Source organism: Streptomyces bluensis (assembly GCF_014650715.1).
GTDB lineage: Bacteria > Actinomycetota > Actinomycetes > Streptomycetales > Streptomycetaceae > Streptomyces > Streptomyces bluensis.
The window spans coordinates 1-57,671 of sequence record NZ_BMVM01000029.1; the positions used below are offsets into that span (position 1 = coordinate 1).

Annotated in this window: 4 protein-coding genes (1 of these 4 running past the window's edge); all 4 read right to left on the reverse strand. The window is 74.2% G+C overall.

Annotation, left to right across the window (positions count from 1 at the left end; translation table 11 throughout):
• Window positions 1–343: beta-ketoacyl synthase N-terminal-like domain-containing protein (locus tag IE262_RS37120; RefSeq protein ID WP_229877916.1), on the reverse strand; the 343-nt coding region annotated here is incomplete at its 3' end.
• An 11-nt stretch (window positions 344–354) separates the two neighbouring features.
• Window positions 355–17,952, reverse strand: coding sequence for a type I polyketide synthase (locus IE262_RS39990; RefSeq protein WP_229877919.1), 17,598 nt, complete (start codon window positions 17,950–17,952; stop codon window positions 355–357).
• A 234-nt stretch (window positions 17,953–18,186) separates the two neighbouring features.
• Entirely contained in the window at window positions 18,187–36,153 is a 17,967-nt protein-coding gene (locus IE262_RS39995) for a type I polyketide synthase (RefSeq protein WP_229877921.1), read from the reverse strand.
• Window positions 36,154–36,230: 77 nt separating this feature from the next.
• A protein-coding gene (locus tag IE262_RS40000; RefSeq protein WP_268249650.1) for a type I polyketide synthase crosses the window boundary here: on the reverse strand, window positions 36,231–57,671 show its 3' portion. 942 nt of this gene lie beyond the right edge of the window; only the last 21,441 of its 22,383 coding nucleotides appear in the window; its start codon lies off the right edge, out of view; its stop codon occupies window positions 36,231–36,233.

Consider the following 57,671-nt stretch of genomic DNA (forward strand, 5'->3'; position numbering starts at 1 on the left):
GCGAAATACCAAACAACTCCGCATCAAAATCCGCCACACCCGACACAAACCCACCGGAGTTCGCGTAAGTACGGCCCGGCTGTCCGGGAACGGGGTCGTAGAGGTCGTCCATGTCCCAGCCACGGTCGGCCGGGAAAGGGGTCACACCGTCACGACCGGCCGCGAGCAACTCCCACAGCTCATCCGGAGACGAGACATCACCGGGGAAACGGCAGGCCATCCCCACGATCGCGACGGGTTCGCGGGAGGCCGCGACGAGTTGGCGGTTGCGCTTCTTCAACGTCGCGGTCTCTTCCAGGGACTTGCGCAGAGCCTGGACGACCTTTTCGTACGGTGCGCTCATCGATGCCTCTGTCAGTCTCGTGAGTGGGAGCCGGAGCCGAAGCCGTCGTCGGCCGCGGGGTCGGCCGCGTCGGGCATGTCGCCGAGGGCGAGGTTCACCAGGTCGTCGACGGCGAGGTCGGCGATGCCGGTGTCCTGGTCCGGGGTGTCGTCGGACCAGATCGCGCTCTCGTCCTCGGCGTGCCGTTCCGCGTCCTCGACCTCGGCGATCAGGGTGCGCAGGCCGGGCAGGAGGCCGGCGTCGCGCATTCGGCTGAGCGGGACCGCGGCGAGGACGCGGCGCAGGCGGGTCTCGTCGAGGTCCGTCAGGTCCTGCGGGGAGGTGTCCGCGGTGTCGTCGGGGAAGAGTTCGGTGTGGAGGTGGCGGCCGAGGGCGGCCGGGGTGGGGTGGTCGAAGACGAGGGTGGTCGCCAGGCGGAGCCCGGTCGCGGCCATCAGCTGGTTGCGCAGGTCGACGGCCGTGAGGGAGTCGAAGCCGAAGTCCTTGAAGGCACGGTCGGCGTCGATCGCGGCGGGTGACTCGTGGCCGAGCACCGCGGCGACGCGGGACTGCACGAAGTCGCCCAGGGCACGCTCGCGTTCGCCGGCCGGCAGGGCGCGCAGCCGTGCGACGAGTTCGCCGGGTGCGTCGGCTGTCGTGCCGGTGCCGGTGCCGTTGCGGGTGGCGGTCGTCGCGTCGGGCAGGTCGGCGAGCAAGGCGCTGGGGCGCGTGAGGGCGAACGCGGTCGCGAACCGGTCCCAGGAAACGTCCACCACGGCGGTGCAGGGGCGGTCGGCGGCGAGCACCTGGTCCAGTGCGGCGAGGGCGCGCTCGGGCGGCAGGGGGCGCAGTCCGGAGCGGCGGATGCGTTCCTCGGCGGCCCGGTCGGCGGCCATGCCGTCGCCGGCCCAGGGCCCCCAGGCGACGGACGTGGCCGGCAGGCCGACGGCACGGCGGTGCTGGGCGAGCGCGTCGAGGTGGGCGTTGGCGGCGGCGTAGGCGGCCTGGCCGGCGTTGCCGAGGACGCCGGCCACGGAGGCGAACAGGACGAACAGTCCGAGGTCCCGGTCGGCGGTCAGTTCGTGCAGCAGGTCGGCCGCGCGGGCCTTGGCGGCGAGGGCTTCGGCGAGGTGACGTGGGGTCAGGTCGGCGAGGACACCGTTGGCGGGGACACCGGCCGCGTGCACGATGCCGGTGAGCGGGATGTCCTCGGGGATTCCGTCGATCAGCGCGCGGACCTCGTCGCGGTCGGTGAGGTCGCAGGCGGCCAGGGTGACGCGGGCGCCGAGCGCGGCGAGTTCGTCGCACAGTTCGGTGGCGCCGGGGGCGTCGGCGCCGCGCCGGGAGGCGAGCAGCAGATGCCGGGCGCCCCGCTCGGCGAGCCGTCGGGCGAGGTGCCGGCCGAGGGCTCCGGTGCCTCCGGTGATCAGTACGGTGCCGCGCAGGCCGTCCGCTGGGGGCTCTTTCGGGTGGGCGGTGCCGGGGTCGTCGTCCCGTACGAAGCGCGCGGCGAAGACACCGCCCGCGCGGACGGCGAGCTGGTCCTCGGTACAGGTGGTGGAGCGGCCGTGGGCGAGGAGCTGGGCGAGCCGGGTCAGGTCCCGGGGCCCGGGAAGGACCGGAAGGTCGGCCAGGCCGCCCCAGATGTCGGGGTGTTCGAGGGCGAGACTGCGGCCGAGGCCCCACAGCTGTGCCTGGGCGGGGTGCCGGAGCGGGTCCCCGGTGCCGACGGACACCGCGGACCGGGTCGCGCACCACAGTGGGGCACCGGTCCCACCGGCCGCGTCGGCCCAGGCCTGGGCGAGCAGCAGGGTCAGACCGGTCGCGGCGGGCGGTTGTCCGTCGCCGGTGGGCTGCTGTTCTTCCGCCCAGGCGAGGAGGGACAGCGCGCCGTCCGGGGCGAGTTCACGGATCCGGGCGGTGAGCGTGGTGCGGCTGTCGTGGCTGCCGATGGTCAGTACGGTGACCCGGGCGCCGGCGTCCCGCAGGGCGTGCGCGCACTGTTCGACGAAGCCGTTCTGGTCGGCCGTCACCTGCTCGGGGGAGACGACCAGCCAGTTCCCGGTGAGCGTGGCGGCGGGTACGCCGACCGGCTTCCAGGTGACCGTGTAGCGCCAGGCGGCGAGTTCGGACGCCTCGCTCTGCCGCCTGCGCCAGTCGGACAGCACCGGCAGCAGGGAGCCGAGGGGCGCGTCCGCGCTGACGCCGAGCCGGTCGGCGAGCGCGGCGGGGTCACCGCCGTCGACGAGGCTCCAGAATCCGGCGTCGGTGCCGTGCTGCCGTACGGCGGCCGGCCGCTGTCGGCGGTCGCGCAGCCAGTAGCGGCGGCGCTGGAAGGCGTACGTGGGCAGCTCGACGCGTGCGCCTGTCCCGAGGCCGGTGGGGTCGGCGGCTGCCGCGACGGCGGGCCAGTCGGTCCGCATGCCGCGGACGAAGAGGCCGGCCACGGCCGTGAGCAGCGTCTCGGCCTCGGGACGGCCGGCCCGCAGGGCGGCGGCCGCGGTGACGCGCCCGTCGGCGGCGGAGGAGGCGAGCGCGGTCAGCACCGGATCGGGGCCGAGTTCCAGGAGCCGGGTCGCGCCGGCATCGCCCGTGGCGGTGGTGAGGGCGTCGTGGAAGCGCACGGGACGACGCACCTGGTCCACCCAGTAGGCGGCGGACGCCCACTGCGTCGTGACCGGCTCGCCCGTGGCGGTACTCACGGCGGAGGTCGTCGGACGGCGGTAGCGAATCGTCTCGGCGACGGTGGCGAAGTCGGCGAGCATCGGGTCCATCAGCGGTGAGTGGAAGGCGTGGCTGACCCGCAGCCGGGACACCCTGCGCCCCTGTCCGCGTGCCACGTCCATCGCCTCGACGACCAGTTCCTCGTCGCCCGACACCACCACGGACGAAGGCCCGTTGACGACGGCGACGGCGATCTGGCCGCTTCCGGTCAGCTCCTTCAACAGCTCGGTCACCTCGGCCTCGCCACCCTCCACGGCGGCCATCGCGCCCCCCTCGGGCAGGGCCTGCATCAGCCGTGCCCGGGCCGCCACCAGCCGTACGGCGTCGGGGAGTTCGAAGACTCCTGCGGCGTAGGCGGCCGCCAACTCGCCGACCGAATGGCCGAGCACGAGGTCGGGACGGACGCCCCAGGACCTGAGGAGTTCGACGAGGGCCACTTGGAGGGCGAAGAGGGCCGGCTGCGCGTAGCCGGTGGCGTTCAGCGGGTTCGCGTCGTCCTGCTGACCATCGGGTTCGGCGAGCAGTATGTCCCGCAGCCGATGCGTGAATCCGGCCTCGGGTCCTCCGAGTTCGGCTTCGAGCAGCTCGCACACGGCGTCCAGCGTCTGTGCGAACACCGGGTAGGTGGCGTGGAGTTCCCGTCCCATTCCGGGCCGCCCGCTGCCCTGCCCGGTGAACATCCACGCGGTGCGGCCCTCGCCGACGGTGCCGGTGACGACCGTGGCGTGGCCGGCCGCGGGGGTGCCGTCGGCCGCCAACGCGTCCAGCCCGGCGCGCAGTTGGTCGAGGTCGGTGCCGAGGACGACGGCACGGTGGTCGAGCACGGCGCGGGTCGTCGCCAGCGCGTGCGCCACGTCCCCGGGGGACGCCGGTTCGTCCGAGGAGGCGAGGAAGCTCGTCAGCCGGGCCGCCTGGGCCCGGGTCGCCCGGCCGGTACGGCCGGACACCACCCAGGGCACGAGCGGCGAACCGGAGTCCGTGGTGCCCACGCCCGGCGTGGCGCCCGGCTCCCGCCCGCTCGCACTCGCGCCGTCCGGGGCTTCCTCCAGGATGACGTGGGCGTTCGTACCGCTGATGCCGAACGAGGACACACCGGCCCGGCGCGGATGTCCGGCGGCCTGCCAGTCCCGGGGCTCGGTGAGCAGCCGTACCGCGCCGGACTCCCAGTCGATGTGCTCGGAGGGCCGGTCGGCGTGCAGGGTCCGGGGCAGGTGGCGCCGCTGGAGCGCCATGACCATCTTGATGACGCTCGCCGCGGCGGCACCCGCCTGGGCGTGCCCGATGTTCGACTTGATCGAACCGAGCCACAGCGGCTCGTCGTCGGCGCGCGCCTGGCCGTAGGTCGCGAGCAGGGCGTGCGCCTCGATCGGGTCGCCGAGCCGGGTGCCGGTGCCGTGCGCCTCGACCACGTCGACCTCGGCGGGCGAGACGCGGGCCGCCTTCAGCGCCTGGCGGATGACGCGTTGCTGGGACGGGCCGTTCGGCGCGGTCAGACCGTTGGACGCACCGTCCTGGTTGACGGCACTGCCCCGCACCACCGCCAGCACCGGGTGGTTGTTGCGGCGGGCGTCGGACAGCCGCTCCAGGACGAGCATGCCCCCGCCCTCGCTCCAGCCGGTTCCGTCGGCGCTGTCGGCGAAGGACTTGCAGCGGCCGTCCCCGGCCAGCCCGCCCTGCCGCGCGAACTCCAGGAACATGCCCGGCGTCGCCATCACGGTGGCGCCGCCGGCCAGGGCCATGTCGCACTCGCCGGCCCGCAGCGCCTGGGCGGCCAGATGCAGGGCGACCAGCGCCGAGGAGCAGGCGGTGTCCACGGACACGGCCGGCCCCTCCAGCCCGAACACGTACGACAGACGCCCCGACGCCACGCTCGGTGTGCTGCCCGTCAGCAGATAGCCGTCCGTCTCCGGGTCGGCGTCGTCGTGCTCCTGACCGCTGGCGTACCCGTTCGCGGACACACCCGCGTACACGCCCGTCGCCGAGCCCTGGAGGGACAGCGGGTCGATGCCCGCGCGTTCCAGAGCCTCCCAGGCCGTCTCCAGCAGCAACCGCTGCTGCGGGTCCATGGCGAGGGCCTCACGCGGCGAGATCCCGAACAGCTCGGCGTCGAACTCCGTGGCACCGTCGATGAATCCGCCGACCGCCGCCACCCCCTCCAGCGTCTTCATGTTCCAGCCGCGGTCGAGGGGGAACGGTGTGATGCCGTCGCCGCCTTCAGCCACCAGCGACCAGAGCGCTTCGGGCGAGTCGACGCCGCCGGGGTAGCGGCAGCCCATGCCGATGACGGCGATGGGCTCGTCGGCGGGTACGGCGCTACGGCGGCCGGCCGTCCCCTCCGTCTCTTCGGTGGGTGTGTCGACCGGCGCGCCGACGAGTTGCTCCCGCAGGGACGCGGCCAGCGCGGCCGGGGTCGGGTGGTCGAAGATGACGGTCACCGGCAGCGTGATGCCGGTGGCGGAGCCGAGCCGATTGCGCAGGTCGACGGCGGTCAGCGAATCGAATCCGAGGTCCTTGAAGGCGCGGGACGCGTCGACCGACCCCGCCAACGCGTGACCGAGCACCGCCGCCACCTGCGCCTGCACCAGGTCCAGCAGCTCGCGCTCCTGTTCCTCCACGGACAGCTCCCGCAGCCGTCCGGCCAGGGCACCGCCGGTCGCGGCGGGCCCGGCGGCACGGCGTCGACGGTCGACAGCCGGTACGACGCCTCGCAGGATGCCGGGCAGGCTGTCGCGTACGGCTGCCAGGGCGGACGTACGCAGGGCGACGGGGACGGCGTTCGGCTCGTCGACGACGAGCGCCGCGTCGAGGAGGGCCAGCCCCTCGCCCGTCTCCAGGGCCGGGAAGCCCTGCCGCGCGAGCCGCTCCAGCTCCGGTCCACCAAGGGTGCCGCCCATGCCGTCCGCGTGCGCCCACATGCCCCAGGCCAGCGACACAGCGGGGAGCCCCTGGGCACGGCGGGTGGCCGCGAGAGCGTCGAGGATGTTGTTCGCGGCGGAGTAGGCCGCCTGACCGGCGTTGCCCACGACACCCGCGAACGAGGAGAAGAGAACGAAGGCGGACAGGTCACGGTCGGCCGTCAACTCATGCAGATGCAGCGCCGATTCCGCCTTCGCCCTCAGCACTCGGACCAGCCGCTCCTCAGTGAAGTCAGCGATCAGACCGTCATCGAGAACGCCCGCCGCGTGCACCACACCGGACAGTTCGACACCGTCGAGCACAGCAGCGAGCTCCGTACGGTCGGAGACATCGCACGCCCGCACAACGACCCGAGCACCCAACTCTTCAAGTTCCGCCGCGAGTTCAGAGGCACCCGGAGCCTCCGGCCCGCGCCGGGAGACGAGCAGCAGATCCCGCACTCCGTGCTCGGTGACCAGGTGCCGGGCGACCTCCGCGCCCAGACCACCCGTCCCGCCCGTGATCAGCACCGTGCCTTCGGAGCTCCACGGCGACGGCACCGAGAGGACGACCTTGCCGACGTGCCTGGCCTGCCCCAGCAGGCGCAACGCCTCCGGGGCGCGAGCGACCCCGTAGGCGGTGACCGGGGCGGGCCGCAGAGTGCCGTCCTCGAACAGGTTCAGCAGGGCCGCGAACATCTCGGCGATCCGGTCGGGGCCCGCGTCGATGAGGTCGAAGGCGGTGTAGTCGATGCCGTGCTCGGCCCGCACCTCTTCGGCGTCACGGATGTCGGTCTTGCCCATCTCCACGAAGCGGCCACCGGGCCGCACCAGCCGCAGCGAGGCGTCCACGAACTCACCGGCGAGGGAGTCCAGCACCACGTCCACGCCCGGCTGGAACCGCTCCTCGAACTCGGTCGTCCGGGAGGAGGCGATCCGCTCGCCGGGGACGCCGAGGTCACGCACGACCGGCCACTTCGGCTCGCTCGCCGTCGCGTACACCTCGGCCCCCAGGTGGCGGGCGAGTTGTACGGCCGCCGTGCCCACTCCGCCGGCGGCGGAGTGGATCAGCACCGACTCCCCCGCCTCAAGTCCGGCCAGGTCCACCAGGGCGTAGTACGCGGTGAGGAACACGATCGGCACGGACGCCGCCTGCTCGAACGTCCACCCGTCCGGTATCCGCGTCAGCAGTCGGGAGTCGGTCACGGCCGTCGGAGCGAACGCTCCGTCCAGCAGGCCCATCACCCGGTCGCCGACGGCGAGTCCGGTCACCTCCGGGCCGACCTCCACGACCACACCGGCACCTTCGTGCCCGAGCCGGCCGGCGTCGCCCGGGTACATGCCGAGGACGTTCAGTACGTCACGGAAGTTGACGCCGGCGGCCCGCACACCGACCCGTATCTCGCCGGGGCCGAGGGCGCGCGGAACCTCCGGGACCAGCCCGACCCCGTCCAGCCGGCCCTGGGCCACCACGTCCATCCGCCACCCGGTGCCCACACCCACCGGCGGTACCAGCACCCCGCCCGACGCCATCCGCACCATCCGCGGCGCCCAGATCCGGCCTGCGCGGATCGCGACCTGTTGGCCGTCGACGGGGGCGGCGGCCAAGCGGTAGGACGCCGGGTCGTCATCGACATCGATGAGGGCGAAACGGCCCGGGTGCTCGTTCAAGGCGGAGCGCACCAGTCCCCAGACGCCCGCGCCGCCGGCATCGGGGGTCTCGCCGTCCCGTACGGCGACGGCTCCGTTGGTCACGACCACAAGGCGCGCGTCGGCGTGGCGCTCCTCGGTGAGCCATTCCCGGACGGCCGCCAGGACCTCGGTCACCACCTGGGTACCTGCCCCACGGCGAACCGGGAGCAGGACGGTTCCGTTCCGCCGTGGGGCGGGCACGTCGCCGTCGCCGTCGTAGGGAACGAGGGTGAGTCCCGCCCGGTGCCAGGGCTCGGCGTCGTCCGGCACGCGCAGGACCGTCACCGGGGCGGCGAGGGCAGCGGTGTCGGCGGAGTCGGCCGTGGGCTCGACGGGGGCCGGGGTCCACTCCACGCGGTAGAGATGCTCCGCGCTCGTGGTGGCGGCGCCGACCGTGAACTGGGCGGGCGAAGCCGGGCGCAGCAGCAGCGACTCGACGGCGGCGACGGGCGCTCCGGTGGCGTCGGCGACGTACAGGGCGTAGGTGCCGGAGCCGCGCGGGACGATCCGGACGCGGACGAGGTTCGCGCCGACCGCGTGGCAGGAGACGCCCGTCCAGGCGAACGGCAGCAGGGCACCGTGCTGTTCGTCCGCGCGCAGGGCGAGGGCGTGCAGCACCGAGTCCAGCAGTGCCGGGTGCAGTCCGAAGGCGTGCGCCTCGGTGGCCACTCCTTCGGGCAGCGCGGCCTCGACATACAGTTCCTCGCCCCGGGCCCAGACCTGCCGCAGGCCACGGAAGGCGCTGCCGTAGCGCAGGCCGGTCTCGGCCAGCCTTTCGTACAGCCCGGTCGTGTCGATCTGCTGGGCGTCCGTGGGAGGCCACGTCCGCAGCTCCGTGGACGGGGCGGGTGCCTTGGCATCGCCACCGCCGCTCACCGTTCCCTCGGCGTGCAGGGTCCAGACGGAGTCGTCCTCGGTGTGGTCCGGGCGGGCGTACAGACGCAGCGGGCGGGCCCCCGTGTCGTCGGGGGTGTCGAGGGAGATCTGGATCTGGACGGCGCCCTGCTGGGGGAGGATCAGCGGGGCCTGCAGGGTGAGTTCGTCGACACGGTCGCAGCTGACGCGGTCGGCCGCCGCCAGGGCGAGTTCGACCAGCGCCGTGCCCGGTACGACGACGGCCTCGCCCACGACGTGGTCCGCGAGCCAGGGTGCGGCGGCCGTCGACAGCCTCGCGGTCAGCAGCACCGCGTCCGATCCGGCGACGGGGACGGCCGCGCCGAGCAACGGGTGGTCCGCGGCCTTGAGCCCGAGGCCACGCGCGTCCCCGGCCGAGCCCGCGTCGCGCAGCCAGTACCGCTCGCGCTGGAACGCGTACGTCGGCAGCGCCGTCCGTACGGCACCGCTGCCCTCGAACACGGCCGGCCAGTGGACGGCGGTGCCCCGGACGTACAGTTCGGCGACGGCACGGAGCGCGGTCTCCGCCTCGGGCAGGTTCCGGCGCAGCGCGGAGAGCGCGAACGCCGGTTCCACCATGGCGGACAGCACGGGGTCGGGGCCGACTTCGAGGAACCGTACGACGCCGAGGTCATGGGTGGCCGTGCGGGCCGCGTCATGGAAGCGGACGGCCTCGCGCACCTGGCGAGTCCAGTAGTGGGGGGTGGTCCAGTCACCGTCGCCGAGCCTCGCACCGGTCAGGGTGCTGACTGCGGGCAGCGTCGGCCGGTGATAGGTGATCTGCTCGGCGACCGCGGTGAACTCGTCGAGCATCGGCTCCATGAGCGGCGAGTGGAAGGCGTGGGAGACGCGCAGGCGGGTGACCCGGCGACCGCGTTCACGGACGCTCGCCATGACCCGCTCGACGCCTTCCTCGGTCCCGGAGACGACCACGGCGGTCGGTCCGTTGACGGCCGCGATCGTCACGTCCTCAGCGGTGGTGAGCAGGTCGGTGATCTCCGCCTCGTCGGCCTCGACGGCGGCCATGGCGCCGCCCTCGGGCAGGGCCTGCATGAGACGGGCACGCGCGGCCACCAGCCGTACCGCGTCCGGGAGTTCGAAGACACCGGCCGTGCAGGCGGCGGCGTACTCGCCGATGGAGTGACCCAGCACCAGGTCGGGGCGCAGCCCCCAGGAGTCCAGCAGTGCCGCGAGCGCGGTCTCGACGGCGAACAGGGCTGCTTGTGCGTAGCCGGTGCGGTCGAGGAGGGCGGCGGCTTCGGAGCCGTCGTCGGCGAAGAGGACATCGCGCAACGGGAGTGGGAAGCCGTCCGCGCCGGACAGCTCGGCCTCCAGCAGGCCGGCGACCTCGTCGAAGGCACGGGCGAACCGGGGGTAGGCGGCGTGCAGTTCACGCCCCATGCCGAGGCGTTGGCTGCCCTGACCGGTGAACATCCACGCCGTACGGCCCTCGGTGACGACACCCGTCACGCCGGGCCCGGCGAGCCCCGACCGCAGCGCGTCAGCGTCATTCCCGAGAACAACCGCCCGGTGCTCAAGCGCCGCACGGGACATGGCAAGGGACAACCCCACGTCGAGGGGGGACAGTTCGGGCCGCGCGGCCAGAAAGGCGGCCAGCCTGTCCACCTGCGCGTCCATGGCCTGCCCACTGCGCCCCGACAACACCCAGGGAATGACCGGCACATGGGTCTCAGAATCCGGCCGGCGAAGGGACGGCACGGTCGGGGCTTCTTCGAGGATCACGTGGGCGTTGGTCCCGCTGATACCGAAGGACGAGACACCCGCCCGACGCGGACGCTCACCTCGCGGCCACGCACGCTCCTCCGTCAGCAGTTCCACCGCACCCGCCGACCAGTCCACGTGCGAGGACGGCTCATCGACGTGCAGGGTCCGGGGCAGTGTCTCCTCCCGCAGCGCCATGACCATCTTGACGACGCTCGCGACACCGGCTGCCGCCTGGGCGTGTCCGATGTTCGACTTGATCGAGCCGAGCCACAAAGGCTCGTCATCGGCATGCGCCTGGCCGTATGTCGCCAGGAGAGCTTGCGCCTCGATGGGGTCGCCGAGCCTGGTGCCGGTGCCGTGCGCCTCCACGGCGTCCACCTCGGCAGCATCGAGCTGAGCGGCGGCCAGCGCCTGCCGGATCACCCGCTGCTGCGACGGACCGTTCGGCGCGGTCAGCCCGTTGGACGCACCGTCCTGATTGACCGCACTGCCACGCACCACCGCAAGCACCGGGTGGTTGTTGCGGCGGGCGTCGGACAACCGCTCCAGAACGAGAATGCCCCCGCCCTCGGCCCAGCCCGTCCCGTCTGCACCGTCGGCGAACGACTTGCACCGCCCGTCATCCGCCAGCCCGCCCTGCCGCGCGAACTCCAGGAAGATTCCCGGCGTCGCCATGACGGTGGCGCCACCGGCCAACGCGAGGTCGCACTCACCCGACCGCAGTGCCTGGCAGGCGAGGTGCAGGGCGACCAGGGCCGACGAGCAGGCAGTGTCGACCGACACCGCCGGACCCTCCAGCCCGAACACATACGACAGACGCCCCGACGCCACACTCGGCGTACTGCCGGTCAGCAGATAGCCACCGGTCTCGCCCTGCGGGCTCTGCATGTTCCCGCCGTAGCCGCTGCCGGAGACGCCTGCGTAGACGCCCGTCGGGGTTCCGCGCAGGGACGACGGATCGATGCCCGCGTCCTCCAGCGCCTCCCACGCCGTCTCCAACAGCAACCGCTGCTGCGGGTCCATGGCGAGGGCCTCACGCGGCGAAATCCCGAACAACTCGGCGTCGAACAGCGCCGCACCCTCGACAAACCCACCGACCGCCGCCAGCCCCTCCAACAGGGCAGGGTCCCAACCACGATCCGTCGGCAGCACCGACAACCCGTCCCGGCCCTCCGCGACCAGATCCCACAACCCCTCGGCGGAATCCGCACCCCCCGGGAAACGACACCCCATCCCCACAATCGCAACCGGCTCATCGAAAGCCGTGCGCGTGCGGCCGACGGCAACGGTGGTGCCGGCCGTGGTGTCCGCCTCGCCCAGCAGTTGGGTCCTGAGGAAGCCGGCGAGGGCGGAGGGCGTCGGGTGGTCGAAGACGAGGGTGGCGGGGAGCGTGATGCCGGTCGCGGAGCCGAGGCGGTTGCGCAGGTCGACGGCGGTGAGCGAGTCGAATCCGAGGTCCTTGAAAGCGCGGGAGGGATCGATCGACCCCGCGGAGGCGTGGCCGAGCACCGCGGCGACCTGCGCCTGCACCAGGTCCACCAACTGACGCTCCTGCTCGGCCGGCTGGAGCTCGGCCAGCTTGCGGGCCAAGCCGGTGGCGGCCGCCGCACCGACCTGACCGGCGGCACGGCGTCGGCGGTCGGAGGCGGGCACGACACCTCGCAGGATGCCGGGGAGGCTGTCGCGTACGGCTGCCAGGGCGGACGTGCGCAGGGCGACGGGGACGGCGATCGGCTCGTTCACCAGCAGAGCCGCATCCAGCAGAGCGAGCCCCTCACCCGTCTCCAACGCCGGGAAGCCCTGCCGGGCCATCCGCTCCAACTCCGCCTCGCCCAGCGTGCCACCCATACCCTCGGCGTTCGCCCACATGCCCCACGCCAGCGACACACCCGGCAGCCCCTGAGCACGGCGCCTGACCGCGAGAGCGTCAAGGACGGCGTTCGCGGCGGAATACGCGGCCTGACCCGCATTGCCCACCACACCCGCGAACGACGAGAACAGAACGAAAGCGGACAGATCACGGTCGGCCGTCAACTCATGCAGAAGCAGCGCCGATTCCGCCTTCGCCGCCACCACCCGGCCGACACGCTCAACCGACAGATCAACGACCAGACCGTCATCCAGCACCCCCGCCGCATGCACCACACCCAACAGATCAACACCGTCCAACACCGCAGCCAGTGCCACACGGTCGGAGACATCACACGCCCGCACAACAACCCGAGCACCCAACCCCTCAAGATCCGCGACGAGTTCGGCAGCACCCGGAGCCCCGGCCCCGCGCCGGGAAACGAGCAGCAGATCCCGCACGCCGTGCTCGGTGACCAGATGCCGGGCGACCTCCGCACCCAGACCACCCGTCCCACCCGTGATCAGCACCGTGCCCCCGCCACCCCACGGCGACGGCACCCGCAGCACCACCTTCCCCACATGCTTGGCCTGCCCCAGCAGACGCAACGCCTCCGGGGCCCTGGAGAGGTCGTACGACGTCACCGGGTTCGGCCGCAGCGCACTCCGCTCGAACAGCTCCAGCAGCGCCGCCCACATCTCAGCGATCCGATCCGGACCGGCGTCCATCAGGTCGAAGGAGTGGTACGACACCCCGTGCTCGGCCCGGACCTGCTCCGCGTCGCGGATGTCGGTCTTGCCCATCTCCACGAACCGGCCACCGGGCCGCACCAGCCGCAGCGAGGCGTCCACGAACTCACCGGCCAGCGAGTCCAGCACCACGTCCACACCCGGCTGGAACCGCTCCTCGAACTCCGTCGTCCGGGACGAGGCGATCCGCTCCTCCGGCACCCCCAGCCCCCGCACGACCGGCCACTTCGGCTCACTCGCCGTCCCGTACACCTCGCCACCCAAGTGCTGAGCCAACTGCACAGCAGCCATCCCCACACCACCGGCGGCGGAGTGGATCAGCACCGACTCCCCCGCCTCCAGGCCCGCCAGATCCACCAAGGCGTAGTAGGCGGTCAGGAACACGATCGGCACCGACGCCGCCTGCTCGAACGACCACCCCTCCGGTATCCGTGTCAGCAACCGGGCGTCGGTGGTGGCCAGCGGGCCGAAGGCCCCGTCGAGCAGGCCCATCACCCGATCACCGAGCGCCAGGCCGGTCACCTCAGGGCCCACTTCGACCACGACACCGGCGCCCTCATGCCCGAGCCGCCCCGCATCCCCGGGATACATGCCCAGGACGTTCAGCACGTCACGGAAGTTCACCCCCGCCGCCCGCACCGCGACCCGCACCTCACCGGGCCCCAGCGCACGCGGCTCCTCAGGAACCAGCGCCACACCATCCAGCCGCCCCTGAGCCACCACATCCATCCGCCAACCGGCACCCGCACCCGCACCCACACCCGTCGGCGGCACCAGCACCCCGCCCGACGCCATCCGCACCAGGCGCGGCACCCACACCTGGCCGTCCCGGAGGGCGACTTGGTCCGCGTCGTCGTCGGTGTGCAGGGCGGCGGAGGGAAGCCCGTCGGCGTCGGCGTCGATGTCGAGGAGGGCGAAGCGGCCCGGGTGCTCGTTCATGGCGGAGCGGAGGAGGCCCCAGACGCCGGCGGCGGACGGGGCGGGGGTCTCCTCCGGTGTTACGGCGACGCCGCCCGAGGTCACGATCACCAGGCGGGAGTCGGCGAACTTCGGCTCGGCCAGCCAGTGTTGCACCACTGCGAGGGTCTCGGCCAGGACGTCCGTGAGAGGGGCGTCGGCGAGGGGCAGCAGGACCCGGCGCGGGGTGGCGGCACCGGCGTCGAGGGCGGTGAGCAGGGCGTCCAGGTCGGGATGAACCGGGACGGTGTCGCGTGTGACGTCGAGCGCGACGTCACCTATGACGACGATGTCAGCCGTCCGGCGTGCGGGGGTCGTCGCGGCGCTCGCGGTCCACTCCACGCGGTACAGGTGCTCGGGGCCCTGAGCCGTTCGCTGCGCGGCGAGGTCCGTGGTGGAGACGGGGCGCAGCAGGAGGGAGTCGACCGTGGCGACCGGTTCGCCGGTCGCGTCGGCGATCCGCAGGTCGATCTCGCCCTCGCCGCGCATGCGCAGCCGGGCCCGGACCGAGGTGGCGCCGACGGCCGTGAGCGTGACGCCGGACCACAGGAAGGGGAGGAGTGCGGTGCGGTCGTCGTCGCCGCCGTGCAGGGCGAGGGCGTGGAGGACGGTGTCGAGGAGGGCGGGGTGGAGGCCGAAGGAGGCGGCGGCGTCGGCGACGGGTTCGGGGAGGGTGGCCTCCACGTACCAGTCGTCGTCGGCTCGCCAGACGCGGGTGATGCCGCGGAAGGCGGGGCCGTACTGGAGCCCGACGTGGGTGAGGCGGTCGTAGAGACCGGCCAGGTCGACGGGTTCGGCGTCGGCGGGCGGCCAGGCGTGCAGATTCCAGGAGCCGTCGTCGGTCGTGGCGTGGGCCCTGTCGCTGACCGTGCCGGTGGCGTGCAGCGTCCAGGCCTGTTCGACCTCGGCGTCCTCGGCGCGGGAGTAGACGCGCACGGTGCGGCGGCCGTCGTCGGTGGCGGCGTCGATGACGATCTGGACCTGGGCGGCGCCCTGCTCGGGGAGGATCAGCGGGGCCTGGAGGGTGAGTTCGTCGAGGTGGTCGCAGTCGACGCGCAGGCCCGCCTGGACGGCGAGTTCGACGAGGGCGGTGCCGGGGACGACGGCGAGTCCGCCGACCAGGTGATCGGCCAGCCAGGGCGTGGTGGCGACGGACAGGCGGGCGGTGAGCAGGACGTTGTCCGAGCCGGCCACGGCCACGGCGGCGCCGAGCAGCGGGTGTCCGGCGACACCGAGGCCGAGGCCGCGGGCGTCGGTGGCGGGCCGGGTGGCGTCGAGCCAGTAGCGGTCGCGCTGGAAGGCGTAGGTGGGCAGGTCGGTGCGGCGGGCGCCGGTGCCGGTGAACACCGCGGCCCAGTCGGCGGCGGAGCCCCGTACGAACATCTCGGCGAGCGCGGTCAGCACCGAGCCGCACTCGTCGCGGCCCTCGCGCAGGGTGGCCACGGCGGTGGTGTCGGGGTCGGCGGTCTGGACGAGGCCGGTGAGGACGGGGTCGGCGCCGATCTCCAGGAAGCGGGTGACGCCGAGTTCGGTGGTGGCGGTGCGGACGGCGGCGTGGAAGCGTACGGCCTCGCGGACCTGTCGTACCCAGTAGGCGGGGCTCGCCCAGTCGTCGTCTTCGGCCGGCCGTCCGGTGAGGGTGCTGACGGCGGGGACGACGGGGCGGCGATGTCCGATGCCCGCGATGGTCTCGGCGAACTCGTCCGTCATGGCAGCCATGAGCGGGGAGTGGAAGGCGTGGCTGACCCGCAGGCGGGTGACGCGCAGCTCGCGTGCGCGGGCCGCTTCCATGACCTGCTCGACGGCCTGTTCGGTGCCGGAGACGACGACGGCGCGCGGACCGTTGACGGCCGCGACGACGGCGCCCTGCGTGAGGAGTGCGGTGGCCTCGGTCTCGTCGGCCTCGATGGCGGCCATCGCGCCGCCGTCCGGGAGGGCCTGCATGAGCCGGGCGCGGGCCGCCACCAGCCGTACGGCGTCGGGGAGTTCGAGGGCACCGCCGGCATGGGCGGCGACGATCTCGCCGATCGAGTGGCCGATGACGACATCGGGTTCGGAGCCCCAGCCGCGCAGCAGGGCGACGAGGGCCGCCTCGACGGCGAAGATGGCCGTCTGGGCGTAGCCGGTGCGGTCCAGGAGCGCGGCCCGGGGTGTGCCGGGTTCGGCGAAGCACACCTCGCGCACGGGCACGTCGAAGCCGGGCGCTCCGGCGAGTTCGGCGTCCAGCAGGGTGCAGATCTCGTCGAAGGCGCGGGCGTAGGTGGGATGCGCGGCGTACAGGTCGCGGCCCATGCCGGGGCGCTGGCTGCCCTGGCCGGTGAACAGCCAGGCGGTACGGCCCTCGGTGACCGTGCCCTTGACGGTGGTCGCGGTGCCGGCGATGCCGGTGACGTCGTCGAGGGCGGCGCGCAAGGTGTCGCGGTCGGGGCCGAGGACGACGGCACGGTGGTCGAGGACGGCTCGGCCGGTGGCCAGGCTGTGGCCGATGTCGAGGGCGGAGGCGTCGGATCCGGTGACGTGGGCGGCGAGGCGTTCGGCTTGGGCCTCCAGGGCGGGCGCGCTGCGCGCGGTCAGCACCCAGGGGATGCGGGGCAGGGTGTGGGGCGGGGCAACGGTGGAGGCGGCCGAGAGTTCGGGGTCGAGCGCGGGTGCGGGTGCGGGTGCGTGCGCGGATTCGGCTTCGGGCTCGGATTCGGCATTGGGTGCGGATGCCGCACCAGGTGCCGCTGCCGGTGCCGGTTCCGATTCCGGTTCGGGTTCGGGTGCTTCTTCGAGGACCACGTGGGCGTTGGTGCCGCTGATGCCGAAGGAGGACACGGCGGCCCTGCGGGGGCGTTCGGCGTCGGGCCAGGGGCGGGACTCGGTGAGGAGGCGTACGGCGCCGGCCGACCAGTCGACGTGCGAGCTGGGCCGGTCCGCGTGCAGGGTGGGCGGCAGGTGGCGGGCGCGCAGCGCCATGACCATCTTCATGACCCCGGCGACGCCGGCCGCCGCCTGGGTGTGCCCGATGTTGGACTTCACGGAGCCGAGCCAGACGGGGTTCTTCTCGTCCCGTCCCTTGCCGTAGGTGGCGAGCAGGGCCTGCGCCTCGATGGGGTCGCCGAGCCGGGTGCCGGTGCCGTGCGCCTCGACGGCGTCCACGTCGGCGGTGGTGAGCCGGGCGGACTCCAGTGCGCGGCGGATGACGCGCTGCTGTGCGGGCCCGTTGGGGGCGCTGAGGCCGTTGGACGCGCCGTCCTGGTTGACGGCGCTGCCCCGGATCACGGCGAGGACGGGATGCCCGAGGCGCCGGGCGTCGGAGAGGCGCTCCAGGACGAGGACGCCGGCGCCCTCCGCCCATCCGGTGCCGTCGGCGTCGTCGGCGAACGCCTTGCAGCGGCCGTCGCGGGCCAGTCCGCCCTGCCGGGAGAACTCGACGAACGTCGTCGGGGCGGCCATCACCGTCACACCGCCCGCGAGGGCCGTTCCGCACTCGCCGGAGCGCAGGGACTGACAGGCGAGGTGCAGGGCGACGAGGGACGAGGAGCAGGCGGTGTCGATGGTGACGGCGGGGCCCTCGAAGCCGAAGACGTAGGCGATGCGCCCGGAGAAGACGCTGCCCGCGTTGCCGTTGGCGAGGAACCCGGCGACGTCCTTCGGCACCTCCTGGAGCCGGGCGGCGTAGTCGTGGTACATGAGCCCGGCGAAGACGCCGGTCGCCGTGCCCCGCAGGGACAGCGGGTCGATGCCGGCGCGCTCCAGGGCCTCCCACGACGTCTCCAGCAGCAGCCGCTGCTGCGGGTCCATCGCCAGGGCCTCGCGGGGGCTGATGCCGAACGCCTCCGCGTCGAACTCGGCGGCCTCGTGCAGGAAGCCGCCCTCCCGGGTGGCCGAGGTGCCGGCCGCCCGTTCCGCGTCGGTCGCGAACAGGGCGTCGAGGTCCCAGCCGCGGTCGGTGGGGAACGAGGTGATGCCGTCCCCGCCGCCGCTCACCAGCCCCCACAGCTCCTCCGGGGAGGCGACTGAGCCGGGGAAACGGCAGCCCATGCCGACGATGGCGATCGGCTCGTGGTCCTTCGCCTCGGCCTCACGCAGACGAAGGTGGGCGTCCTGGGCGTCGGCGATCGCACGCTTGAGGTAGTCGCGGAGCTTTTCCTCGTTCGCCATCTGTTCCTTGTCCTTCGAAAGAGCGCGGAGAGCCGAATCAGGGCGCTGGGAGTCGTACGCGGTCAGGGACTTGGAGCGGTACGGGGTCAGGGGACGTGCAGTGGTGCGCGGTCAGGGGACGTGCAGTGGTGCGGGGTCAGGGGACGTGCAGTGGTGCGGGGTCAGTGGGCTCGGCCGCGTGGCCGGTCACCGGGGCACGGCGGGGCGGGGCGGTCATTCGGCGGGGCCGGGCGGTCATTCGGCGACCCAGGGCTTGTCGTCGAGCAGGGCGAAGAGCTCGTCGTCGGTGGCGTCGTCGAGTGCGACGCGGTTGCCCTGGTCCGCGTCCTGTCCGCCGCTTTCGGCGGCGCCCGCCGACCACGTGGCGAGCAGGTGCTGGAGCCGGTCGCCGATCGCGGCGCGCAGGTCGTCGTCCGCGGCCGGTGCGGTCTCCGCTAGGACTGTGCGGAGCTTGTCCAACTCGACCATGAGGAAGGCGGTGTCACCGTCGTCGGCGGGGGCGAGTTCCGCGCTGAGGTGGTCGCGGAGGGACAGGATCGTGGGGTGGTCGAAGATCAGGGTGGCGGGCAGCTGCAACCCGGTCACGCTGTTCAGGCGGTTACGGAGGTCCACGGCCGTCAGTGAGTCGAAGCCCAGCTCCTTGAACGCCCGTGACGCGTCCACCGCCCCGGCCGAGCCATGCCCCAGCACCCCGGCCACCTCGGCCAGTACGGCGTCCAGGAGCACGCGGTCCCGTTCGACAGAGCCCAGCCCACGCAGCCGCTCCACGAGCCCACCACCGTCGCCGGCGGCACCCGAGGCGGCGACGCCCCAGCGCCGCCCCGCCGCCGGCACCAGGTCCCGCAGCACGGACGGCACCTGGCCGTCCGAGAGGGCCGAGGTACGCAGGGCGACGGGGACGGCGTTCGGCTCGTTGACGACGAGCGCGGCATCCATCAGCGCCAACGCCTCGTTCGCGGCCAGCGGCGGCAGTCCCCCACGCCGCAACCGCGCGATGTCCGCCTGCGGCAGCCGACCCCCCATACCGGCCTCCCACATGCCCCAGGCCAGCGACACGCCCGGCAGTCCCTGGGCACGGCGGGTGGTGGCGAGGGCGTCGAGGACGTTGTTCGCGGCGGAGTAGGCGGCCTGACCGGCATTGCCCACCACACCCGCGAACGACGAGAACAGCACGAAGGCGGACAGCTCCCGGTCAGCCGTCAACTCGTGCAGGTGGAGCGCCGATGCGGCCTTCGCGGCCATGACACCGGCCAACCGCTCCGGTGTCAGATCAGCGACCAGACCGTCATCCAGCACCCCCGCCGCATGTACCACACCCGACACGTCGACACCGTCGAGCGCGGCGGCCAGTGCCGCACGGTCGGAGACATCGCACGCCCGTACCTCCACTCGCGCGCCCAACTCTTCAAGCTCCGCGTGGAGTTCAGCGGCTCCGACGGCTTCGGGTCCGCGCCGCGAGACGAGCAGCAGGTCCCGTACGCCGTGCACGGTGACCAGATGCCGGGCGACCTCCGCGCCCAGACCACCCGTCCCGCCCGTGATCAGCACCGTGCCCTCGCCACTCCACGGCGACGGCACCCGCAGCACGACCTTGCCGACGTGCTTGGCCTGCCCCAGCAGACGCAACGCCTCCGGGGCACGGGACAGGTCGTACGACCTCACCTTCACCGGCCGCAGCGCGCCCTGCTCGAACAGCTCCAGCAGCGCGGCCCACATCCCCGCGATCCGGTCCGGTCCCGCGTCGAACGTGTCGAACGCCCGGTAGGTGACGCCCGGGTGGGCGGCCGCCACCTTCTCGGGGTCGCGTACATCGGCCTTGCCCATCTCGACGAACCGGCCACCGGGCCGCACCAGTCGCAACGACGCGTCCACGAGCTCGCCCGCAAGCGCGTCCAGCACGACATCGACGCCCGAGGTGAACCGCTCCTCGAACTCGGTCGTCCGGGAGGAGGCGATCCGCTCCTCCCGAATCCCAAGACCCCGCAAGACCGGCCACTTCGGCTCGCTCGCCGTCCCGTACACCTCGGCACCCAGGTGCTGGGCGAGCTGTACGGCGGCCATGCCGACACCGCCCGCCGCGGCGTGGATCAGCACCGACTCGCCTTCCTGGAGCCCGGCGAGGTCCACGAGGGCGTAGTAGGCGGTCAGGAACACGATCGGTACGGACGCCGCCTGCTCGAACGACCACCCGTCCGGCACCCGCGCCAGCAACCGGGCGTCCGTGACGGCCGACGGGCCGAACGCCCCGTCCAGCAGACCCATCACCCGGTCACCGACCGCCAGGCCGGTCACCTCCGCGCCAACCTCCACGACCACACCGGCACCCTCGTGACCGAGCCGACCGGCGTCACCGGGGTAGGTGCCCAGCACGTTCAGCACGTCACGGAAGTTCACGCCCGCAGCCCGCACCGCCACCCGCACCTCACGGGGGCCAAGGGCACGCGGCTCCTCGGTGATCGGTGCGACGCCGTCCAGGCGGCCTTGCTCGGCGACCTCCACGCGCCACGACATCCCCGGCGCGACGGCCGGCGGCACCAGGACTCCGCCGGAGGCCATCCGTACCAGTCGCGGCACCCACGCCTCGCCGTCGCGGAGGGCGAGTTGGGGCTCGTCGAGGGGGGCGAGCCGTTCGGCGAGGGCGCGGTACGAGGCCGCGGTGCCGTCGACGTCGGCGACGGCGAGGCGGCCGGGGTGTTCGCTGATCGCCGACCGGACCAGGCCCCAGGCACCGGCGCCGGACAGGTCGGGGGTGTCGGTGCCGATGCCGATGTCGGCGTGGGTACCAATCCCGCTGCTGGTCTCGATCCCCGTGCTGGTGCCGGCGGCGTGGTGCAGGGCGACCGCGCCGGTGGTCAGTGCCACCAGGGGCGTGTCAGCCCATCGCTCGTGTGCGAGCCAGGTCCGCATGGTGCCCAGGAGATCAGCAACCGGACTCAGGACTTCACCAGAGTTGGCCGCGACGGCCAGTGCGACGGCCGCCGGGGCAGGCTCGCCCGCGTCCACGGCGGCGATGAGGGCGTCCAGGTCGGCGTAGTGCCTGGTCGGCACGCCGGACTCGTGCCATGCGGCCGTGTCGTGGTCGCCGACCACGGCCCAGTGGCCGGTGCGGGCGGTCTCGGGGCGGTCGGCGGTGGGCGCGGGCACCCAGTCGAGGCGGAACAGGTCGTCCGGGCCGGTGGCCGCCCGTGCCAGGTCGGCCGCCGAGACGGGACGCAGCACCAGCGAGTCGACCACGGCGACGGAGGCGCCCGCCGCGTCGGCGACATGCAGCGCGTACGTGTCGGCCCCGCGCGGGGTGAGCCGCGCCCGTACGACGCTCGCGCCGACCGTGTGGAAGGCCGCACCCGACCACAGGAACGGCAGCAGCGCCCCCTGTCCCTCCCCCGCGCGCAGGGCCAGCGCATGAAGCACGGTGTCGAGGAGCGCGGGGTGGAGCCCGAAGGACGTCGCCTCGCCCGTGGCCGGCTCGGGGAGGGCCGCTTCGACCAGCAGGTCTTCGCCGGAGGTCCAGGCACGGGCCAGGCCGCGGAAGGTGGCGCCGTAGGTGAGTCCGGACTGGTGGAGGCGCTCGTACAGGCCGTCGAGGGCGAGTTCACGGGCCCCGGCGGGCGGCCAGGCGCGCAGTTCGGGCGCCGCCGACGGCGTGGCTGCCGCGTCGTCCAGGAGGCCGGTGGCGTGGAGGGTCCAGGGCTGGTCGGGGGCGGCGTCGTCGGGGCGGGCGTACACGTGGAGGGCCCTGGCTTCGCTGCCGTCCGTCGCCGGGGGGTCCACGGTGATCTGGACGATGACACCTCCGTCGGGCGGCAGGACGAGCGGCGCCTGGAGGGTGAGTTCGGCCAGCCGCCCGCAACCGGCGCGGTCGCCGGATTGGAGGGCCAGCTCGACGAACGCCGTGCCCGGTACGACGACAGCGTCGGCCACGGCATGGTCGGCGAGCCACGGATGTGTACGGACCGACAGGCGGGACGTCAACAGCAGCGTGTCGGAGCCGGCCACGGTGACGGCCGCACCGAGCAGCGGATGTTCCGCGGCGGCGAGACCGAGGCCCCGCGCATCGGCGGCGGCGCGGGCCGGCTCCAGCCAGTACCGCTGCCGTTGGAAGGCGTACGTCGGCAGCGACACCCGGCGCGCGCCGCTGCCCTCGAACAAGGCCGCCCAGTCGACACGAGTCCCCCGGACGAAGACCTCGGCGAGTGCCGTGAGCAGGGTCTCGGCCTCCGGGCGCCCCTTGCGCAGCACGGAGAAGGACGGCGCGGTCGCCGGGTCGACGAGCCCGCTCAGCACCGGATCGGGGCCGATCTCCAGCAACCGTCCGGCGCCGAGCGACCCGGTGGCGGTGGCCAGGGCGTCGCGGAAGAGGACGGGCCGACGCACCTGCTGGACCCAGTAGGCGGGAGTGGCCCAGTCAGCCTCGCCGACGGTCTCACCGGTGACCGACGAGGCCGCCGCGACCACGGGGCGACGGTAGGTGATCTGCTCGGCGACCGCGGTGAACTCGTCGAGCATCGGCTCCATGAGCGGCGAGTGGAAGGCGTGCGACACGCGCAGACGGGTGACCCGGCGACCGCGTTCACGGACGCTCGCCATGACCCGCTCGACGCCTTCCTCGGCCCCGGAGACGACCACGGCGGTCGGTCCGTTGACGGCCGCGATCGTCACCTCCTCAGCGGTGGTGAGCAGGTCGGTGATCTCCGCCTCGTCGGCCTCGACGGCGGCCATCGCGCCGCCCTCGGGCAGGGCCTGCATGAGACGGGCACGCGCGCCCACCAGCCGCACCGCGTCCGGGAGCTCGAAGACACCGGCCGCGAAGGCGGCGGCATACTCGCCGATGGAGTGACCCAGCACCACGTCCGGCATCACACCCCACGCACGCAGCAACTCCACCGACGCAACCTGGACAGCGAACAAGGCCGCCTGCGCATACCCGGTGCGATCGAGGAGAGCGGCGGCCTCAGAGCCCTCGTCGGCGAACAGGACATCCCGCAACGCAAGCGGGAAGCCCTCCGCGCCGGACAACTCGGCCTCCAGCAGACCGGCGACCTCGTCGAAGGCCTGGGCGAACCGGGGGTAGGCGGCGTGCAGTTCACGCCCCATGCCGAGCCGTTGGCTGCCCTGCCCGGTGAACATCCACGCCGTACGGCCCTCGGTGACGACACCCGTCACGGCGGGCCCGACGAGCAACGCGTCACCGTCGCGCCCAAGAGCAACCGCCCGGTGTTCCAAGGCGGCCCGGGTCGTGGCCAGGGACAACCCGACGTCCGCCGGAGCGAGGTCATGGGCTTCGACGTGCGCCACCAGCCGTGCCGTGGCGGCGCGCAAGGCATCAGCTGTGCGAGCCGATACGACCCACGGAGTCACCGGAAGGTCGGACCCGGAGCCGGGCTCGCGGGGTGCAGGGGTCGTCGGGTCCGGGGTTTCTTCGAGGATGACGTGGGCGTTCGTGCCGCTGATGCCGAAGGACGAGACACCCGCCCGACGCGGACGCTCGCCACGCGGCCACACACGCTCCTGCCGGAGTAGTTCCACCGCGCCCGCCGACCAGTCCACATGGGACGACGGCTCATCGACGTGCAGCGTGCGCGGCAGACGCTCCCGGCGCAATGCCATGACCATCTTCACCACGCTCGCGACACCGGCTGCCGCCTGCGCATGACCGATGTTCGACTTGATCGAGCCGAGCCACAACGGCTCGTCATCGGCATGCGCCTGACCGTACGTCGCCAGGAGGGCTTGCGCCTCGATGGGGTCGCCGAGCCTGGTGCCGGTGCCGTGCGCCTCCACGGCGTCCACCTCGGCAGCATCGAGCTGAGCGGCGGCCAGCGCCTGCCGGATCACCCGCTGCTGCGACGGACCGTTCGGCGCGGTCAGCCCGTTGGACGCACCGTCCTGATTGACCGCACTGCCGCGCACCACCGCCAGCACCGGATGGTTGTTGCGGCGGGCGTCGGACAACCGCTCCAGAACGAGAATGCCGCCGCCCTCGGCCCAGCCCGTCCCGTCTGCACCGTCGGCGAACGACTTGCACCGCCCGTCACCGGCCAGCCCGCCCTGCCGCGCGAACTCCAGGAAGATCGTCGGCGTCGCCATGACGGTGGCGCCACCGGCCAGGGCGAGGTCGCATTCACCCGACCGCAGTGCCTGGCAGGCCAGATGCAGAGCTACCAAGGCCGAGGAACAGGCGGTGTCCACGGACATGGCCGGGCCCTCCAGTCCCAGGGCGTAAGCCAGGCGACCGGACGCGACGCTGGGTGTGCTGCCTGTCAGCAGGTACCCGTCAGTGTTGCCCTGCGGATCGTCGACCGTGCCGCTGCCGTAGCCGTTGGCGGAGACGCCGGCGTAGACGCCCGTCGAGGTTCCGCGCAGCGAGGACGGATCGATGCCCGCGTCCTCCAGCGCCTCCCACGCCGTCTCCAACAGCAACCGCTGCTGCGGGTCCATGGCGAGGGCCTCACGCGGCGAAATCCCGAACAACTCGGCATCGAACAGCGCCGCACCCTCGACAAACCCACCGACCGCCGCCAGCCCCTCCAACAGGGCAGGGTCCCAACCACGATCCGTCGGCAGCACCGACAACCCGTCCCGGCCCTCCGCGACCAGATCCCACAACCCCTCGGCGGAATCCGCACCACCCGGGAAACGACACCCCATCCCCACAATCGCAACCGGCTCATCGAAAGCCGTCGCCACCTGTGCACGCGGTGGCGAGGGAGTCTGCTCGGTGATCTCGCCGAGGACCTGTTCGAGGAGGTAGTCGGTGAGTGAGTTCGGGTTCGGGTGGTCGAAGACGAGGGTGGCGGGGAGCGTGATGCCGGTTGCGGAGCCGAGGCGGTTGCGCAGGTCGACGGCGGTGAGCGAGTCGAAGCCGAGGTCCTTGAAACTGCGGGTCTCGTCCACGGTCGCCGCCGACGCGTGGCCGAGCGCCACGGCGACCTGCGCCTGGACCAACTCCAGCAGAACCCTGCGCTGTTCGACCGGAGCCAGCGCGCCGAGACGCCGTGCCAGCTCACCGCCGGCCGCGGTGGCAGCGCCGGCAGCACGACGACGTGCCCGGAGCGGTACCAGGTCGTGCAGCACCGGGGGCAGGGCACCGTGGCCCGCCTCGCCGAGTGCCGAGGTACGCAGGGCGACGGGGACGGCGATCGGCTCGTTCACCAACAGAGCCGCATCCAGCAGGGCCAGCCCCTCACCCGTCTCCAGGGCCGGGAAACCCTGCCGGGCCATCCGCTCCAACTCCGCCTCGCCCAGGGTGCCACCCATGCCGTCCGTGTGCGCCCACATGCCCCACGCCAGCGACACGCCCGGCAGGCCCTGGGCACGGCGGGTGACCGCGAGGGCGTCGAGGATGCTGTTCGCGGCGGAGTAGGCGGCCTGACCGGCGTTGCCCACGACACCCGCGAACGAGGAGAAGAGAACGAAGGCGGACAGGTCACGGTCGGCCGTCAACTCGTGCAGATGCAGCGCGGATTCCGCTTTCGCCGCCACCACCCGGCCGACACGCCCAGCCGACAGATCAACGATCAGACCGTCATCCAGCACGCCCGCCGCATGCACCACACCCGACAGATCGACACCGTCCAATACGCCAGCCAGTGCCGCACGGTCGGAGACATCGCACGCCCGCACAACGGCCCGAGCACCCAACCCCTCAAGATCTGCGACGAGTTCGGCAGCACCTGGAGCCCCGGCCCCACGCCGCGATACGAGCAGCAAGTCCCGCACCCCATGCACGGTGACCAGATGCCGGGCGACCTCCGCACCCAGACCACCCGTGCCGCCCGTGATCAGCACCGTGCCCCCGCCACCCCACGGCGACGGCACCGAGAGGACGACCTTCCCCACATGCTTGGCCTGCCCCAGCAGACGCAACGCCTCCGGGGCTCGCCCCATGTCAAACGCCGTCACCGGGTTCGGCCGCAACGCACTCCGCTCGAACAGGTCCAGCAGCGCCGCCCACATCTCGGCGATCCGGTCGGGCCCCGCGTCGATGAGGTCGAAGGCGGTGTAGTCGATCCCGTGCTCGGCCCGGACCTGCTCCGCGTCGCGGATGTCGGTCTTGCCCATCTCCACGAACCGGCCGCCCGGGCGCACCAGCCGCAGCGAGGCGTCCACGAACTCACCGGCCAGCGAGTCCAGCACCACGTCCACACCTGGCTGGAACCGCTCCTCGAACTCCGTCGTCCGGGACGAGGCGATCCGCTCCTCCCGCACCCCCAGCCCCCGCACGACCGGCCACTTCGGCTCACTCGCCGTCCCGTACACCTCGCCGCCCAAGTGCTGAGCCAGCTGCACAGCAGCCATCCCCACACCACCGGCAGCCGAGTGGATCAGCACCGACTCGCCTTCCTGGAGCCCGGCGAGGTCCACCAAGGCGTAGTACGCGGTCAGGAACACAATCGGCACCGACGCCGCCTGCTCGAACGACCACCCCTCCGGCACCCGGGCAAGCAGCCGCGCATCGGTCACAGCAGTCGGAGCGAACGCTCCGTCCAGCAGACCCATCACCCGATCACCGACCGCCAGGCCGGTCACCTCCGCACCGACCTCCACGACCACACCGGCACCCTCGTGCCCGAGCCGGCCCGGGTCACCCGGATACATCCCGAGGACGTTCAGCACGTCACGGAAGTTCACCCCCGCCGCCCGCACCGCGACCCGCACCTCACCGGCCCCCAGCGCACGCGGCTCCTCAGGAACCAGCGCCACACCATCCAACCGCCCCTGAGCCACCACATCCATCCGCCAACCCGCACCCGCACCCGTGCCCGCACCCGTCGGCGGCAGGAGCACATCCCCACCAGCCATGCGCGCAAGGCGCGGCACCCGGGCCGTCCCCCGGCGGATCAGCACTTCGCTCTCCGTTTCCGGGACGCCCGTGAGCGTCTCCCAGGAAGCGGAGTCGAGGTCGAGGTCGGCGAGGGCGATGCGGCCAGGGTGTTCGGTCGCGGCCGTGCGGACCAGGCCGCGGACGGCGGCCGCGGACGGATCGGTGCGGGGCCCCTCGTCGTCGGCGGGGCCCGAGAGCACGATCAGCAGGCGGGAGTCGCCGAGACGTTCCTCCCGCAGCCACTCCTGGATCGTGCCGAGTGTCTCGGCGACGGTCTCCCGGAGGGAGCCCGCTGCGGCCGTCGTGAGCGGCAGGGTCACCGTGCTCGGCGGTCGCGTGCCGGCGTCGAGTGCCGTGCGCAGCGCGGCCAGGTCGGCGTACGTGGTGCCGTAACGGGCCGTGTGTGCGTTCGGGAGTTCGCCCAGGACGGCCCAGTCGGCGGTCCGGGCGTCTCCGGTGTCGGTCAGGGCCCGCCAGTTCACGTGGAACAGGGCGTCTCGGACGAGGGAGTCGCCGGTCTCCAGGTCCGTGAGGGTGACGGGGCGCAGCAGGAGGCTGTCGATCGTGGCGACGGGTTCGCCGGTCGCGTCGGCGACCCGCAGTTCGATCGTGTCCTCGCCTCGCGGCGTCACGCGCACCCGGACGGTGGACGCGCCCACGGCGGACAGCTCCACGCCGGACCACAGGAAGGGCAACCGGGTGCCGTCGCTCTCCCACAGACCCAGGACGTGCAGCACCGAGTCCAGCAGCGCCGGGTGCACGCCGTATCCCTCGCCGCCGCCCGCTGCCGCTTCCGGCAGTGTGGCCCGGACGAACCAGTCGTCCCCGGAGCGCCATACGGATTCCAGGCCGCGGAAGGCCGGGCCGTACGACAGGCCCGCCGATCCCAACCGCTCGTACAGGCCGTCGAGTTCGACCTGTTCCGCTGCCTGCGGCGGCCACACGCGCAGGTCCCATGTCTCACCAGCCTGCGCGGTCTCGGCGAGGGTGCCGGACGCGTGGAGTGTCCAGGGCAGTTCGTCGTCCGTGTCGTGCGGGCGGGCGTGGATGCGCAGGGCTCGGTGTCCGGCGGCGTCCGGCGACTCCACGCCCACCTGGAGTTCGACGGCACGGTCCGCCGGGAGGGCGAGCGGGGCGTGGAGGGTTAGGTCGTCGATGTGGTCGCAGCCGGCCCGCTCGCCCGCGGCCAGCGCCAGTTCCAGCAGCGCGGTGCCGGGGACGATCACGGTGCCCGCCACGACGTGGTCCGCGAGCCAGGGCTGGTCGGCGACGGACAGCCGGGCCGTCAGCAGCAGCGTGTCGGTGTCGGCGACGGACACGGCGGCGCCCAGCAGTGGGTGGCGGACGGGGCGCAGGCCCAGGCCCGCGGCGTCGACGGTGGTGCGCGGCGCTTCGAGCCAGTAGCGGCGGCGCTGGAAAGCGTATGTCGGCAGGGGCACCTCGCGTGCCCCCGTGCCGGCGAAGACGGCCGCCCAGTCGACCGGGGTGCCGCGGACGAAGAGCTCGGCTACGGCCGCCAGGGCCGTCTCGCGTTCGTCGCGGTCACGGCGCAGCACGCATGCGGCGGGGGCCGTGTCGACGAGCGCGGACAGGACGGGGTCGGGGCCGAGTTCGAGGAAGCGTGCGACGCCGAGTTCGTCCACGGCCGTGCGGGCGGCGGCGTGGAAGCGTACGGCTTCCCGCACCTGCCGTACCCAGTACTCCGGCGTGGTCCAGTCGTCGCCGTCGAGTACGGCGCCGGTGAGGGTGCTCACCGCGTGGAGGGTGGGGCGGTGGTAGGTCACCCGGGCGGCGATGTCCGCGAACTCCGCCAGCATCGGTTCCATGAGCGGGGAGTGGAAGGCGTGCGAGACGTGCAGTGGCGTGGCCCGGCGGCCCTGTTGGCGTGCCGCGTCGAGCAGGTGTCGTACGGCGTCCTCGTGGCCGGAGACGACGACGGAGGTGGCGCTGTTCACGGCGGCGATGACGACGCCGTCCGTGAGGAGCGCGGTGGCCTCCGCCTCGGTGCCCTCGATGGCGGCCATGGCGCCGCCCCGCGGCAGGGCCCGCATGAGCCGGGCGCGGGCCGCGACCAGCCGCACGGCGTCCGGGAGTTCGAGGACTCCGGCCGCGTGGGCGGCGGCGAACTCGCCCACCGAGTGGCCCAGCACGACCTCGGGTTCGGTGCCCCAGGAGCGCAGCAGCCGGATGAGGGCGGCTTGCAGGGCGAAGAGGGCGGACTGGGCGTAGCCGGTGTCCTGAAGGACCTGTTCCTCGTCACCGAAGAGGACGGAGCGCAGGGGCCGCTCGAAGCCGAGTTCGGCGTCGAGGAGTGCGCAGATCTCGTCGAGTGCCGTGGCGAACACCGGGAAGGTGGCGGCGAGTTCTCGTCCCATGCCGGGACGCTGGCTGCCCTGGCCGGTGAACATCCACGCGGTACGGCCCTCGGTCACCGCGCCCTTGATCGCCGGCTCGGCGAGTTGGGCGCGCAGGTCGGCGAGGTCGTGGCCGAGGACGACGGCGCGGTGGTCGAGGGCGGCGCGGGTGGCCGCGAGGGAGTACCCCGTGTCCAGGGGGGCGGCGTCGACCTGGGCGAGTCGTTCGGTCTGGGCGCGCAGTGCGTCGGCACCGCGCGCGGAGACGACCCAGGGGATCACGGGCAGATCGACCGTCGTGGCCGAGGTCGCCGAGGTAGCCGAGGTGGCCGAGGTGGCCGGGGCGGCCGGGGCGGCCGGGGCGGCCTGCGTGGCCGGTCCGTCGGCGTCCTCGACAGAGGGTTCGGCAGGGTTCGGGGCCTCCTCGGCGGAAGGCGCGGCGGGGGCCGGGGCCTCTTCGATGACGACGTGGGCGTTGGTGCCGCTGATGCCGAACGACGACACACCTGCCCGGCGCGGACGCCCGCCCTGCGGCCAGGCCCGCTCCTCGGTCAGCAGCCGCACCGCACCCGACTCCCAGTCCACATGGGAGGACGGCTCCTCGGCGTGCAGAGTGCGCGGCAGGCGCTCCGCGCCCAGCGCCATCACCATCTTCATCACACCGGCCACACCGGCGGCCGCCTGGGTGTGCCCGAGGTTGGACTTCACGGACCCCAGCCACAGCGGCTCGCCATCGCCGTCGCGTGCCTGCCCGTAGGTGGCGAGGAGGGCCTGCGCCTCGATGGGATCGCCGAGCCGGGTGCCGGTGCCATGCGCCTCGACCACATCCACCTCGCCCGGTGACACACCGGCGTTCGCGAGAGCCTGACGGATCACCCGCTGCTGCGACGGACCGTTGGGCGCCGTCAGGCCGTTGGACGCACCGTCCTGATTGACAGCCGTACCCCGCACCACCGCGAGCACCGGCCGCCCCAGCCGACGCGCCTCACTCAACCGCATCAGCACCAGCACACCCGCACCCTCGGACCACCCCGTGCCGTCCGCCGACTCCGCGAACGCCTTGCACCGGCCGTCCGACGCCAGCCCACCCTGCCGGGAGAACTCGACGAAAGTGGCCGGCGAGGCCATGACCGTCACACCGGCGGCCAGAGCCGTGTCGCACTCCCCCGACCTGAGCGACTGGCACGCCAGATGCAGCGCCACCAGCGACGACGAACACGCCGTGTCCACCGTCACCGCCGGGCCCTCGAACCCGAAGACGTAGGAGAGGCGCCCGGAGAAGACGCTGCCCGCGTTGCCGTTGGCGAGCAGGCCCTCGACCTCGCTGGGCACGGTGTGCAGGCGGGCGTGGTAGTCGTGGTACATCAGGCCCGCGAACACGCCCGTGCGCGAACCGCGCAAGGACAGCGGATCGACCCCTGCCCGCTCCAGCGCCTCCCACGACGTCTCCAGCAGCAGCCTCTGCTGCGGATCCATCGCCAGCGCCTCACGCGGCGAGATCCCGAACAGTTCCGCGTCGAACTCGGCCGCGTCGTGCAGGAAGCCGCCCTCGCGTGTGGCGGAGCTGCCGGGGCCGTCGCCGTGCAGGGCGGTCAGGTCCCAGCCGCGGTCCGTCGGGAAGCCCGAGACGCCGTCGCCGCCGGACGCCACCAGGTCCCACAGTGTCTCCGGCGAGTCCACCCCGCCGGGAAAGCGGCACCCCATCCCCACGATCGCGATGGGCTCGTCGGTGCCGACCGTGGTGCGGGCGGCGGTGGCCGGGAGGTCCGCCGTGCCGAGGAGTTCGGTGCGGAGTCGGTCGGTGAGGGCGAGCGGGCTGGGGTGGTCGAAGACGAGGGTGGCGGGGAGGTGGAGTCCGGTGACGGTCTTGAGGCGGTTGCGCAGGTCGACGGCGGTGAGGGAGTCGAAGCCGAGGTCCTTGAAGGCGCGGGTGGGTTCGACGGTTGCCGTGCCGGTGTGGCCGAGGACTCCGGCGACCGCGGTCTGGACGAGGTCGAGCAGCAGCCGGTGCTGTTCGTCGCCGGGCAGGGTGAGCAGACGGCGGGCGAGGGCGTTGCCGGTGTCGGTGCCGGTGGCGGCCTGGCGGCGGGCGGTGGGCAGCAGGCCGTGCAGGACCGCGGGGGCGGTGTCGCGGTGTGCGGCGAGGGCCGTGGTGTCGAGGGCGAAGGGCAGCGCGAGCGGGTGCTCGGTGCGCAGTGCGGTGTCGAAGAGGGCGAGGGCCTCGTCGGTAGACAGGGGCGGGAAGCCATGGCGGGAGAGGCGTGCGACGTCCGCCTCGGCGGTGCGGCCGCCCATGCCGTCAGCGGTCTCCCACATGCCCCACGCCAGGGACAGCGCGGGCAGGCCCTGGGCCCGGCGGGCGGTGGCGAGGGCGTCAAGGACGGTGTTGGCGGCGGCGTAGGCGGCCTGGCCGGGGTTGCCGAAGATGCCGGCGACGGAGGAGAACAGCACGAAGGCGTGCAGATCCTGATGGGCGGTCAGGTCGTGCAGGTTCAGGGCGGCGGTCGCCTTGGCGGCGAGTACGCGGGTGAGCCGGTCGGGGGTGAGGTCGGTGAGCAGGCCGTCGTCGAGGACTCCGGCGGCGTGGACCACTGCGCTGAGCCGTACGTCGTCCAGGGCGGCGGCCAGTGCGCTCCGGTCGGCGGCGTCGCAGGCCACGACCCGGGCGCGGGCCCCGGCCGCGGTGAGTTCGGCGACGAGGTCCTCGGCTCCCGGCGCTTGGGGGCCACGGCGGGACATGAGCAGCAGGTCGCGCACGCCGTGCTCGGCGACCAGGTGCCGAGTGAGGAGCGCGCCCAGACCGCCGGTGCCTCCGGTGACGAGGACGGTTCCCGTCTCCGGCCAGGGGGTGATCTCATCGGCCTCGGTGGGGGCCGGTTCTGCGGTGCGGGTGACGCCGGGCAGCAGGACCTGCTCGCCACGGACCACGAGTTGGTCGGCGTCGAGGGCGGTCAGTGCGGCACGGAGGGTACGCAGGGCCTCACCGGTGCCGTCGGTGTCCGCGACGGCGAAGCGGCCGGGGTGTTCGCCCGCCGCGGTACGCAGCAGGCCCCACACGGCGGCGGCCACGGGGTCGGTGGCGTCGTCGCCGGCGGCTCGGGTGGTGACCGGCACCAGGCGGGCGTGCGCGAAGCGGTCGTCGGCGAGCCAGGCGTGGACGGTGGCCAGGACGTCGGCGGCAAGGGTGTGGACGGCCCGGTCGTCGGTGGCGGTGCCGGCCGGGACCGGGAGGAGCACCGTCGCCGGGTTGGCCGCGGCGAGGGCGTCGAGGGTGGTGCCGTGGACGATCCCTGGGCCGGCTGCCGTCCACGGCGACGGGTCGTCGGTCAGGACGGCCAGGGCGGGTTCGGTGTCCTCCCCGCTGCCGGACGGCGGCAGGGTGGCCGGGGTCCACTCCAGCCGGAAGAGGCTGCCCGCGCGGGGGGTGTCGTCGATCGGTGCGGTCAGCGGGCGCAGGACGAGGCCCTCGACGTCGGCGACGGGCGCGCCGGTCTCGTCGGCGGCGTACAGGGTGACGGTGTCGTCGGTCCGCCGGGTGAGGCGGGCGCGCAGGGTGGCGGCGCCGACGGCGTGCAGGCGGACGCCGCTCCACAGGAACGGCAGCCGGGCCGGGTCGGGGGTGTCCTGCGACAGGGCATGATTCGAAACACGTCCTAGGGCGAGGGCGTGCAGGGCGGCGTCGAGCAGGGCCGGGTGCAGGCCGAAGGCCGTGGCGTCCCCGGCGCCGTCCGGCAGGGCGGCCTCCACGAGGAGGTCGTCGCCGTCCCGCCAGGCGGCGGTGAGGCCGCGGAACGCGGGGCCGTACGCGAGACCGGCCGTGGCCAGCCGGTCGTACAGGCCCTCCAGCGGGAGCGGTTCGGCTCCGGCGGGGGGCCAGGCCCGCAGGTCCCAGGAGGGAGTGGGACCCGCGGGGGCGAGGGTGCCGGCCGCGTGCAGCGTCCAGGGCGCGTCGGCGGGTGCGCCGTCGGGGCGGGCGTGGACGCGCACGGCGCGGGTGCCGTCGGCCGCGGCGGGTTCGACGGCGATCTGAAGGTGTGCGGTGCCGTGCTCGGGCAGGACGAGAGGGGTGTGCAGGGCGAGTTCGGTGAGGGTGCCGCAGCCCGCCTGGTCGCCTGCCTGCACGGCGAGTTCGACGAGGGCGGTGCCGGGAACGACGACCCGTCCGGCGACCGTGTGGTCGGCGAGCCACGGGTGGGCGTCGGCCGACAGGGCCGCCGTGAGCAGGATCGTGTCGGTGCCCGCCGGGCGGAGGGTGGCGCCGAGCAGGGGGTGGCCGACGCTGCCGAGGCCGAGGCGGCCGACGTCGGTGACGGTGCGGGTGGGCCGTAGCCAGAACCGCCGGTGGTGGAAGGCGTAGGTGGGCAGGTCGACGCGGCGTGCGCCGGTGCCTTCGAACAGGGCGGCCCAGCCGACGGCCGCGCCATGGACGTACATCTCGGCCAGCGCGGTGAGCAGCGACTCGGGTTCCGGTGTGCCCTTGCGCAGGACGGACGCGGCGGGAATGTCGCCGGTCGTGCGGGCGAGGCCGGTGAGGACCGGGTCGGGGCCGATCTCCAGCAGGCGGCTCGCGGCCTGGCGGCCGGTGGCGGTGGTGAGGGCGTCGTGGAAGCGGACGGGGCGGACGATCTGGTCGGCCCAGTAGGCGGGGGTGGCCCAGTCGGTGGCGGTGACGGGGGTCCCGGTGACGGTGCTGACGGCGGCGAGCGTCGGCGGGCGGAAGGTGACGGTCTCGGCGACACGGGTGAAGTCGGCGACGGCGGGCGCCATGTGGGGTGAGTGGAAGGCGTGCGAGACACGGAGCCGGGTGGCGCGCCTGCCGCGCTCGCGGGCGGCGGCCATGACCTGTTCGACGGCGTTCTCGGTCCCCGAGACGACGACCGCGCGGGGCCCGTTGACGGCGGCGATCGTGACGGGGGCGCCGTCGAGCAGGTCGGCGGCCTCCGCCTCGTCGGCCTCCAGGGCGGCCATGGCGCCGCCGTCGGGCAGGGCCTGCATGACGCGGGCGCGGGCGGCGACCAGGCGTGCCGCGTCGGCGAGGTCGAACACCCCGGCGACGTAGGCGGCGGCGTACTCGCCGATGGAGTGGCCGAGGACGATGTCGGGCCGCGTGTCCCAGGAGCGCAGCAGTTCGGCGGTGGCGGTCTGGAGGGCGAACTGGGCGGTCTGGGCGTATCCGGTGCGGTCGAGGAGGGCGGCTTCGGGGGTGCCTTCGGCGGCGAACATGACGTCGCGGACGGGGAGTTCGAAGCCGGGTGCGCCCGCGAGGGCGGCGTCGAGGGTTTCGCAGACGACGTCCAGGACGGCCGCGAACACCGGGTAGGCGTCGTACAACTCCCGTCCCATGCCAGGGCGTTGGCTGCCCTGGCCGGTGAACATCCATGCGGTGCGGCCGTCGAGGACCGTTCCTCTGACCGTCCCGGGGGCCGGGTCGCCGTCGGCGAGGGCCGCGGTGCGCTCGCGCAGGATGCCGGGGCCGGTGCCGAGGACGACGGCGCGGTGGTCGAGGTGGGCGCGGCCGGTGACGAGGGACAGGCCCGTGCCGGTGTGGTCGGCGTCGTGGGCGGCGAGGCGGGCGGCCTGGGCGGTCAGGGCGTCCTGGCCGCGGGCCGACAGCACCCAGGGCACGACCGGCGGGGCGGTCACCGTGCGCGGCTCGGGGTCGGCGGGGGCCGGGGCTTCCTCCACGATGACGTGGGCGTTGGTGCCGCTGATGCCGAAGGCGGAGACGCCGGCCCGGCGGGGGCGCTCGCCGCGTGGCCAGGGGCGGGACTCGGTGAGCAGGCGGATGTCGCCCTCGGTCCAGTCGACCCGGGTGGAGCGGGTCTCGGAGTGCAGGGAGCGGGGCAGGAGTTCGGCCCGCAGCGACATGACGGTCTTGATGAGGCCGGCGACGCCCGCGGCGGACTGCGTGTGGCCGATGTTGGACTTCACGGAGCCGAGCCACAGGGGTTCGGTGCGGTCCTGCCCGTAGGTGGCCATGAGGGCCTGGGCCTCGATGGGGTCGCCGAGCCGGGTGCCGGTGCCGTGCGCCTCGACGGCGTCGACGTCGGCGGTGGTGAGGGCGGCGGCGTCCAGGGCCTGGCGGATGACGCGTTGCTGGGAGGGGCCGTTGGGCGCGGTGAGCCCGTTGGAGGCGCCGTCCTGGTTGACGGCGGAGCCGCGGATCACGGCGAGGATCGGGTGGCCGAGTCGCTGGGCGTCGGAGAGGCGTTCGAGGACGAGGACGCCGGCGCCCTCGGACCAGCCGGTGCCGTCGGCGTCGTCGGCGAAGGACTTGCAGCGCCCGTCGCCTGCGAGGCCGCCCTGGCGGGCGAACTCCAGGAACATGCCCGGGTTGGCCATGACGGTGGCACCGCCCGCGAGGGCCGTGTCGCATTCGCCGGACCGCAGCGCCTGGCAGGCCAGGTGCAGGGCGACGAGCGCGGAGGAGCAGGCGGTGTCGACGGTGACGGCGGGGCCTTCCAGGCCGAGGGTGTAGGCGATGCGGCCGGAGGCGACGCTGGGGATGCTGCCGGTGAGGAGATAGCCCTCGGTCTCCGGGGTGGCTTCGTGGAGGTGGCCGCCGTAGCCGTTGCCGGAGACGCCGGTGAACACGCCGGTGCGGGAGCCGCGCAGCGAGGTGGGGTCGAGGCCGGCGCGTTCCAGCGCTTCCCAGGAGGTCTCCAGCAGCAGCCGCTGCTGCGGGTCCATGGCGAGGGCCTCGCGCGGGCTGATGCCGAAGAGGTCCGGGTCGAACAGGGGCGCGTCGTGGAGGAATCCGCCGGCGGCGGTGGTGTCGCCGAGGGCGCTCAGGTCCCAGCCGCGGTCCTCGGGCACGGGCGTGATGCCGTCCCGTTCGCCGGCGACGAGCTCCCACAGGGCCTCGGGCGTGGTGGCGCCGCCGGGGAAGCGGCAGCCCATGCCGACGACGGCGACGGGTTCGCGGGACGCCGTGACGAGGTCCTGGTAGCGCTGCCAGAGCCGGTCGTTCTCCTTGAGGGACTCGCGCAGGGCTTCGACGAGCTCTTCGGAGGATGCAGTCATGTCCTTCTCCACGGTCGCGGTGAACGAGCGGGGCGTAGCGGGGTGCTAGCCGGTGCGGGACCGGCCGGCGTCCCGCCTCACGCCGGTCGCTGCACTCGCTTCAGGGCCAGCTGGACGAGGCTGTCGGCGCCCATCGCGTCCAGGGATTCGGGCTGTCGGGGCTGTTCGGCGGGGACGGCAGGGGCAGCGGGTGCGGTGGGCCCCGCGTCGTCCGGGCCGGTGGTGGCGGGCCGGTCGGCGAGCCGGCGCAGCATGTCGAGGACGCCGGACTCGCGGAGCCGCACCATCGGGATCGCGGTCAGCAGGTCCCGTACCTGCGGGTCGATGCCGTCGTCGGCCGGGGCGGCCGCCGCGGGCGCCGCCGTGTCGGCGAGGAGCCGGTCGCGCAGGAGCCGTACCAGGTCCTCGGGGGTGGGGTGGTCGAAGACGAGCGTGGCCGGGAGGGTCAGCGCCGTCGCCGCGCCGATCCGGTTGCGCAGGTCGACGGCGGTGAGCGAGTCGAAGCCGATGTCCTTGAAGGCGCGGGTGGGTTCGACGGAGGCGGGCGAGGAGTGGCCCAGTACGGCGGCCACCTGGGCGCGGACCAGGTCCAGCAGGAGCTGGTCCTGTTCGGGGGCGGTCAGGGCGGCGAGCCGCGCGGTGAGGTCCTCGGCCGTGCCGGACACGTCGCGTGCGGCGGCCTTGCGCCTGCGGGCGGCGGGGACGAGGTCGCGCAGTACGCCGGAGAGGGTCTCGGCGTGTTCGGCGAGGGCGGCCGGGCGCAGCGCGACGGGGACCGCGACGGGCTCGTTGACGCGCAGGGCGGCGTCGAGCAGGGCGAGGGCCTCGTCGCCGGGCAGGGCGGGGAAGCCCTGGCGGCGCATGCGGGCGAGTTCGGCCCGCGACAGGGTGCCGCCCATGCCCGCCTCGGTCTCCCACATGCCCCAGGCGAGGGACACCGCGGGCAGCCCCTGGGCGCGGCGGGCGGTGGCCAGTGCGTCGAGGGTGGCGTTGGCGGCGGCGTACGCGGCCTGGCCCGCGGAGCCGATGACTCCGGCGACGGACGAGTACAGCACGAACGCGTCGAGGGGGGAATCGGCGGTCAGCTCGTGCAGATGCCGGGCGGCATCGGTCTTCGCGGCCAGGACGCGGGCCAGGCGCTCGCCGGTGAGGCCGGTGAGGATGCCGTCGTCGAGGACGCCGGCCGTGTGGACGACGGCGCTCAGCGGGACGCCGTCGAGGACGCCGGCGAGCTGCTCACGGTCGCTCACGTCGCAGGCGACGATGTCGACCTGGGCTCCCGACTCGGCGAGCGCGGCGCGCAGTGCGGCGGCGCCCGGGGCCTGGGGGCCCCGTCGCGACAGCAGCAGCAGATCGCGGACGCCGTGCCGTTCGACGAGGTGCCGGGCGAGCAGCGCGCCGAGGCCGCCGGTGCCGCCGGTGATCAGCACGGTGCCCGGCCGGGACCAGGGCGCGGGCACGGTCAGGACGACCTTGCCGACGTGCTTGGCCTGCTGGAACAGCCGCAGCGCCTCGGGAGCGCGGGCGATGTCGAAGGCGGTCACGGGGACCGGTCGCAGCGCACCCTGCTCGAACAGTTCCAGCAGGGCGTCGAGCATCTCGCCGATCCGGTCGGGCCCGGCCTCCACGAGGTCGAAGGCCTGGTACGACACCCCGTGCTCGGCGGCGACCGCGCCCGACTCGCGGATGTCGGTCTTGCCCATCTCGACGAACCGTCCGCCCGGCCGCAGCAGCCGCAGCGAGGCGTCCACGAACTCACCGGCGAGCGAGTCGAGGACGACATCGACACCGTCCGCCCGGAAGCGGTGCTCGAACTCGGTCGTACGGGAGGAGGCGACGCGGTCGGCGGGCACGCCGAGCTCCCGCACGGCCGGCCACTTGCCCTCACTCGCCGTCGCGTACACCTCGGCCCCGAGGTGCCGGGCGAGCTGCACGGCAGCCATGCCGACACCGCCGGCGGCGGCGTGGATCAGCACGGACTCGCCTTCCTGGAGCCCGGCGAGGTCCACCAGGGCGTAGTAGGCGGTGAGGAACACGATCGGCACGGACGCCGCCTGCTCGTACGTCCAGCCCTTCGGGATCGGCGCGAGCGTGCGGGCGTCGGCCACGGCGGTGGGGCCGAAGGCCGCGTCGAGCATGCCCATCACCCGGTCCCCGACGGCCAGGCGCTCCACGCCGGGCCCGGTCTCCATGACGACGCCCGCGCCTTCCAGACCCATCCGGCCGGCGTCCCCGGGGTACATGCCCAGGACGTTCAGCACATCGCGGAAGTTGACGCCGGCCGCGCGCATCGCGACCCGGACCTCGCCGGGGCCGAGCGGGCGCCGCTCCTCGGGGACGAGGGCGATGCCGTCGAGACGGCCCTGGTCGACGATGTCCAGACGCCATGCGTCACCGGCACCGGCGGGCGGGGCGAGCACCCCGTCGGCGGCCATCCTGACGAGACGCGGCAGCCACACCCGGCCGGCGCGCACCGCGAACTGCGTCTCGTCGGTGGTGTGCAGGACCGCGGCGAGGGCGTCCAGGGAGGCGGGGTCGTCATCGGTGTCGGCGAGGGCGAACCGGCCGGGGTTCTCGCTGATCGCGGTGCGGACCAGCCCCCACACACCGGCCTGGGCGATGTCGGGCGCCCCGTCCGCGGCGCTCTCGACCCGTACGGCTCCCGTGGTCAGCACGACGAGACGCGACGCGGCGAACCGCTCGTCGGCCAGCCACTGCTGGAGCCGGGCGAGGACGAGGGCGACCGTGGCGGCCGCGTCCTTCCCTCCGTCCGGGGCGACCGGCAGCAGCACCGTGCCGGGTACGTCTCCGGCCGCGGCCAACGCGTCGAAGTCGGCGTACGGGACGGCGGAGGTACCGGCCGGGGCACTGCCGACGACCGTCCACGCGGTCCGCTCCGGGACGGCTTCCGTCTCGGGGGCCGGCGTCCAGTGCGGCCGGTACAGGTCGTCGGGTCCGGTGGCGGCGAGGTGCCGCGGGGACTGGGCACGCAGGACGAGGGAGTCGATCTCCGCGACCGGTTCGCCCGTCGCGTCCGCGACCCGCAGGGCGACGTCCCCGGCGCCGCGCGGGGTGAGCACGGCCCGGACGGTACCCGCGCCCACGGCGGTCAGACGGACGCCGGACCACAGGAAGGGCAGCGCGCCGTCGGGGGTCTCCTCGTGCAGACCGAGACCGTGCAGGACGGTGTCCAGCAGGGCCGGGTGCAGGCCGTAGGACGAGGAGTCCCCGGCCACGGGCTCGGGCAGTTCGGCCTCCGCGTACAGCCGGCCCTGGTGCCGCCACACCCTACGCAGACCACGGAACGCGGGACCGTAGTCGAGACCGGACATGGTGAGCCGGTCGTACAGATCACCGAACTCCACGGGCTCGGCACCAGCGGGCGGCCAGGCCCTCAAGTCCCAGTCCGGAGCAGGCGGTTCGGCCGTGTCCAAGGCGCCCGTGGCGTGCAGCGTCCACGGCTCGTCGGGTCCGGCCTCCTGCGGGCGGGCGTACAGGTGGAGCGTGCGGCCACCGTCGGGCGCGTCGTCGCCGCCCTCGGCTCCCACGGCGATCTGAAGCTGTACGGCACCGTGCTCGGGCAGCACGATCGGCGCGCGCAGGGCCAGCTCGGCCACCTGCCCGGCGCCCACGCGCTCCCCGGCCTGAAGCGCGAGCTCCAGAAGGACCGTACCCGGCACCACGACGGAACCGGCCACGGCGTGATCGGCCAGCCAGGGGTGCGTCCGCACCGACAGGCTCGATGTGAGCAGCACGGTGTCCGAACCGGCGACCGGCACCGCGGCGCCCAGCAGCGGGTGGTTGGTCCGGGCCAGCCCGAGACCGTCGGCGTCCGAGACGGCGGGCGGGGCGTCGAGCCAGTACCGCTGCCGTTGGAAGGGGTAGGTGGGCAGGTCGACGCGGTGGGCTCCGGTGCCGTCGAAGAGCGCGGACCAGTCGACGTCGGCACCCCGGACGTAGAGTTCGGCGGCGGCCGTCAGGAGTGTCTCCGCCTCCGGGCGGTCCTTGCGCAGGGTCGCGGCCGCCGACACCTCCCCGGCCAGCGCGGTCAGCACCGGATCCGGACCGATCTCCAGGAAACGCACGGCACCCTGAGCACGGGCGGCAGTCAGCGCGTCATGGAAACGCACCGGCTTGACGATCTGCTCGGCCCAGTACGCGGCGCTCGACCAGTCGCCGTCGGACAACGGGGCGCCCGTGAGCGTGCTGATCGCCGCGACGGTCGGCCGGTTGAAGCTCACCTGCCCGGCGACGGCCGTGAACTCGTCCAGCACCGGCTCCATCAACGGCGAGTGGAACGCGTGCGAGACCTTCAGACGAGTCGTCCGCCGTCCCGCATCCCGCGCCCGCTCAGCGACCGCCTGAACAGCCGCCTCCGTCCCGGACACCACCACGGCCGCAGGCGAGTTGACGGCAGCGACCACCGCACCCTCCACCAGCCAGCCGGCGACCTCGGCCTCGGACCCCTCCACAGCCGCCATCGCCCCACCCTCGGGCAACGCCTGCATCAACCGGGCGCGGGCGGCCACCAGTCGTACGGCGTCGGCGAGTTCGAGAACTCCGGCCGCGTACGCGGCGGCGAACTCGCCCACCGAATGGCCCAGCACCAGATCCGGCCGCATGCCCCACGACCGCAGCAACGCCACCAGCGCCGTCTGCAACGCGAACAACGCCGACTGGGCATACCCAGTCCCGTCCTCCGCCTCCTCGGCGAACAGCACCTCCCTCAGCGGCCGTTCGAAACCGAGCTCGGCGTCGAACAGCGCGCACACCTCGTCGAGCGCCGACGCGAACACCGGGAACACCTCGTACAACTCCCGGCCCATACCGGGGCGCTGACTCCCCTGCCCCGTGAACATCCACGCCGTACGGCCCTCGACCACGGCGCCGCTGACGACGGGCTCGGCGAGGGCGGCGTGCAGGGTGGTGGTGTCGGGGCCCAGGACGACGGCCCGGTGTTCGAGCTTGGCCCGGGTCGTGGCCAGGGAGAGGGCGATGTCGAGCGGGTCGCCGGTCGCGGAGGTCAGGCGCTCCGTCTGAGCGCGCAGGGCGTCGGCTGTGCGGGCGGAGACGATCCAGGGGATGAGCGGCAGCCCGGCCGAGGGGGCGGTGCCGGGTGCCCGCTCGGGGAGTGGGGGTTCCTCGACGACGACATGGGCGTTGGTGCCGCTGATGCCGAAGGAGGAGACACCGGCCCTGCGCGGCCGTTCGCCACGCGTCCACGGACGTTCCTCGGTGAGCAGTGCCACGGCGCCGGCCTCCCAGTCGACGTGCGAGGACGGCTCGTCGACGTGCAGGGTGCGGGGCAGGCGCTCGGCGTGCAGCGCCATGACCATCTTGATGACGCCGGCGACACCGGCAGCGGCCTGCGTGTGCCCGATGTTCGATTTGATGGACCCGAGGTACAGGGGCTTGTCGCGGTCCTGGCCGTAGGTCGCGAGGAGGGCCTGCGCCTCGATCGGGTCACCGAGACGGGTGCCGGTGCCGTGGGCCTCGACCGCGTCCACGTCGTCGGGGCGCAGACCGGCCGCCGCCAGGGCCTGGCGGATCACCCGCTGCTGGGACGGGCCGTTGGGAGCGGTCAGACCGTTCGAGGCGCCGTCCTGGTTGACGGCGGACCCCCGGATCACGCCGAGCACCCGGTGGCCCCGGCGGCGGGCCTCGGACAGGCGCATGAGCACCAGGACTCCGGCGCCCTCGGCCCAGCCCGTGCCGTCGGCGCCGTCCGCGAACGACTTGCAGCGGCCGTCGGCTGCCAGGCCGCGCTGGCGGGAGAACTCCACGAAGGTCTGCGGTGTGGCCATCACGGTCACACCGCCGGCCAGTGCCGTGTGGCACTCGCCGGACCGCAGGGCCTGGCAGGCCAGGTGCAGGGCGACGAGGGAGGAGGAGCAGGCGGTGTCGACGGTGACGGCGGGGCCTTCGAAACCGAAGACGTAGGCGATGCGGCCGGAGAAGACGCTGCCCGCGTTGCCGTTGCCGAGGTAGCCCTCGACCTCGTCGGGGACGGTGTGGAGCCGGGCCGCGTAGTCGTGGTACATGAGGCCCGCGTAGACGCCGGTGTCGGTGCCGCGCAGGGACGTCGGGTCGATGCCCGCGCGCTCCAGTGCCTCCCACGCGGTCTCCAGCAGCAGCCGCTGCTGCGGGTCCATCGCGAGCGCTTCGCGCGGGGAGATGCCGAACAGTTCGGCGTCGAAGTCGGCGGCGTCGTGCAGGAATCCGCCTTCGCGGACGTAGGCGGTGCCCGGCCGGTCGGGGTCGGGGTCGTAGAGCCCGTCGAGGTCCCAGCCGCGGTCGGCCGGGAAGCCGGTGATGCCGTCGCCGCCGTCGGCGACCAGGCGCCACAGGTCCTCGGGGGAGGTGATGCCGCCGGGGTAGCGGCAGCCCATGCCGACGATCGCGATGGGTTCGTCGGCGCGGGCCGGGCGTGCGGCCGGGGCGGCGGGCTCGCCGGCCGGGTCCTCGCCGAGGAGTTCACGGTGCACGTACGCGGCGAGGGCGCTGGGGCTCGGGTGGTCGAAGACGAGGGTCGCCGGCAGGCGCAGCCCGGTCGCGGTGCCGAGGTGATTGCGCAGGTCGACGGCGGTGAGCGAGTCGAAGCCGATGTCCTTGAAGGCCCGGGAGGGGTCCACGGCGGCGGCGTCGACATGGCCGAGGACGGCGGCGACCTGTGTCTGCACCAGGTCGAGCAGGGCGCGGTCCTGTTCGGCGCGGGGCAGGCCGCGCAGTCGGGCGGCGAGCGGCACGTCCGCGCCGCCCGGGGTTCGGTGGGCCGCGCGCCTGCGGCGGGACGCCGGGACCAGGCCGTGCAGGACAGCGGGCAGGGCGTCGCCGCGTGCGGCCAGCGCGGCGGTGTCGAGGGCGGCGGGCACGAGCGCCGGTTCCCCGGTGCGCAGAGCGTCGTCGAGGAGGGCGAGCGCGTCGTCGGTGGCCAGTGCCGGGTAGCCGAGGCGGCGCATGCGGGCCACGTCCGCGTCGGTCAGACGGCCGCCCATGCCGGCGGTGTGCTCCCACATGCCCCAGGCCAGGGATGTGGCGGGCAGGCCACGTGCGTGGCGGCGGGCGGCGAGGGCGTCGAGCGCGGCGTTGGCGGCGGCGTAGGCGGCCTGCCCGGCGGAGCCGACGACTCCGGCGACGGCGGAGAACAGCACGAACGCGCGCAGGTCGCGGTCGGCGGTCAACTCCTCCAGGTGCAGGGCTGCTTCGGTTTTCGCGGCGAGGACGCGTGTCAGGCGGTCGGGGGTGAGGTCGGTGAGCACGCCGTCGTCGAGGACACCCGCCGTGTGCACCACGGCGCTCAACGGCACGCCGGACAGGGCCGCTTCGAGCGCGGCACGGTCGGCGACGTCGCAGGCCGTGACGGTGATCCTGGCCCCGTGGGCGGTGAGCTCGCGGACCAGCTCGTCGGCGCCCGGCGCCTCGGGGCCGCTGCGCGAGAGCAGCAGCAGGTCGCGGACGCCGTGTGCGGTCACGAGATGCCGGGCGACCAGGGCGCCCAGCCCGCCGGTGCCGCCGGTGATCAGTACGGTGCCGTCGCCGGGCCAGCCCGGGTCGCCGGTCGCCGCGTCCGTCACCCGGGCCAGGGCGTGTTGCGAAAGTCCCGTCGTCCGCCCGGAGGGCGGGCCGGGCGGCGTCTGGTGCGTGCTCTCGGCGTGCCGGGCGGAAGCCCTCGTACTGGATGTACGTGGGCTTTCGCCCGGTGCGGCGAGAGTGCGTGCCAGGCGTCGGACGGCAGGCGGGACTTTCGCAACACGCCCTAGGCGGGGCTGGAGCACCTGGACGTCGTGGAAGGCGAGTTGGGTCGCTCCGGCGTCGACGAGCGCGCCGAGCCGTTCGGTGAGCGCCTGCCACGACTCGGGTGTTCCGTCGGTGTCGGCCAGCGCGAACCGGTCGGGGTGCTCACTGATCGCCGTACGGACGAGACCCCATACGGCGGCGGCCGCCGGGTCGGTGCGGACACCGGTGGTGACGACGGCCAACCGGCTGGTGGCCAGGCCGGGTTCGGCCAGCCAGCCCTGGAGCGCGCTGAGTACACCGGACGCCGCCTCGGCCGGGCTCTGCCCCGCGGGGACGGGCAACAGGACGGTCGCGGGGGGAGTCTCGTCGGCGGTGAGAGCCGCGAGGTCGGGGAACACGGTCACGCCGGACCGCGGGCCGTCCTCGGCCGGAAGGAGCGCGGTGTCACCGAGCACAGCGAGTTCGGTGGCCGGCCCGGTCGGCGACGCGGGAGCAGGGAGCCACCGCATCCGGTACAGATGCCGCGCGCTGCCGGCTCCGACCTCACCGGCCGCCACCGGCCGCAGCACCAACCGGGCGACGTCGGCGACCGGTTCACCCGCGGCGTCGGCGATCCGCAGCGCGACCTCGCCGGGCGCACGGACGGTCAGCCGGGCCCGCACGGCGGACGCCCCGACGGCCGTCGGGTGAACGCCGGACCACAGGAAGGGCAGCAGTGCCTTCCGACGCCCCTCCCCCGCCTCCGTGTCAGCCTCGGTGTCGCCGACGCCGAGCGCGTGCAGCACAGCGTCGAGGAGAGCCGGGTGCAGGGCGAAACCGGGCGCGTCGTCGGCCGTGTGCTCGGGCAGCTCCGCCTCGACGAACAGATCACCGCCCGCACGCCACAGCGCGCGCAGCCCCTGGAACGCCGGGCCGTACACCATCCCGGTCTCGGCGAGGCGCGCGTACAGGTCGTCGACCGCGACGGGCTCGGCCCCGGCGGGCGGCCAGGCCCGCAGGTCCCACTCCGGCACGGCGGACCGTACGGCCGCGCCGAGGGTGCCGGTGGCGTGCAGCGTCCACGGCTCGTCGTCGGGTGCGCCGTCCGGCCGGGCGTGGATGCGCACGGTACGGGTTCCCTCGGACCCGGCCTCGGCCGGGTCGACCGACGTCTGCACCTGTACGGCACTGTCGTGCGCCAGCACCAACGGGGCCCGCAGCGTCAGTTCGTCCACGCCGTGGAGACCGACGTGGTCGGCGGCCTGGACCGCGAGTTCGAGCAGCGCGGTGCCGGGGACGACGACCGTGCCGTCGACCGTGTGATCGCCGAGCCAGGGGTGCGTCCGCACGGACAGCCGCGACGTGAGGACGGCCGTGTCGGAACCGGCCAGCCGTACGGCGGCACCGAGCATCGGATGCCGGGTCGCACCGAGGCCGAGCCCGCCGGCGTCGAGGACGGGGCGGGTGGGTTCGAGCCAGTAACGGCGGCGTTGGAAGGGGTAGGTGGGCAGGTCGACGCGGTGGGCTCCGGTGCCGTCGAAGAGCGCGGACCAGTCGACGTCGGCACCCCGGACGAAGAGCTCGGCACACGCGGTGAGCAGGGTCTCCGCCTCCGGGCGGTCCTTACGCAGGGTCGCGGCCGCCGACACCTCCCCGGCCAGCGCGGTCAGCACCGGATCCGGACCGACCTCCAGGAAACGCACGGCACCCTGAGCACGGGCGGCAGCCAACGCGTCGGAGAAACGCACCGGCTTGACGATCTGCTCGGCCCAGTACGCGGCGCTCGACCAGTCACCGTCGGACAACGGGGCGCCCGTGAGCGTGCTGACCGCCGCGACAGTCGGCCGGTTGAAGCTCACCTGCCCGGCGACGGCCGTGAACTCGTCCAGCACCGGCTCCATCAACGGCGAGTGGAACGCGTGCGAGACCTTCAGACGAGTCGTCCGCCGTCCCGCATCCCGCGCCCGCTCAGCGACCGCCTGAACAGCCGCCTCCGTCCCGGACACCACCACGGCCGCAGGCGAGTTGACGGCCGCGATCACCGCACCCTCCCCCAGCCAGCCGGCGACCTCGGCCTCGGACGCCTCCACGGCCGCCATCGCCCCACCCTCGGGCAACGCCTGCATCAACCGGGCGCGGGCGGCCACCAGCCGCACAGCATCAGCGAGTTCGAGCACCCCCGCGGCATAGGCGGCGGCGAACTCCCCCACCGAGTGACCGAGCACCACACCCGGCACCATCCCCCACGACCGCAGCAACGCCACCAGCGCCGTCTGCAACGCGAACAACGCCGACTGGGCATACCCGGTCCCGTCCTCCGCCTCCTCGGCGAACAGCACCTCCCTCAGCGGCCGTTCGAAACCCAGCTCGGCATCGAGCAGCCCACACACCTCGTCGAGCGCCGACGCGAACACCGGGAACACCTCGTACAACTCCCGGCCCATACCGGGGCGCTGACTCCCCTGCCCCGTGAACATCCACGCCGTACGGCCCTCGATGACCGACCCCATGACCGCCTTGTCGGTCACGCCGAGCACCGCGCGGTGTTCGAGCGTGGCGCGGCCGGTGGCGAGTGACAGGCCGATGTGGAGGGGGTCGGCGTCGAGCGGGGTCAGTCGTTCGATCTGGGCCCGCAGGGCGGGGGCCGTCCGTGCGGACGCGACCCAGGGCACCACGGGCGGTGTGCCGTGCCGTTCCTCCGGCTCCGCCACCGGGGCGGGCGGGGCCTCTTCGAGGATGACGTGGGCGTTCGTACCGCTGATGCCGAACGACGACACACCCGCGCGGCGCGGGCGTTCGCCGCGTGGCCAGTCGTGCTCGTCGGTGAGCAGGCGTACCGCACCGGCGGTCCAGTCGACGTGCGAGGAGGGGGCGTCGACGTGCAGGGTGCGGGGCAGGCGCTCGGCGTGCAGCGCCATGACCATCTTGATGACGCCGGCGACACCGGCGGCGGACTGGGTGTGGCCGATGTTGGACTTCACGGACCCGAGCAGGAGGGGCTGGTCGCGGTCCTGGCCGTAGGTCGCGAGGAGGGCCTGCGCCTCGATCGGGTCACCGAGACGGGTTCCGGTGCCGTGGGCCTCGACCGCGTCCACGTCGTCGGGGCGCAGACCGGCCGCCGCCAGGGCCTGGCGGATCACCCGTTGCTGGGACGGGCCGTTGGGAGCGGTCAGACCGTTCGAGGCGCCGTCCTGGTTGACGGCGGACCCCCGGACGAGGGCGAGCACCCGGTGGCCACGCCGTTCCGCCTCGGACAGGCGCATGAGCACGAGCACGCCGGCGCCCTCGGACCAGCCGGTGCCGTCGGCGGCCTCGGCGAACGGCTTGCAGTGGCCGTCGGGGGCGAGGCCGCGCTGGCGGGAGAACTCCACGAACGCCGTGGGGTTGGCCATGACGGTGGCGCCGCCCGCGAGGGCCGTGTCGCACTCGCCGGACCGCAGGGCCTGGCAGGCCAGGTGCAGGGCGACCAGCGCGGAGGAGCAGGCGGTGTCGACGGAGACGGCCGGGCCCTCCAGGCCGAGGACGTAGGAGAGGCGGCCGGAGGCGACGCTCGGGGTGCTTCCGGTGAGGAGGTAGCCGGCGGACTCGCCGTCGGCCTCGTGCACGGCGCCGCCGTAGCCGTTGGCGGAGACGCCCGCGTACACGCCGGTCGCCGTGGAGCGCAGGGAGGTCGGGTCGATGCCCGCGCGCTCCAGTGCCTCCCAGGCGGTCTCCAGCAGCAGCCGCTGCTGCGGGTCCATCGCGAGGGCCTCGCGCGGTGAGATGCCGAACAGTTCGGCGTCGAAGCCCGCGACGTCCGGGATGAAGCCGCCGCGTCCGGCGAACGGGGTGCCGAGGGCGGCCGAGGTGGACTCCAGCAGGCCGGGGATGTCCCAGCCGCGGTCGTCCGGGAACGGCGCCATGCGGTCCTCGCCGGCGGTCAGGACGTCCCAGAGGTCTTCCGGGGACTGGATGCCGCCGGGGAAGCGGCAGCCCATGCCGATGACGGCGATGGGTTCGTCGTCGGCCGAGGGCGTGGCTTCGGGGGCGGCCGAGTCGGGACCGGCGGCCGTGCCGAGGAGGCGGTCGCGCAGGTGGGTGGTGAGGGCGGACGGGGTGGGGTGGTCGAAGACGAGGGTGGTGGGCAGGGCGACCTCGGTGCTCGCGGCGAGCCGGTTGCGCAGGTCGACGGCGGTGAGGGAGTCGAAGCCGAGGTCCTTGAAGGCGCGCTCGGGATCGATGACGGCCGGGGAGGTGTGGCCGAGGACGGCGGCGACCTGGGACTGGACGAGGTCCAGGAGGGTGCGGTCCTGTTCGGCCGGGGGCAGGGTGCGCAGGGTGCGGGCGAGTTCGCCCCCGGCGGCGTCCGGTGCGTCGCCGGCGCCGGTTGTCGCGGCCTGGGCTGCGGCGACCTCGGGCAGGTCGGCGATGAGCGGGCTGGGACGGGTGAAGGTGAAGGTGGGGGCGAAGCGTTCCCAGTCCACGTCCGCGACGGTCACGCAGGTGCGGTCCGTAAGGAGCGCCTGTTCCAGTGCGGTGAGGGCGCTGTCCGGGGTGAGCAGGGCGAGGCCCCGTTCGGTGAGGTGCTCGGTGACTCCTTCGTCGGCGGCCATGCCGCCGCCGCTCCACGGGCCCCAGGCGACGGAGGTCGCGGGCAGGCCGAGGGTACGGCGGTGCTGGGCGAGCGCGTCGAGGTAGGCGTTGCCGGCCGCGTAGGCGGCCTGACCGCCGCTGCCCCAGACGGCCGCCACGGACGAGAACAGCACGAACAGGTCGAGGTCGAGGCCGGCGGTCAGTTCGTGGAGGTGCCTCGCCCCGGTGACCTTGGCGGAGACCACCTGGGCGAGGCTGTTCGGGGTGCTGGCGGTGAGCGAGGTGTTCTGGGGGAGCCCGGCCGTGTGGACGACACCGGTCAGGGGTGTCTCGGCCGGGATCGCGGCGATCAGTTCGGCCAGTGCGTCGCGGTCGCCGACGTCGCAGGCGGCGAGAGTGACGCGGGCGCCGCGGGCGGTGAGGTCGTCGCGCAGTGCGTCGGCGCCGACGGCGTGCGCGCCGCTGCGGGAGACCAGCAGCAGGTGTGCGGTGCCGAGGTCGGCGAGGCGTCGGGCGACATGGGCGCCGAGTGCGCCGGTGCCGCCGGTGATCAGTACGGTTCCGCGCGGCGTCGGCAGTGCGGGGGCCGCGGCCCCGGTATCGCTCGGCACGTCGTGGGCGAGGCGGGCGGCGTGGACGCCGGAGGGGCGGACGGCCAGTTGGTCCTCCGGGCCGGGAGCGGCGAGGACCGCGGCGAGGCGCTGCCAGGCGTCGGGTCCGGCGTCGTCCGGGAGGTCGACGAGGCCGCCCCACAGTCGGGGCAGTTCGAGGGCGGCCGTGCGGCCGAAGCCCCAGATCTGCGCCTGGTCGGGGCGGGTGAGGGGTTCCCCGGCGGTGACGGCGACGGCGGACCGGGTGACGGCCCACACCGGGGTCTGGAGTCCGGCGACGGTGAGCGCCTGGAGGACGTTGAGGTGGGGTGTGGGGAGGGCTTCGGCGGCGTCCGGAAGGACCACGATGCCGTCCGGGCCGTACTCGCTGATGAGGGCGGCGAGTTGCTCGGTCTTGGTCGACGCGGGCAGGGTGAGGAGTTCGGCGTCGGCGCCCGCGGCGCGCAGCGCGTCGAGGCAGGCGTCGGTGTCCTGTGCGCCGGCCGGGGCGGCGATCAGCCAGCGGCCGGTGAGGCGAGCCGTGCGCGGTACGGGCACCGGCTTCCACACCACGCGGTAGCGCCGGCGGTCCTGCGCGGCGCGTTCCTCGCGCCGGCGTCGCCATCGCGTCAGGGCCGGGAGCAGCGCGTCCAGGGAGGCGCCCTCGGGCAGGCCCAGTTCCCCGGCCACCGTGGTGGGGTCGGCGGTGTCGACCAGCTGCCAGAACTCGTCCTCGGCGCCCTCCTCGGCGGGCTGGTGGGCGGTGCGGTCCGGGAGCCAGAAACGCTCGCGCTGGAAGGCGTAGGTGGGCAGGTCGATCAGGTGGGCGTCCGTGTCGCGGAAGACCTCCGCCCAGTCGACGCGGGTGCCGCGTACGAAGAGTTCACCGACGGCGGTGAGCAGGGTGGCGGGCTCGGCACGGCCCGCGCGCAGGGCCGCGACCGCGACGGTCAGGTCGGGGGCGGTGCGCTGGGCGAGGGCGGCGAGGACCGGGTCGGGACCGAGTTCCAGCAGGCGGGTGGCGCCGAGTTCGCCGGTGGCGGTGCGGACGGCGTCGTGGAAGAGGACGGGCCGGCGCACCTGGCGTACCCAGTAGTCGGCGCTTGCCCAGTCGTCGGCGGCGAGGGGCCGGCCGGTGACGGTGCTGGCGGCCGGTATGCGGGGCCGCCGGTAGGTGAGCTCGCCGGCGACGGCGGCGAACTCGGCCAGCATCGGCTCCATCAGCGGCGAGTGGAAGGCGTGCGACACGTTGAGCCGGGTGACGCGCCGCCCGTGCTCGCGCGCGATGCTCAGCACGGCGTCCACGGCGGCCTCCGTACCGGAGACCACCACGGCGGCGGGCCCGTTGACGGCGGCGACGACCGCGCCTTCGGTCAGCCAGGGCTCGACCTCCTCGGGGTCCGCTTCGACGGCCGCCATCGCGCCGCCCTCGGGCAGTGCCTGCATCAGCCGGGCGCGGGCGGCCACCAGCCGTACGGCGTCGGGGAGTTCGAGGACGCCCGCGGTGTGGGCGGCGGCCAGTTCGCCGATGGAGTGCCCGACCAGCGCGTCCGGGGCGATGCCCCAGGAGCGCAGCAGTTCGGCGAGGGCGACCTGGAGGGCGAACAGGGTGGCCTGCGCGTAGCCGGTGCGGCCCAGCAGGGCGGCCTCGGGGCTGTCCGGCGTGGCGAACAGTACGGTACGCAGCGGTGTGTCGAAGCCGTCGGCGCCGCCGAGTTCGGCGTCGAGGAGCGCGCATGTGTCGTCGAGGGTGCGCGCGAACAGCGGGTGGGCGTCGTACAGTTCGCGGCCCATGCCGGGGCGCTGGCTGCCCTGTCCGGTGAAGGCCCACACCGTGCGGCCCTCGCCCGCCGCCGAAGTGAGCGGTGCGGCGGGGTCGCCGTCGGCGAGGGCGGTGGCGGCCGCGGTCAGGGTGTCCGTGTCGTCGCCGACGAGGACGGCGCGGTGGTCGAGGGCGGCGCGGGCGGTGGCGAGCGTGCGGCCGACGTCCGCCGGGGCGAGGCCGGGCCGGTCGGCGAGGTGGGCGACGAGTCGGGCGGCCTGCGCGCGCAGGGCCTGGCGGGTCCGGCCGGAGAGGATCCAGGGCACGGTGCCCACGGGCCGGGCCGGGCCCGATACGCCGGTGGCCGGTGTGTCCGCCGCGGGGGCGTCGGTGGCCGGCGTGTCCGCCGCGGCCTCGGCGGCCGGGGCGTCGGCGGCGGGCGGCTCCTCCAGGATGACGTGGGCGTTGGTGCCGCTGATGCCGAACGCGGACACACCGGCCCGGCGCGGGCGTTCCCCGCGCGCCCAGGACCGCGCCTCGGTGAGCAGCCGCACGGCGCCGGAGTCCCAGTCGACCCGGCGGGAGGGGGCGTCGACGTGCAGGGTGGGCGGCAACTGCCCGGCACGCAGGGCCAGCACCATCTTCATGACGCCGGCCGCGCCTGCCGCCGCCTGGGTGTGGCCGATGTTGGACTTCACCGACCCCAGCCACAGGGGCTCGCCGCGGTCCTGGCCGTAGGTCGCGAGCAGGGCCTGCGCCTCGATCGGGTCGCCGAGGCTCGTGCCGGTGCCGTGCGCCTCCACCGCGTCGACGTCGCCGGGCCGCAGTCCGGCGGCGGTCAGGGCCTGCCGGATCACCCGCTGCTGGGAGGGGCCGTTGGGAGCCGTCAGACCGTTCGAGGCGCCGTCCTGGTTGATGGCGGAGCCGCGCAGCACGGCGAGCACGGGGTGGCCGGCGCGGCGCGCGTCGGAGAGCCGCTCCAGTACGAGGACGGCGGCGCCCTCGGACCAGCCGGTGCCGTCGGCGCCCTCGGCGAAGGCCTTGCAGCGGCCGTCGGCGGACAGGGCGCGCTGGCGGGAGAACTCGACGAAGATGCCCGGCGTGGCCATCACGGTCACGCCGCCGGCGAGGGCGGTGCGGCATTCGCCCTGGCGGATCGCCTGCGCGGCGAGGTGGAGCGCGACCAGCGCGGAGGAACAGGCGGTGTCGACGGTGAGGGCGGGGCCCTCCAGGCCGAGGGTGTAACTGACGCGACCGGACAGGACGCTGGCGGCCGAACCGGTGGCGACGTAGCCCTCGATGTCCTCGCCCGGGGCGTGGGCGGTGTCGCGGTAGTCCTGGCCGTTGGTGCCGGCGAAGACGCCGGTGGCCGATCCGCGCAGGGACAGCGGGTCGATGCCCGCCCGCTCCAGTGCCTCCCACGCGGTCTCCAGCAGCAGCCGCTGCTGCGGGTCCATGGCGAGGGCCTCGCGGGGGCTGATGCCGAACAGTTCGGCGTCGAAGTCGGCGGCGTCGTGCAGGAATCCGCCGACGCGGGCGTAGGTGGTGCCGGAGCGGCCGGGGTCCGGGTGGTAGAGGCGCTCGACGTCCCAGCCGCGGTCCTGGGGGAACGGCGTGAGGCCGTCCGCGCCGGAGGCGAGCAGGTCCCACAGTTGGTCGGGGGTGGTCACGCCGCCGGGGAAGCGGCAGCCCATGCCGACGATGACGACCGGGTCGTCGTCGGCGCCGGCGGGGGCGAGGGCGGGGCCGCCGCGCTCGATCTCGTCCGTGGTGACGCCGAGGACCTGGGTGCGCAGGAACGCGGCGAGCGCGGTCGGTGTGGGGTGGTCGAAGACGAGGGTGGCGGGCAGGGACAGCCCGGTGGCGGCGGCGAGTCGGTGGCGCAGGGCGACGCCGGTCAGCGAGTCGAAGCCGAGGTCCTTGAAGGCGCGGCCGGCGTCGACGGCGGTCCGGTCGGCGTGCCCGAGGACGGCGGCGACCTGGTCGAGGACGAGGTCGAGCAGCAGCCGGTCCTGCTCCGCGGGCGTGCGGGTGGACAGTTCGGCGCCGAGGGCGCCCGCGGCCGGTGCGCTCGGCGCGGCGTCGGTGGTGGGCGGCGCGGCCTCGGGGAGGTCGGCGAGCAGCGGGCGCGGGGTGTACGCGGCGGCGGCGAAGCGCTGCCAGTCGACGTCGACGACGGTCGTGCAGGTGGCGTCCTCGTCGAGGACACGGCGCAGCACGTCCAGGGCACGGGACGGCTCCAGGGGCCGTATGCCCTGGCGGCGGAAGTGTTCGGTGACGGTCTCGTCGGCCGCCATGCCGCCACCGCCCCACGGCCCCCAGGCGATGGACGTCGCGGGCAGTCCGGCGGCGCGGCGGTGCTGGGCGAGCGCGTCGAGACGGGCGTTGGCGGCGGCGTAGGCGGCCTGCCCGGCGTTGCCGAGGACGGCCGTGACGGACGAGAACAGGACGAAGGCGTCCAGTTCCCGCTCCCGGGTCAGCTCGTGCAGATGCCGGGCGCCCTCGGCCTTCACGGCGAGGACGCGGGCCAGGCGTTGGGGGGTGAGGTCGGCGGCGAGCCCGTCGTCGAGGATGCCCGCGGCGTGCACGACGGCCGTCGGCACATAGGCGTCCAGGACGGAAGCGACGGTCTCGCGGTCGGCGACGTCGCCCGCGATGAAGGTGACGGCGGTCCCCGACGCGACCAGTTCCGCGCCGAGTTCGGCGGCACCCGGGGCGTCGGCTCCGCGCCGTGAGAGGAGGACCAGGTGGTCCGCGCCGCCGGTCGCCAGCCAGCGGGTGAGGTGCCCGCCCAGGGCGCCGGTCGCGCCCGTGACCAGGACGGTGCCGTGCGGCTGCCAGGACCGCGCGGGCCGTGCCGAGCGGTCGCGCACCAGCCGGGCGGCGTGGACGCCCGTGGCGCGCACGGCGAGCTGGTCCTCCCCCGCTCCCCCGGCGGCGAGCACGGCCGCGACCCGCTGCCAGAGCCGGGGGTGCGGGTCGTCCGGCAGATCGATCAGTCCGCCCCAGCGGTCGGGCTGCTCCAGCGCCACGACCCGGCCCAGCCCCCAGACGGCGGCCCGTTCCGGGCGCGTGGGTCCCTCGCGGCCGGACACGGCCACGGCCCCGAAGGTCACACACCACAGCCGGCTCTCCGGGCAGGCCTGCGCCAGTGCCACTACGTGCGCGGGGTCGGCGAGCAGGGACAGTACGCCCGTGTACGGCGTCTCCGGGTCGGCGGCCGGTCCGGTCACGAGCGTCACGTCGGCGCCGGCGGCCCGCAGCGAGCCCGCGGCCGCGTCGACCAGCTCGGCCGGGGTGTCCTCGTCGGCCGCGATCAGCCAGGCGCCGTCCAGGCTGCCGGGGGCCGGTGTGCGGACGGGCCGCCAGGTGATCCGGTAGCGCAGCCCGGCCAGCCGCGACTCCTCCCGGCGCTTGCGACGCCAGTCGGCGAGCACCGGGAGGACGGCGTCCAGCGGGGCACCACTGTCCACACCGAGTTCTCCGGCGAGCGAGTCGGCGTCGCCCTGGTCGACGAGCTCCCAGAACCCCCCGTCGGCGACGCCCTCTCCGCTCTCGGCCGGGCGCGTGGGACGGGCGTGGTCGGGCAGCCAGTACCGCTGCCGTTGGAAGGCGTACGTGGGCAGGTCGACGCGGTGGGCTCCGGTGCCATCGAAGAGGGCGGACCAGTCGACGTCGGCGCCCCGGACGTAGAGTTCGGCGGCGGCCGTCAGGAGTGTCTCCGCCTCCGGGCGGTCCTTGCGCAGGGTCGCGGCCGCCGACACCTCCCCGGCCAGCGCGGTCAGCACGGGATCCGGGCCGATCTCCAGGAAGCGTACGGCGCCCTGGGCACGGGCGGCGGTCAGCGCGTCATGGAAGCGCACCGGTTTGACGATCTGCTCGGCCCAGTAGGAGGGGGTCGTCCAGTCGCCGTCGGACAGCGGGGCACCTGTGAGCGTGCTGATCGCCGCGACGGTCGGCCGGTGGTACGTCACCTGCTCGGCGACGGCTGTGAATTCGGCGAGCACCGGTTCCATCAGCGGCGAGTGGAACGCGTGCGAGACCTTCAGACGGGTCGTCCGCCGTCCCGCATCCCGCGCCCGCTCAGCGACCGCCTGAACACCGGCCTCCGTTCCGGACACCACCACGGCCGCAGGCGAGTTGACGGCCGCGATCACCGCACCCTCCACCAGCCAGCCGGCGACCTCGGCCTCGGACGCCTCCACGGCGACCATCGCGCCGCCTTCGGGCAACGCCTGCATCAGCCGGGCGCGGGCGGCCACCAGTCGTACGGCGTCGGCGAGTTCGAGAACTCCGGCCGCGTACGCGGCGGCGAACTCCCCCACCGAGTGACCGAGCACCACACCCGGCGCCATCCCCCACGACCGCAGCAACGCCACCAGCGCCGTCTGCAACGCGAACAGCGCCGACTGGGCATACCCGGTCCCGTCCTCCGCCTCTTCGGCGAACAGCGCCTCCTTCAGCGGCCGTTCGAAACCGAGCTCGGCGTCGAACAGCGCGCACACCTCGTCGAGCGCCGACGCGAACACCGGGAACGTGCCGTACAACTCCCGGCCCATACCAGGACGCTGACTCCCCTGCCCCGTGAACATCCACGCCGTACGGCCCTCCGAGACCGTCCCGGTGAGGACGGGGCCGGGGCGCAGGGCGACGGTGCGGTGGGGCAGGGCCGCGCGGGTGGTGGCCAGTGACCAGGCCACGTCGAGCGGGTCCGCGTCGAGTGCCGTCAGGCGGTCCAGCTGGTCCCCGAGGGCCCGCTCGCTCCGGGCCGACACGACCCACGGGACCACGGGCAGTCGCGTGAGCGGTTCCTCGGCCGGGTCCGGTTCCTCGGCGAGGGGGGCCTCTTCGAGGACGAGGTGCGCGTTCGTGCCGCTGATGCCGAACGACGAGACACCCGCCCGGCGCGGACGGTCCCCGCGCGGCCAGGGGCGTTCCTCCTGGAGCAGTCGCAGTGTGCCGTGCGACCAGTCGATGTGGGAGGACGGCTCCTCGGCGTGCAGGGTGCGCGGGAGGCGTTCCTCGCGCAGGGCCATGACCATCTTGATGACGCCGGCGACGCCCGCGGCGGCCTGGGTGTGGCCGATGTTGGACTTGACCGAGCCGAGCCACAGGGGCTCCTCGCGGTCGCGGCCGTAAGCGGCGGCGAGGGCGTGTGCCTCGATGGGGTCGCCGAGCCGGGTGCCCGTGCCGTGGGCCTCGACGGCGTCGATGTCGGCGGGGCGCAGACCGGCGCCCGCGAGGGCCTGGCGGACGACGCGCTGCTGGGCGGGGCCGCTGGGGGCCGTCAGGCCGTTGGAGGCGCCGTCCTGGTTGATGGCGCTGCCGCGGATCACGGCGAGGACGTCACGGCCCTGGCGCCGGGCCTCGGACAGCGGCATCAGGACGAGCATGCCGGCGCCCTCGCTGAGCGAGAATCCGTCGGCCCGCGCGGAGAACGCCTTGCAGCGGCCGTCGGGTGCGAGGGCCCGCTGGCGGGAGAACTCGGCGAACATCTCCAGGCTCGGCAGGACCGTCGCGCCGCCGGCGAGGGCGGTGGTCGCGGTGCCGCCGCGCAGGGCCTCGCAGGCGAGGTGGAGGGCGACCAGGGAGGAGGAGCAGGCGGTGTCGACGGTGAGGGCGGGGCCCTCCAGGCCGAGGGTGTAGGAGATACGGCCGGAGGCGACGCTGACGGCGTTGCCGGTCAGGACGTGGCCGGCGACGTCGGTGGAGGCGGTGGCGGCGGCGCGGTCGTAGTCGGCCGTCATGAGGCCGAGGTAGACGCCGGTCGCCGAGCCGCGCAGGGTCGTCGGGTCGATGCCCGCCCGCTCCAGCGCCTCCCATGTCGTCTCCAGCAGCAGCCGCTGCTGCGGGTCCATGGCGAGGGCCTCGCGGGGGCTGATGCCGAAGAAGGCGGCGTCGAAGTCGGCGGCGTCGCGCAGGAATCCGCCTTCGCGCTGGAGGAAGCCGCCGGGTGCGGTGCCGCCGGGGTCGTAGCGTCCCTCGATGTCCCAGCCCCGGTCGTCGGGCAGCGGGGTGACGGCGTCGGTGCCGTCCAGGAGGAGCTGCCACAGGGCCTCGGGCGAGTCGGCGTCGCCGGGGAAGCGGCAGGCCATGCCGACGACGGCGATGGGCTCGTCGGAGTGCGCGTGACCGCCGGGGGTGTCCAGGTCGGCGGGGGTCGTGCCGTAGAGCTGTTCGTAGAGGTGGTGGCCGAGGGCCGCGGGGGTCGGGTAGTCGAAGGCGGCGGTCGGGGCGAGGGGCAGTCCGGTCGCGGCGCGCAGACGGTCCCGGAGGGCGACGGCGGTGGCCGATTCGAGGCCCTGGTCGCGGAAGGACACCTGCGTGGGCGCGCCGCCGGGCAGCTTGAGCAGGCCGGCCACCTGGGTGCGGACGAGATCGACGAGGTCGCGGCGCCGGTCCGGTTCGGGCAGGTCACCGAGGCGGTCGCGCAGGGCGGCCGCCTGCACGCCGAGGGGTGTGCCGAGAGTGTCGGGGTCCTCGACGGCGGCGGCGTCGGCGAGTTCGGCGGGCAGGTCGGCCGGGTCGGTGGCGGGGTCGTGCAGGGCGGCCCATTCGGGGTCTCCGCCGGTCGTCCAGTACTCGGCCATGGCGCGCTGGAAGCGGTCGGCGTCTCCGGCGTCCCGGCGCAGAGTGGTGTGGACGGTGCCGGTGACGCCCGCCCGGCTGAGGACGGTTTCCAGACCGGGGGTGAGCAGCGGGTGCGGGCTGATCTCCAGGAAGTGCCGGTGGCCGGCGTCCAGTGCGGTGCCGACGGCGGCGACGAACTCGACGGTGTCGCGCAGGGCGGCGGCCCAGTGGTCCCGGTCGAGGGTCACTCCGTCGAGGGCCGTGCCGGCCGAAGCGGCGTACAGGGGGACGCGGGCCGCGCGCGGGGT

Coding starts and splice junctions, on each gene's coding strand:
- IE262_RS39990 (WP_229877919.1), bottom strand. CDS start 17,952: ATGGCGAACGAGGAAAAGCTCCGCGACTACCTCAAGCGTGCGATCGCC.
- IE262_RS39995 (WP_229877921.1), bottom strand. CDS start 36,153: ATGACTGCATCCTCCGAAGAGCTCGTCGAAGCCCTGCGCGAGTCCCTC.